General features: G+C 70.7%; 47 protein-coding genes and 2 pseudogenes (1 of these 49 only partly in view). 33 read left to right on the top strand and 16 right to left on the bottom strand.

Annotation, left to right across the window (positions count from 1 at the left end; translation table 11 throughout):
* Nucleotides 1-615 carry the 5' portion of an ABC transporter permease gene (locus ACFXB5_RS03705; protein ID WP_385201998.1) on the bottom strand. The gene continues 171 nt to the left of window position 1, outside the view, so 615 of the gene's 786 nt are visible here — the first part of the coding sequence; its start codon is at nt 613-615; its stop codon lies off the left edge, out of view.
* A 232-nt stretch (nt 616-847) separates the two neighbouring features.
* Between ACFXB5_RS03705 and ACFXB5_RS03700 the strand changes: the two genes are divergently transcribed.
* Both ACFXB5_RS03700 and ACFXB5_RS03695 read left to right on the top strand, forming a co-directional pair.
* Nucleotides 848-1,039, top strand: a complete 192-nt coding sequence (locus ACFXB5_RS03700) for a TetR/AcrR family transcriptional regulator (protein ID WP_385201996.1) — start codon at nt 848-850, stop codon at nt 1,037-1,039.
* Nucleotides 1,003-1,212: a hypothetical protein gene (locus ACFXB5_RS03695; protein WP_385201994.1), complete on the top strand. Its 210-nt coding sequence runs from the start codon at nt 1,003-1,005 to the stop codon at nt 1,210-1,212. The genes ACFXB5_RS03700 and ACFXB5_RS03695 overlap by 37 nt, the downstream gene beginning before the upstream one ends.
* On the opposite strand, the gene ACFXB5_RS03690 is transcribed toward ACFXB5_RS03695, so the two are convergent.
* Complete coding sequence (locus tag ACFXB5_RS03690) at nt 1,199-2,152, bottom strand: alpha/beta fold hydrolase (RefSeq protein ID WP_385201992.1); 954 nt, start codon at nt 2,150-2,152, stop codon at nt 1,199-1,201. The genes ACFXB5_RS03695 and ACFXB5_RS03690 overlap by 14 nt on opposite strands.
* 119 nt (nt 2,153-2,271) lie before the next feature.
* Between ACFXB5_RS03690 and ACFXB5_RS03685 the strand changes: the two genes are divergently transcribed.
* Complete coding sequence (locus ACFXB5_RS03685; RefSeq protein ID WP_385201990.1) at nt 2,272-3,087, top strand: IclR family transcriptional regulator; 816 nt, start codon at nt 2,272-2,274, stop codon at nt 3,085-3,087.
* A gap of 9 nt (nt 3,088-3,096) precedes the next feature.
* Here ACFXB5_RS03685 and ACFXB5_RS03680 read toward each other — a convergent pair whose 3' ends face one another.
* Both ACFXB5_RS03680 and ACFXB5_RS03675 read right to left on the bottom strand, forming a co-directional pair.
* Nucleotides 3,097-4,035, bottom strand: a complete 939-nt coding sequence (locus tag ACFXB5_RS03680; protein ID WP_385201988.1) for an endo-beta-N-acetylglucosaminidase H — start codon at nt 4,033-4,035, stop codon at nt 3,097-3,099.
* 179 nt (nt 4,036-4,214) lie between these two features.
* On the bottom strand, nt 4,215-6,293 hold the full coding sequence (locus ACFXB5_RS03675; RefSeq protein WP_385201986.1) for a glycoside hydrolase family 97 protein: 2,079 nt from the start codon (nt 6,291-6,293) through the stop codon (nt 4,215-4,217).
* An 823-nt stretch (nt 6,294-7,116) separates the two neighbouring features.
* Between ACFXB5_RS03675 and ACFXB5_RS03670 the strand changes: the two genes are divergently transcribed.
* From ACFXB5_RS03670 to ACFXB5_RS03570, 21 genes are all read left to right on the top strand, one after another.
* Nucleotides 7,117-8,595, top strand: a complete 1,479-nt coding sequence (locus tag ACFXB5_RS03670; RefSeq protein ID WP_385201984.1) for a sugar transferase — start codon at nt 7,117-7,119, stop codon at nt 8,593-8,595.
* A gap of 70 nt (nt 8,596-8,665) precedes the next feature.
* Complete coding sequence (locus tag ACFXB5_RS03665) at nt 8,666-9,991, top strand: nucleotide sugar dehydrogenase (RefSeq protein ID WP_385201982.1); 1,326 nt, start codon at nt 8,666-8,668, stop codon at nt 9,989-9,991.
* Nucleotides 9,981-11,246 carry a glycosyltransferase family 4 protein gene (locus ACFXB5_RS03660; protein WP_385201980.1) on the top strand — a complete coding sequence of 422 codons (1,266 nt, stop codon included), beginning with the start codon at nt 9,981-9,983 and terminating at the stop codon, nt 11,244-11,246. The genes ACFXB5_RS03665 and ACFXB5_RS03660 overlap by 11 nt, the downstream gene beginning before the upstream one ends.
* On the top strand, nt 11,243-12,640 hold the full coding sequence (locus ACFXB5_RS03655; protein WP_385201978.1) for a Wzz/FepE/Etk N-terminal domain-containing protein: 1,398 nt from the start codon (nt 11,243-11,245) through the stop codon (nt 12,638-12,640). The genes ACFXB5_RS03660 and ACFXB5_RS03655 overlap by 4 nt, the downstream gene beginning before the upstream one ends.
* Nucleotides 12,637-14,157: a Wzz/FepE/Etk N-terminal domain-containing protein gene (locus tag ACFXB5_RS03650; protein WP_385201976.1), complete on the top strand. Its 1,521-nt coding sequence runs from the start codon at nt 12,637-12,639 to the stop codon at nt 14,155-14,157. The genes ACFXB5_RS03655 and ACFXB5_RS03650 overlap by 4 nt, the downstream gene beginning before the upstream one ends.
* Before the next feature lie 3 nt (nt 14,158-14,160).
* On the top strand, nt 14,161-16,095 hold the full coding sequence (gene asnB / locus ACFXB5_RS03645) for an asparagine synthase (glutamine-hydrolyzing) (protein WP_385201974.1): 1,935 nt from the start codon (nt 14,161-14,163) through the stop codon (nt 16,093-16,095).
* A 17-nt stretch (nt 16,096-16,112) separates the two neighbouring features.
* Nucleotides 16,113-18,317: a bi-domain-containing oxidoreductase gene (locus tag ACFXB5_RS03640; RefSeq protein WP_385201972.1), complete on the top strand. Its 2,205-nt coding sequence runs from the start codon at nt 16,113-16,115 to the stop codon at nt 18,315-18,317.
* Nucleotides 18,314-20,272, top strand: a complete 1,959-nt coding sequence (locus ACFXB5_RS03635) for an alginate lyase family protein (protein ID WP_385201970.1) — start codon at nt 18,314-18,316, stop codon at nt 20,270-20,272. Before ACFXB5_RS03640 ends, ACFXB5_RS03635 begins: the two co-directional genes overlap by 4 nt.
* A gap of 9 nt (nt 20,273-20,281) precedes the next feature.
* A complete protein-coding gene (locus ACFXB5_RS03630) occupies nt 20,282-21,817 on the top strand; it encodes a right-handed parallel beta-helix repeat-containing protein (RefSeq protein ID WP_385201969.1) in 1,536 nt (511 codons plus the stop codon).
* Between the two features lies 1 nt (nt 21,818).
* Complete coding sequence (locus tag ACFXB5_RS03625; protein WP_385201967.1) at nt 21,819-23,051, top strand: O-antigen ligase domain-containing protein; 1,233 nt, start codon at nt 21,819-21,821, stop codon at nt 23,049-23,051.
* Between the two features lie 2 nt (nt 23,052-23,053).
* Nucleotides 23,054-24,262: a glycosyltransferase gene (locus ACFXB5_RS03620; RefSeq protein WP_385201965.1), complete on the top strand. Its 1,209-nt coding sequence runs from the start codon at nt 23,054-23,056 to the stop codon at nt 24,260-24,262.
* Nucleotides 24,259-25,509, top strand: a complete 1,251-nt coding sequence (locus ACFXB5_RS03615; protein ID WP_385201963.1) for a class I SAM-dependent methyltransferase — start codon at nt 24,259-24,261, stop codon at nt 25,507-25,509. The genes ACFXB5_RS03620 and ACFXB5_RS03615 overlap by 4 nt, the downstream gene beginning before the upstream one ends.
* A complete protein-coding gene (locus tag ACFXB5_RS03610) occupies nt 25,506-26,300 on the top strand; it encodes a glucose-1-phosphate cytidylyltransferase (protein WP_385201961.1) in 795 nt (264 codons plus the stop codon). The genes ACFXB5_RS03615 and ACFXB5_RS03610 overlap by 4 nt, the downstream gene beginning before the upstream one ends.
* Nucleotides 26,297-26,944 carry a PIG-L deacetylase family protein gene (locus ACFXB5_RS03605; RefSeq protein WP_385201959.1) on the top strand — a complete coding sequence of 216 codons (648 nt, stop codon included), beginning with the start codon at nt 26,297-26,299 and terminating at the stop codon, nt 26,942-26,944. Before ACFXB5_RS03610 ends, ACFXB5_RS03605 begins: the two co-directional genes overlap by 4 nt.
* Nucleotides 26,945-26,947: 3 nt before the next feature.
* On the top strand, nt 26,948-27,973 hold the full coding sequence (locus ACFXB5_RS03600) for an NAD-dependent epimerase/dehydratase family protein (protein ID WP_385201957.1): 1,026 nt from the start codon (nt 26,948-26,950) through the stop codon (nt 27,971-27,973).
* Nucleotides 27,974-28,014: 41 nt separating this feature from the next.
* On the top strand, nt 28,015-29,268 hold the full coding sequence (locus ACFXB5_RS03595; protein ID WP_385202055.1) for a DUF4910 domain-containing protein: 1,254 nt from the start codon (nt 28,015-28,017) through the stop codon (nt 29,266-29,268).
* The gene (locus ACFXB5_RS03590; protein WP_385201956.1) at nt 29,265-30,572 is read left to right on the top strand and encodes a hypothetical protein; all 1,308 of its coding nucleotides are present in this window, start codon (nt 29,265-29,267) and stop codon (nt 30,570-30,572) included. The genes ACFXB5_RS03595 and ACFXB5_RS03590 overlap by 4 nt, the downstream gene beginning before the upstream one ends.
* On the top strand, nt 30,569-31,516 hold the full coding sequence (locus tag ACFXB5_RS03585) for a glycosyltransferase family 2 protein (protein ID WP_385201955.1): 948 nt from the start codon (nt 30,569-30,571) through the stop codon (nt 31,514-31,516). Before ACFXB5_RS03590 ends, ACFXB5_RS03585 begins: the two co-directional genes overlap by 4 nt.
* Nucleotides 31,513-32,733 (top strand): polysaccharide pyruvyl transferase family protein, encoded by a 1,221-nt coding sequence (locus ACFXB5_RS03580; protein ID WP_385201953.1) that lies wholly within the window; start codon nt 31,513-31,515, stop codon nt 32,731-32,733. The genes ACFXB5_RS03585 and ACFXB5_RS03580 overlap by 4 nt, the downstream gene beginning before the upstream one ends.
* On the top strand, nt 32,730-33,281 hold the full coding sequence (rfbC, locus tag ACFXB5_RS03575; RefSeq protein ID WP_385201951.1) for a dTDP-4-dehydrorhamnose 3,5-epimerase: 552 nt from the start codon (nt 32,730-32,732) through the stop codon (nt 33,279-33,281). Before ACFXB5_RS03580 ends, rfbC begins: the two co-directional genes overlap by 4 nt.
* A 7-nt stretch (nt 33,282-33,288) precedes the next feature.
* On the top strand, nt 33,289-34,614 hold the full coding sequence (locus ACFXB5_RS03570) for a glutamate-1-semialdehyde 2,1-aminomutase (RefSeq protein ID WP_385201949.1): 1,326 nt from the start codon (nt 33,289-33,291) through the stop codon (nt 34,612-34,614).
* A 22-nt stretch (nt 34,615-34,636) separates the two neighbouring features.
* Here ACFXB5_RS03570 and ACFXB5_RS03565 read toward each other — a convergent pair whose 3' ends face one another.
* A complete protein-coding gene (locus ACFXB5_RS03565; protein ID WP_385201947.1) occupies nt 34,637-35,323 on the bottom strand; it encodes a phosphatase PAP2 family protein in 687 nt (228 codons plus the stop codon).
* 244 nt (nt 35,324-35,567) lie between these two features.
* Nucleotides 35,568-36,491: a PucR family transcriptional regulator gene (locus tag ACFXB5_RS03560; RefSeq protein WP_385201945.1), complete on the bottom strand. Its 924-nt coding sequence runs from the start codon at nt 36,489-36,491 to the stop codon at nt 35,568-35,570.
* A 90-nt stretch (nt 36,492-36,581) separates the two neighbouring features.
* On the opposite strand from ACFXB5_RS03560, the gene ACFXB5_RS03555 reads away from it, so the two are divergent.
* The gene (locus ACFXB5_RS03555; RefSeq protein ID WP_385201944.1) at nt 36,582-37,292 is read left to right on the top strand and encodes an MFS transporter; all 711 of its coding nucleotides are present in this window, start codon (nt 36,582-36,584) and stop codon (nt 37,290-37,292) included.
* 145 nt (nt 37,293-37,437) lie between these two features.
* On the opposite strand, the gene ACFXB5_RS03550 is transcribed toward ACFXB5_RS03555, so the two are convergent.
* Complete coding sequence (locus ACFXB5_RS03550) at nt 37,438-38,226, bottom strand: inositol monophosphatase family protein (protein ID WP_385201942.1); 789 nt, start codon at nt 38,224-38,226, stop codon at nt 37,438-37,440.
* A gap of 53 nt (nt 38,227-38,279) precedes the next feature.
* Here ACFXB5_RS03550 and ACFXB5_RS03545 point away from each other — a divergent pair, with 53 nt between their 5' ends.
* The gene (locus ACFXB5_RS03545; protein ID WP_385201940.1) at nt 38,280-39,179 is read left to right on the top strand and encodes a LysR family transcriptional regulator; all 900 of its coding nucleotides are present in this window, start codon (nt 38,280-38,282) and stop codon (nt 39,177-39,179) included.
* Here the strand turns inward: ACFXB5_RS03545 and ACFXB5_RS03540 are convergent.
* Nucleotides 39,176-39,784, bottom strand: a complete 609-nt coding sequence (locus ACFXB5_RS03540) for an NAD(P)-dependent oxidoreductase (RefSeq protein ID WP_385201938.1) — start codon at nt 39,782-39,784, stop codon at nt 39,176-39,178. The two genes, ACFXB5_RS03545 and ACFXB5_RS03540, sit on opposite strands and share 4 nt — an antisense overlap.
* Before the next feature lie 135 nt (nt 39,785-39,919).
* On the opposite strand from ACFXB5_RS03540, the pseudogene ACFXB5_RS03535 reads away from it, so the two are divergent.
* A pseudogene (locus ACFXB5_RS03535) lies at nt 39,920-40,300 on the top strand (AAA family ATPase); the annotation flags it as partial.
* Here the strand turns inward: ACFXB5_RS03535 and ACFXB5_RS03530 are convergent.
* A complete protein-coding gene (locus ACFXB5_RS03530) occupies nt 40,227-40,844 on the bottom strand; it encodes a hypothetical protein (RefSeq protein ID WP_385202053.1) in 618 nt (205 codons plus the stop codon). The pseudogene ACFXB5_RS03535 and the gene ACFXB5_RS03530 overlap by 74 nt on opposite strands.
* Before the next feature lie 274 nt (nt 40,845-41,118).
* Here ACFXB5_RS03530 and ACFXB5_RS03525 point away from each other — a divergent pair, with 274 nt between their 5' ends.
* Nucleotides 41,119-41,748, top strand: coding sequence for a TetR/AcrR family transcriptional regulator (locus ACFXB5_RS03525; protein ID WP_385201936.1), 630 nt, complete (start codon nt 41,119-41,121; stop codon nt 41,746-41,748).
* A 24-nt stretch (nt 41,749-41,772) separates the two neighbouring features.
* Here the strand turns inward: ACFXB5_RS03525 and ACFXB5_RS03520 are convergent, their stop codons facing one another.
* The 4 genes and pseudogenes from ACFXB5_RS03520 to ACFXB5_RS03505 all read right to left on the bottom strand — a co-directional run.
* Nucleotides 41,773-43,185, bottom strand: a complete 1,413-nt coding sequence (locus ACFXB5_RS03520) for a M1 family metallopeptidase (protein ID WP_385201935.1) — start codon at nt 43,183-43,185, stop codon at nt 41,773-41,775.
* Nucleotides 43,182-47,147, bottom strand: a complete 3,966-nt coding sequence (locus ACFXB5_RS03515) for a Pls/PosA family non-ribosomal peptide synthetase (RefSeq protein ID WP_385201934.1) — start codon at nt 47,145-47,147, stop codon at nt 43,182-43,184. Before ACFXB5_RS03515 ends, ACFXB5_RS03520 begins: the two co-directional genes overlap by 4 nt.
* 517 nt (nt 47,148-47,664) lie before the next feature.
* Entirely contained in the window at nt 47,665-47,847 is a 183-nt protein-coding gene (locus tag ACFXB5_RS03510) for a hypothetical protein (protein WP_385201933.1), read from the bottom strand.
* Between the two features lie 623 nt (nt 47,848-48,470).
* Nucleotides 48,471-48,878 (bottom strand): annotated as a pseudogene (locus ACFXB5_RS03505) (class I SAM-dependent methyltransferase); the annotation flags it as partial.
* A 320-nt stretch (nt 48,879-49,198) separates the two neighbouring features.
* Between ACFXB5_RS03505 and ACFXB5_RS03500 the strand changes: the two are divergent.
* The 3 genes from ACFXB5_RS03500 (at nt 49,199) to ACFXB5_RS03490 (ending at nt 52,137) form a co-directional block, all read left to right on the top strand.
* On the top strand, nt 49,199-49,675 hold the full coding sequence (locus ACFXB5_RS03500) for an LLM class flavin-dependent oxidoreductase (RefSeq protein WP_385201932.1): 477 nt from the start codon (nt 49,199-49,201) through the stop codon (nt 49,673-49,675).
* On the top strand, nt 49,672-51,036 hold the full coding sequence (locus ACFXB5_RS03495; protein WP_385201931.1) for an LLM class flavin-dependent oxidoreductase: 1,365 nt from the start codon (nt 49,672-49,674) through the stop codon (nt 51,034-51,036). The genes ACFXB5_RS03500 and ACFXB5_RS03495 overlap by 4 nt, the downstream gene beginning before the upstream one ends.
* Nucleotides 51,037-51,147: 111 nt before the next feature.
* Entirely contained in the window at nt 51,148-52,137 is a 990-nt protein-coding gene (locus tag ACFXB5_RS03490; protein WP_385201929.1) for an LD-carboxypeptidase, read from the top strand.
* A gap of 295 nt (nt 52,138-52,432) precedes the next feature.
* Here the strand turns inward: ACFXB5_RS03490 and ACFXB5_RS03485 are convergent, their stop codons facing one another.
* A complete protein-coding gene (locus tag ACFXB5_RS03485; protein WP_385201927.1) occupies nt 52,433-53,566 on the bottom strand; it encodes an FAD-dependent oxidoreductase in 1,134 nt (377 codons plus the stop codon).
* A gap of 148 nt (nt 53,567-53,714) precedes the next feature.
* Between ACFXB5_RS03485 and ACFXB5_RS03480 the strand changes: the two genes are divergently transcribed.
* Nucleotides 53,715-54,470 (top strand): TetR/AcrR family transcriptional regulator, encoded by a 756-nt coding sequence (locus ACFXB5_RS03480; RefSeq protein ID WP_385201926.1) that lies wholly within the window; start codon nt 53,715-53,717, stop codon nt 54,468-54,470.
* A 212-nt stretch (nt 54,471-54,682) separates the two neighbouring features.
* Here the strand turns inward: ACFXB5_RS03480 and ACFXB5_RS03475 are convergent, their stop codons facing one another.
* Both ACFXB5_RS03475 and ACFXB5_RS03470 read right to left on the bottom strand, forming a co-directional pair.
* The gene (locus ACFXB5_RS03475) at nt 54,683-55,420 is read right to left on the bottom strand and encodes a DUF4232 domain-containing protein (RefSeq protein WP_385201924.1); all 738 of its coding nucleotides are present in this window, start codon (nt 55,418-55,420) and stop codon (nt 54,683-54,685) included.
* A gap of 345 nt (nt 55,421-55,765) precedes the next feature.
* Entirely contained in the window at nt 55,766-56,296 is a 531-nt protein-coding gene (locus tag ACFXB5_RS03470) for a hypothetical protein (protein ID WP_385201923.1), read from the bottom strand.
* A 345-nt stretch (nt 56,297-56,641) separates the two neighbouring features.
* Here ACFXB5_RS03470 and ACFXB5_RS03465 point away from each other — a divergent pair, with 345 nt between their 5' ends.
* A complete protein-coding gene (locus ACFXB5_RS03465; protein WP_385201921.1) occupies nt 56,642-57,466 on the top strand; it encodes a calcium-binding protein in 825 nt (274 codons plus the stop codon).
* Nucleotides 57,467-57,671 lie beyond the last annotated feature (205 nt).

Here is a 57,671-nt window from a genome sequence, read left to right as displayed (position 1 = left end):
AAGCGTCACCAGCCCGACCGTGCGCGTCTGGTCCAGCCCCGGCAGCAACGCGTCGGACGCGACCGGCCGTGCGATCTCCATCCGCGCATCCCGCTCGAGGAAACCCAGAGCCATCGCCGCCTCGACCTCACCGCGCCGAAGTTCCAGCTCGTCGAGGGCGCGTCGGCCCGCGAGCACCGTTACCGTCAGGGCGCCGCCGATGAGGATGCCGCTGATGGGGATGAGCGCAAGGCCCTTCACGGGAACCAGTCCCGTCAGCAGCAGCGCGGCCACCGTGGGGACGACACCGGCGGCGATCGGTGCGGCGGTCAGCCACCAGGTGCGGTTGGTGGTCAGCCGTCGGCCCGCCGTGCGCACGGCGACGCTGAACATCACGACCAGGAACGCCGCCAGACCGGCCAAGCTGGTGACCGCCCAGGTGATGACCAGGGACACAGCGGCGAGCTGCGCTACCGCGCGCATACCCGCGATTACGATCTCCCGCGGACGGTTGACGGAGGGATCGGGGGACAGACGAAACCAGTAGGCGACCCCCGCGGCCACGGCCAGCAGCACTGTCAACAGCACGCCGAGGGTGAGGTTGACCGGCAGTAGGGATCTCGCGCTCAGCGTCACCTGCCTCACCGTAAATGCCGCTGGCAGCGCACGACAGCCCGTCACGCGTTCCGCATGCTCCCGCGACCACCCGGTATGGCCAACTCAGTCCGACGAGCTGTCCTCCGCGCGGCGAGCCGTCGGACGCGGTCGACGCGGCTGCCACGCTAGGTTATCGGTCGACCACTAATGTAGGGGGCCCATGCCTGCCGCCGGGACCAGCGCGAAGAGCGACGAGCGACGCCGGTCCATCGTGGCCGCCGCGATCGACCGCTTCGCGCAAAAGGGTTTCTACGGCACGACGACGCACGAGATCGCCAAGCAGGTCGGCATCTCCCAGCCGTATCTCTATCGCCTGTACCCGAACAAGCAAGCGCTGTTCGCCGCGGCGGTCGACCATGTGTCCGTATGCACGCGAACTGCGCCGCCGGCGAGCCGCTGGTAGGTCAGGCCGTGCGGCGGTGCTACGCCAAGCAGGTGGACACCGTTCGGCGACTGCTGGGCGACGACGAGGCCATGCGGCGCTGGTTCGGCGCCGGAATGCTCGACAACGTGGTCGCCGTGCTGGGTCTGGCCGACATCGATGAGCCGTGGGCGCGGGTCCTCACCGCTCGATGACCGGCAGCGTGGATGCCCAGTCGGTGAGGAGCTTCGCGTACCGCGGCGGGTCGAACTCGTGCATCATGTGCGGCGCGTCCGGCGCCGAGTGGTAGTCGGCCTTCACCCCGGCCGACTCCATCAGTTTGACGGCGTACGCGGCCTGTTCGTCGGACAGCGCTCCGAGCAGTTCTCCCGTGTCCGGGTCGATGGACCGGGTGTGGTGGGTGACCAGCACGGGCGTCTTGACCTGCCGGAGCATACGATCGTGCGGACAGTTGAGGGCGACGGTCCCCTCGTGGAACGCCCGCGCCCACTCGGGGTCGTACTCCTTGAGGTTCTGCGGCGGTTCCTCGTGCCTCCCGTAAAGCCGCGTGAAGGTCCGCATCATCTTGGACGGGGACTTCTTGACGGCCTCGATATGGCCGGGCCAGTCGTTGACGCACCATTGGTCGCCGAGGTAGGTGCTGTACAACTGGAACATCGGCGCGGCGGCCTGGCGGATTGAGTGCCCGATGACCGGGTCCGGCTCGGAGGCGAACAACGGCGCGTCCTCGAGGAGCGCGCCCCGGATCTGGCCGGGCATGGCGTACGCCGACAGCCACGCGGCCAGGACGCCGCCCGAGGAGTTGCCCGCGACGATGACCGGGCGCTTGACGACCAGGGCGATGAACCGGACCAGGTCGTTGCCGAAATTGTCGAGGCTGTACCGCTTGGGCGTCCATGTGCTGCGCCCCTGGCCGCGCAGGTCGACGGCGTATACGTGGAAGTCCCGGGACAGGAGGCTCATCGCCTCCTCGTACCCCCACCACGACCCGGTCTGCTCGGGGACCAGGAGCAGCGCCGGCTTGTCCGGCGCCCCGGCCTCGGCGTAGTTCATGCTCACCTCACCGAGGTCGACCTGCCGCTCGGGGTACGCGTGCGGGACGAAGACGTCACGGGACGCGGGGTTGCTCGCCATTGCTCCTCTTTCGTGCATGCGGGCGGGTTCCGTGGCCCAGCACTGGGCCAGTGCCACGCAGTAGGTGATCAGGCCGCTAGGATCCATCCCGTGACCGCCGCCATGCACTGCCCGTTTCGATGAGTGGTACGGCGGATCACACTCGGCGCTCGGGACGCCCCGCGCATGGGGAGCCGATTCTGGAGCGGGCGTTCAAGGTCCTGGGCGCGTTCGCCAACGCGGGAGAGAGCCTGCCGCTCAAGACGCTCGCGTCCCGCGCCGGCCTCCCCAAGAGCACCACCTCGAGGATCGCCGCGCAGTTGGTCGGCGTAGGGGCTCTCGAACGTCTGGAGAACGGTGAGTTCGTCGTGGGGCTGCAGATGCTGGAGATCGCGACGCTCGCTCCCCGCGGCCACGGCCTGCGTGCCGCCGCGCTGCCGTTGATGGAGGATCTGCACCGCGTGACGCGTCAGCACATCCTCCTCGCCGTTCGTGACGGCCATGAGGCGGTGCTCGTGGAGCGCCTGTCGGCGCACGGAGCGGCCGCCGTGAAGTACCGCGTAGGCGGACGGCTTCCGCTGGACACCACGGGAATCGGCATTGCCCTGCTGGCCTACGCGACGGAACAGGTGCGCGAGGACGTGCTCGCCAAGGCCGCGTCCCCGGACCGGGTACGCCAGTTGATGGCCATGACCCGGTCCGAGGGCGTATGCGCGGCGGCCGTACCCAATCCGGTGGACGACGGTCCGGCCACGATGTCGACGGTCGCCGCGCCCATCCTCGACAGTGCCGGCGCGGCGCTGGGTGCGGTCTCGCTGGTCGCGCCGGACGACGCGGGCACTCAGGTCGCCTCTCGAATCGCACTGCGTACGGCAAGTCTGGCGATCTCGCGAGCGCTCGAGACCACAGCCGCGTCAGCACGGCAGGCGACAACTGACCGGCGATATGCCGATTAGGCGGCCGCCTTACGGTGTGTAGACGGCGTCACTTCCGTACAGTTCCCTGGTGAACGCGGAGACATCGGCGCCGCGATTGGCGCCGTCGAGGTTGTACGTCAGATAGACGCCGTACCCCTCGCTGACGGTGCGGCGGGCGAGGCTGGCGACCGTGCTCTGCGAGGTCCGGCCTATCTCGACAGCCGCCGGCGACAGCTTCGACTTGGGCAGTGCCACGCGGGGAACCTGCCAGCTGCCGTAGTACGGGTTCCAGGCGTAGTCGAACTTGGACGAGATGTCGACGCCGCCGTAGGAGAGGCGCGACGCGGCCGGGCCGATGTTGTAGAGGCTGATGATCTTGTCCGGCATGTTCGCGCGCAGCGCCGTCACCAGGTGCACGAACGAGCTGTCGTTGGGCTGGCCCGTGCCGTTGTTGCCGTACTCCGCGTACTCGTCGTCGAAGTCGATGCCGTCGAGGCCGTACTTGGCCACGGTGTCCGACAGCGTTTTCGCGAACGCCGAAGCCGCCTGCTGGGAAGGGAAGTTGGCGAAGCCCGCGCCCTGATGGTTGCCGAGCACCGAGAGGACGACCTTGATGCCCTTCTGCTGCAACGGCCGTATCTCCGTGGCGGCCTTGTCGAGTACGCGCTGCACATTCTCGTTGAAGTGCAGATACGCCGCCTTCGTACCCGTGTCGTAGTTGATGTTCGCCGCGAAGACCACGGCGACGTCGAAGACGTTGCCGCCGCCGTTGGCGAGGGTGTACTTGCCGACGTTGCGCATGCTGTTGTTGTTCACCTCGACGTACGCCACCGAGGTCGGCCCCTGTTTCGCGGGAGCGGGAGCGGGGGCGGGGGCGGCTGCCGCGCCGGTCGTGGCGGTCGCGGCGGTTCCGCCGAAGGCGAGGGCCGCGACCGCCGAGAGCGTGAACACGGCCGTCCGTAATCTGCTCCGTACCAGTGTGAACATCGTTGACCGGTCTCCCCTTCGTATGGGTCGGCGCCCGACCTGTTCGAAAGCGCCGAGTGAGCTCTGCAAGTCTTCCGCTCCCGTGGCCGGATCCCGAGAATCGCGTGCGAACTCTTCACGACTCCCACGCACCTCACGCCGCACCCCGGCGCCTGGGCAACGCACGGCACACGCGACGGTCAGGAGCGCGCGCGGCGGAAGCGGATCGCGGTGCCTCCACCGGCGACGAGTTTCAGCCGCAGTACGGTGGACGCTCGTACCGTCTCGGTCCGGACGTCGATCGGCAGTGGATTGTCGTGCCAGCTGGCGTCCGCGGCGTCGCCGTAGATCTCGGCTCTGTACCGGCCCCGTCCCAGGAACCTCAGCGGCAGCCTCAGCGTCCGGTCGTGCTCATCGGTGATGGCGCCGAGATACCAGGTGTCGCCCTTGCGGCGGGCGACCACCGTGTAGTCGCCGATCACGCAGTCCAGGAAGCGGGTCTCGTCCCAGCTGGCCGGCATGTCCTTGAGGTAGGCGAATCCAGGGTGGGAGTGGTAGTTCTCCGGGGTGTCGGCCAGCATCTGCAGCGGGCTGAAGAACACCGAGTACAGCGCGAGCTGTGTGGCCGAGGTCGTCTGTACGCGGGTGCCGAGTCCGGCCGGGTCCCAGGTCACGTTGAGTACGCCCGGGGTGTAGTCGGCCGGCCCGCCCATGAACCTGGTGAAGGGGAGGATCGTGGCCTGCTCCGGCGGGTTGCCGAGCCGGCCCATGTAGTGGTGCTGCTCCATGCCGGCGACGCCCTCGCCGGTCATCATGTTCGGGTAGGTGCGCGCCAGCCCGGTCGGCTTGATTGCCTCATGCGCGATGATCATGATCTGGTGGCGGGCCGCCGTCTCGACGACACGCTGGTAGTGACGCACCGCTTCCTGGTCGAAGTGGCTGCGGTTCACCCCGCCCAGCACGAACTTGGTGGCGTAGCCGGTCTTGACCGAGTGGATGCCCAGTTCCGCGTATCGCGCGAAGATGGTTTCCAGATGCCGCTCGTAGTAGTCGACGAAGCCACGGGTCTCGTTGTGCGCGGTGAACCCGACCCCGTTGGCCCGTGCGTAACGCAGCACCTCGGCCAGGTCGAAGTCGGCCCGCGGCGTGAGGAAGTCCTGGCCGGCCCAGTCGCCGCCGGCGTTGGTGTTCCAGCCCTCGGCGAGTACGGAGCTCGCGCCGGCCTCCCTGGCGAGGTCGATATAGCGTTTGACCCGCTCGGTCGTGGCGCCGTGACGCGGTCCCTCGGTCCAGGTCGTGTGCCGCCGCTGCAGTTCCCACCAGACACCGACGTACGTACCGGGTGAGATCCACGACGTGTCCGTGAGCGCGCATGGCTCGTTGAGGTTCTCGATCAGATGCGATTCGGCGAGATCGCCGGGCCGGCCGCCGATGACCAGCGTGCGCCATGGGGTGGAGAATTCGCCTCTCAGGTGGGCCTTCGCGCCGTCGGGAAGGCTGATCAGCTCGCTGGTGAAGGTGCCGGGCCGGTTACCGTCGGCGGCGAGGGTCATGCTCGGATAGTCGATCAGCGCCGCCTCGTGCACCACGATGTACTCACCGCCCTGGGTGGCCAGCGACAGCGGGGTCTGGGCGGTTTTCACGTCCGCCAGCGGGGCCCGCCGGTAGTGCCGTTCATCGGCGTTCCAGTCCGTACCCGCCGCCAGCGACCAACTCGTCGCGGTCGGCGGCAAGGAGAACTCGGTCCTCTCGGCGGTCACGGTGTAGTGGTCGAGCCCGGCTTGGGCCGGCAGGCGGTAGCGGAAGCCGACGCCGTCGTCGAAGACCCGGACGATCAGGTCCAGCCGTAGCCCGGTCGCCGGTTGCACGGTCCGCAGTACGCACTCCCGTGCATGGTTGCGGACGAGCGCGTCGGGCCCCCATACCGGCCGCCATTTCTCGTCCACGGTTCCGCGCCGCACGGATTCCAGCACCAGTCCGCCGGTGAGCGAGGGCCGGTCGGCCAGGTCGAGTCCCAGCCCGGAGGAGGACACCAGGACCCTTCCGTCTCGTGCGACTTGGTAGCGCAGCCGTCCGTCCGTCACCCGCACGGTCATCCGCAGCCGGCCGTTCGGCGAGGCGATCGTGACGTGGCCGGGCGGCACGGTGGAGGCGGTGGCGGGTGCGGCGGACGCGGTGGCGGGTGCGGCGGAGGCGGTGGCGGGTGCGGCGAGCGCCCCGGTGAGTACCGCGCCGGCGGTGGCGCCGACGACGGCACGGCGGCTGGGGACATTGGCCATGTCACGCTCCATCAAGGGTGGTTGGCGGCAGACCTGGACGGTGCCCCCGCTCCGGAGCCGGCCGGTCGGGCGTGGGACGAGCCGTGGGCGTTGTCACGTTGTTGCAACGTTGTAACAAGCGCTTTCTACGGACGTCAACCCTTCGGCGGACAGCAGCGACTCGCGCAGAGGCGCCGAGACCCACACCACGACCACCCCGACCGGCACCACAGCCGGCTGTGCAGAAGTCGCCCTGAAATCGCCCCTCGTGCGACCCGGCGCCGGCAGCCCGGAGAACGCCCGTCATCACAGGTCACACGGCATGTCTCCGCCCTCAAACCCCCCGCAGGCAGTCACCGCTCGGTGGATCCGGCTTCAAACTTTGAGCACATATTGCACACAACTCTTCTTCAGACGGGCCCCGGTGTTCTAGATTGACCCGTGCTTCATTTGTTTGGACACGAGCGACAAATAATGATCTACAGGTCCGGCGCTACGGGCAGCCAGCAGGCGTGTCCCCGGCGCCGGACGTGGGGTTGATCAATTCTCGGAGCCCGGGAAGGGCCTTGGGTGTGGGGAGCACCCGAGGTTTCGACGGGTTCCGCGCACCTCGAAAGTCTGGCAGGACATGCGAGTCCGCTCCCATGTGCGTGGAGTGTCCAAGTAGCGCTGCAATATCCGGGATGTCATCCGCCGGGGGGCGGGGAGCTCCCGAGGGGAGGAACAGCGCGGCGCGGGAGGCGGGGGCCTCCCGAGGGGAGGACAGTGCGGGGGGCGGGGGCCTCCCGGGGGGAGGAACAGTGTTAGGCGAACACGTCGAACCACTGGGGACCTGGGGGGTTCCGTGCGGCGAGGGGGATTAGCCAGCCCGTTTCCGTCAGAGCGCGGGCATCTGGCGAACAGGGCAATCGGTCGGCCCGCGCACGACTGGGAGCAGCGGTACCGCCGTACCGTGATCACCAGCGATACCGTGGCCACCGCCTGCGTGGTGGCGGCCATCGGCAACTTCTTCGGGGCCCGGGACGCGGCCAACTGGCACGAGAAATGGGGAATTCTCGCATTCGGCACCGAACTGCTGGTGCTGGGAACTCTTGCGGTGAGCCGGTCATGGGCTCCGGCCGTGCTCGGCCAGGGTGCCGAGGAATTCCGTCGGCTCGGACGCTCACTGTTCACGGCGACCGTCGTCCTGGCGCTCGGCGGGATCGCCCTGACCTCGCGCAACATCAAGCTCTGGATCTTCGTCGCGATCCCCGCGATCGCGCTCATCACCATGACCGCGCGCTATGTGCTCCGCCTCTGGCTGCACAAACAGCGCAAGGAAGGACGGTGTCTGAGACCGGTGCTCGCTGCCGGGAGCCCGGCCACCGTGCGCGACCTGATCACCCGGACCCGCAAGTTCCCGCACCTCGGCTGGCGGGTGGAGGCGGTGTGCACGACGGACGGTCGTGGGCTCGACGGCGACCGAGTGGACGGAGTGCCGGTCGTCGGCGGGCTGGGGGACGTCGCCAAGCACGTCCGTCACGACGGCTACCGTGTCGTCGCGGTCACACCGGACCCGCACTGGTCACCGGACCGGCTGCAGCGGCTGGCCTGGAACCTCGAGGGCAGCGATGCCGAGATGGTCGTGGCCCCCGTGCTGATGGAGGTGGCCGGCCCGCGGCTGCACGTCGACGCGGTGCTCGGGATCCCGCTGCTGCGGGTCAGTATGCCGGCCTTCACCGGGGGCCGCCGGGCGATCAAAGGGGTCGTCGACCGGGTGGGCGCGGCGGTCCTGCTGGTGCTGTTCGCGCCGCTGATGGTGCTCGTCGGGCTGCTTGTGCTGGTGGACAGTCGGGGTGGGGCGTTCTACCGCCAGCGCAGGGTGGGCAAGGACGGCCGCGAGTTCACCATTGTCAAGTTCCGCACCATGGTCACCGGGGCCCACGGGGCACGTGCGGAGCTGGCCGACCGCAACGAGGGCGCGGGCCTGCTGTTCAAACTCCGCCGGGATCCGCGGGTGACCCGGGTGGGAGCAGTGCTGCGCCGGTACTCGCTCGACGAGCTCCCGCAGCTCTTCAACGTGCTCACCGGATCGATGTCGCTCGTCGGACCGCGGCCTCCGCTACCGGAGGAGTCCGCGGCGTACGGCCCGGACATCCGGCGGCGGCTGCTGGTCAAGCCCGGGCTCACCGGTCTGTGGCAGATCAGCGGACGCAGCGACCTGCCGTGGGAGGAGGCGGTCCGCCTCGACCTGCGGTACGTGGAGGACTGGTCGCTCGCCCTGGACACGGTGATCTTGTGGAAGACGCTGCGTGCGGTGCTCCACGGGCAGGGGGCCTACTGATGCGCGGGGGTCGTCCGACCGGCGCGCGGACCGCAGGCCGCAGGGGCCTGCCTGGGGGGAGAGACGGGTCATGAGAGTCAGCGTTTTCGGGCTCGGCTACGTGGGCTGCGTGTCGGCCGCGTGCCTGGCGAGCCTGGGTCACGAGGTCATCGGGGTGGACGTCAACCAGGTGAAGGTCGACCTGGTCAACGACGGCAAGGCCCCGGTGGTCGAGGAGCGGATCGGCGAGCTCATCGCCGAGGTCGTGCGGACCGGGGCGTTACGCGCCACCGGCGACGTCCGCGAGGCGATCAAGAACAGCGAGGTGTCGCTGGTCTGCGTGGGCACGCCGTCGGAGCCCAACGGCAGCCTGTGCACCACGTATCTGGAGCGGGTCACCGAGCAGATCGGCGCCGCGCTGGCCGAGGGGGCCAAACAGGGAGGCCGGCAGACCATCGTGTTCCGCAGCACCATGCTCCCGGGCACCTGCCTGAACCTGCTGGTGCCGATCCTGGAGAAGAACGTCGGCGGCACGGCCGGGGTGGACTTCGGGGTCGCGGTCAACCCGGAGTTCCTGCGCGAGGGCACCAGCGTGCGGGACTTCTTCGACCCGCCCAAGACCGTCATCGGCGAGCTCGACCCGGCGAGCGGCGACGCGGTGATGGCGCTGTACGACGGCCTGCCCGGCGAGGTGTTCCGGGTGCCGGTCCCGACGGCCGAGGCGATCAAATACGCGGACAACGCGTTCCACGGCCTCAAGATCGGCTTCGCGAACGAGCTGGGCGCGGTGTGCCAGGCGCTCGGGGTGGACTCGCACCAGGTGATGGACGTGTTCCTGGCCGACCGCAAGCTGAACATCAGCCCCGCCTACTTGCGGCCCGGCTTCGCCTTCGGTGGCTCCTGCCTGCCCAAGGACCTGCGCAGCCTGGTCCACGCGGCGCAGCGGGCCGACGTCTCGGTGCCCATCCTCGCCCATGTACTGCCCTCCAACTCCGAACATCTGCAACGCGCGGTGGACCTGGTCGAGCGCACCGGCAAGCGCCGGATAGGCATGTTCGGGCTGTCCTTCAAACCCGGCACCGACGACCTCCGCGAGAGCCCGCTCGTCGAGCTGGCGGAGCGGCTCTTCGGCAAGGGTTACGACCTGCGGATCTACGACGCCAATGTGAACCTCTCCCGGCTGATCGGCGCGAACCGCGAGTACATCGAGAACCGGCTGCCGCACCTCGCGCAGCTGCTCACGGACTCCGTCGGCAAGGTGCTCGAGCACGCCGAGGTGTGCCTGGTCGGGACCAGGGATCCGGCCGTGCTGTCGGCGCTGCCCCAGGGCGACGGCCCGGTACTTGTCGACCTCATCCGCCTTCCCGACGCCGAGGCGCGCCGGGCCGAACCGGGGTACATGGGCCTTGCTTGGTAATGCGATCAGCGGTGACGGGACGGGCCGGCGCGCGCTGATCCTGGTGGAGAACCTGTCGGTGCCGTTCGACCGGCGGGTGTGGCAGGAGTGCACGACGCTGCGCGACGCGGGCTGGGAGGTGCACGTCATCTGCCCCCGGGGGAGCAAGCGGGACACGGAGCCGGAGGCGGTGATCGACGGGGTGCGGATCCACCGCTACCCGTTGCGCGCGGCCACCGGCGGACCGGCCGGCTATCTGCGGGAGTACGGATCGGCGCTGTGGCACACGGCCCGGCTGGCCCGCAAGGTCGGCCCGGTCGACGTGGTCCACGCCTGCAACCCGCCCGACCTGCTGTTCCTGCCGGCGCTGTGGCTGAAGCGGCGCGGCGCGCGGTTCGTCTTCGACCAGCACGACCTGGTACCCGAGCTGTATCTCTCCCGGTTCGACCGCGGTGAGGATCTGCTCTACCGCGCCGTGTGCGCGCTGGAACGGCGGACCTACCGGGCCGCGGACATCGTGCTCGCCACGAACGAGAGCTACCGGGACGTCGCACTGCGCCGTGGCGGCCGGCGGCCGGAGGACGTGTTCGTGGTGCGCAGCGCGCCCGCGATCGAGCGGTTCCAACCGGTGCCGCCCGAACCGGAGTTGAAGCACGGCAAGCCCCATCTGCTGTGCTACCTCGGCGTCATGGGCCCCCAGGACGGCGTCGACTACGCCCTGCGGGCCCTCGCGAAGCTGCGCGACGAGATCGGGCGGACCGACTGGTATGCGGTGTTCGTCGGCGCCGGCGACGCCTTCGACGCGATGGTGGAGCTGTCCCGGCGGCTCGGGCTCTCCGAGCAGGTGCGGTTCACCGGACGCGTCCCGGACGCCGACCTGGTGCGCTACCTGTCCACCGCGGACGTGTGCCTCTCCCCCGACCCGCGCAATCCGCTCAACGACGTGTCGACCATGAACAAGGTCCTGGAGTACATGGCGATGGGCCGGCCGATCGTCTCGTTCGACCTGAAGGAGGCGCGCGTCTCCGCCGGTGACGCCGCCGTCTACGCGCCCGCCAACGACGAGGCCGAATTCGCGGGGCTCATCGCTCTGCTCCTCGACGATCCGGAGAAGCGGGCCCAGATGGGCAAGCTCGGCCAGGAGCGGATCGGCGGGCCGCTCTCCTGGCGGAACTCGCAAGCGTCGCTGCTCGCCGCCTATGCCGCTGCCTGCCGTGACCACGCTCCGGTGTCGGCGGGCGGCCCGGACCGGGCGCGGAGGAGGCCGCGCCGTTGAACGATGACACGATACGCCTGGTCACGATCGGGCGGATTATCCGTCGGCGCTGGCGGCTTCTCACCGTCCTCGCCGTGGTGGGGGCGCTCGTCGGCTACGGCACCTCTCTGCTGTTTCCGCCGCGCTACACGACGTCGGCGTCGGTACTGCTGCCGGGGGCGTGGGAGGAGCGCGAGCTGCTGACCCAGGCGGAGATCGCGACCAGTTCGGTGGTGGTCGACCGCGCGGCCGCCACGCTCGGCTGGGCCGGGGTCAGCGGCAGCGAGCTGCGGGACCGGGTGAGCGCCAAGGCCGCCGACGGGAACATCATCAAGATCTCGGGTACGGCCGACACCCCGGAGCGCGCGCAGCACCTCTCCGACCAGGTGGCCCAGCAGTTCGTCGCCTTCGCCGCGCGGCTCGCGGGCGATGACACCGAGTCCGCGGCGTCGACCGGGCCCGAGGCACTGCGGAAGTTGGTGGTGCAGACCAGCCGCCGCATCACCGAGCTGGCCGATGCGGCCGATCCGGGGCAGACCGTGGAGAGCGTGCAGGGCCGCACCGAGCTCGAGAAGCTGCGCATCGGGCTGCAGGAGGCCGTGAAAAAGCTGGACGAGGCCGACCCGGTGACCAACAAGTCCAACATGGTCGTCATGGGGCAGGCGGCCCGGCCGGCCGGCGAGGCACCGCCGACGAGGACGCAGCTCATCGTCGCCGGAGCGCTGCTGTTCTTCCTGCTCGCGGTCATCGGCCATCTCACCGCCGCGCGGATGAGTCGCCGGCTGCGCACCGAACCGGAGATCGCCGCGGCGCTGGGCTCGGCGCTGCTGGGTACCGTCGACGTACCCGGTGAACGGCCCGCACACCGGCCGGAAGGCAGCGGCCCGCGGGCCCGGTTCCGTCGGCTGCTCGGCCTCGACATCCGGTGGGACATACCGACGCCGCGGGCGTCCGGCGACGAGGCCGGCAGGCTGATCCGCTACCGGCGGGTGTGCGCCCGCCTCCGGGACCGGCTGCCGGCCCCCCGGCGGCTGCTGGTGGTCGTACCCGAAGGCGACGAGATCGCCCGCCGGGCCGCCGAGCAGCTCGTCGCCGAGTCCAAGGGCGATCCTTCCCCAACCTCTTCGGGCAGCGGATACCCCGTGCTGCGGGTGGTGGAAGTTTCGGTGTCCCAGCCGCTGGTGCCGGACCGCGGCACCGAGTCCGGTGCCCTGGTCGTGCTCAGCGCGGGCAGCTGGACGGCGGCGGAGCTCGCCGGCATCGCCGAGGCGTGTGCGGACGGCAAGCACGAGGTCGTCGGCATCGTCGTCGCCGGCGCGGTCCGGGCCCGTCCGAAGCGGTCCGCCGGCCACCCTCCGGATGACGCCGCTCCGGCGCTCGCGGTTCGCGGCCACGCGGCGGGAGGTGCGGGGTGACGACGAGCACGACTTCGGAGTCGTCGGCAGCCGCTCCGCTGTTCGATCTGCAGGCGCTGGTGGTGGCGGTGCGCAGGCGCCGCCGCCTCTGGGGCTCCATGGCTCTGCTGGGGCTGCTGGTCGGCGCGGCGATGGCGGTCCTGATGCCGCCACCGCCGACCGCGGTGACCAAAGTGCTGGTCGCGCATCAGGAGGACCAGCCGAACGACACCGGAACGCTGATCCGCACCGATGTCGCGCTGCTGGGGACCTCGCGGATCGCCGACAAGGCCCTGCGGTCCCTCAAGTCCCCGGAAAAACCGGAAGACTTCATGCGGGACTACCGGGGTACCGGCTTGACCAACAACCTGCTGCAGATCGATGTGACAGGTGCCAGCGACGCGGAAGCGGTGGCCCGGGCCAAGGCGCTGGCCGACGCGTTCGTCGCGGACCATGTGAGGCGGATGCGGGAGACCGCGAAAGCCGAGTCCAAGGCCCTGCTCGACCAGCGTGACCGCGTACGGGACGAACTCACCAAGGTCAACAAGGCGATCGGAGACCGATCGCCGGGCAGCGACCCGGAAGCGTCGGCGAACACCGAGTCGCTCTTCGCCCGCCGGGCCGAGCTCAACTCGCGGATCGCCGATTTCGACCAGCGCGCCGCGGAGGCCCGCACCGGTACGCCCCGGATCATCGCCGGCACGCAGATCGTGGACGCCCCTCGCGTGGTGCGGCAGTCCCTGCCCAGGGCCGCCGCCACCAACGCCGCGATCGGGCTCGTCCTCGGGCTCGCCCTCGGGCTCGCGGTGGCCGCGGTCGGCACGGTGGTGGCGGACCGCCCGGTGCTGCGCCGGGAGATCGCGGCGAACCTGGGTGCCTCGGTCATCGCGGAGCTGCCCCGCCGGTCGGGGAAACCGTGGCAGCGCCGACGGACCCGTGCGGCGCGTGAACGCCTCACCACGACCCTTTCCCGCACCGTGCGCGGCTCCGCGGAACCGGTGTCGCTGCTGGAACTGGGCTGTGCGCGCAGCACGAGCGTGATCGCCCTGGACCTCGCCAGGGCACTGGGGGCAGAGGGGCAAGTGGTGATCGTCGATGGTCTGCCCGGCCCGCAGCTGGCGAGCCGCCGCCCGAAGCCAGGAGACCCGACCGTGGTCAGTGGCGAGCATGGCGCGGCCATGTCGCGTCAGGAGCGCCGGTTCGGCGTCGGCTCGGTCGCGCCCGGCACCGCGTGGACCGACCTCCAGTACCTCGGTACCCAGACCGTGCTCGTCGTGCGTGCCGGGCACGGCAGCGCCGCCTGGCTGCACACCGTGGCGCGGCAGCTCGCGGACCAGCGCATTCCGGTGATCGGGGTGGTGCTGATCGACCCCGATCCGCGTGACCGGACCGACGGCACGCTGTGGGACGGGCTGCACATCGCGCTGCGAGGCCAGAGCGAGCGGTTGGCCCGTCGAAACGAGATGGGCCAACTACGGACGGAGCGAGCGCCGATGTGGGCCGCGCGAGTCCCGGACAGCGACCAGGAGGCACGGTAGGACATGTGCGGCATCGCAGGCACGTACCGATGGCCGGACGGGAAGGTCGTGACCGACCGGCTCACCGATACCCTCGCCCACCGCGGTCCGGACGGGACGGGCCGGTACAGCCACCCCGTCGGCGACGGCGAAGTGCACCTCGGGCACCGCCGGCTCGCCATCATCGACCTGTCCGGGACCGGCGCCCAGCCGATGGTCTCGGGCGGCCTCGTCCTGACGTACAACGGCGAGCTGTACAACGCGCCCGAGCTGCGCGCCGAACTGGCGGCCGCCGGGGTCCGCTTCCGCGGCACCTCCGACACCGAGGTGCTGCTGGAGGCCTGGCGTCGCTGGGGCACGGGCTGCCTGCCCCGGCTGCGCGGCATGTTCGCGTTCGGGATCTTCGACGAGCGAACCGGTGACCTGGTGCTCGCCCGCGACCAGCTCGGCATCAAGCCGCTGTTCCTGCTCCGGCGCGGCGGGGGCCTGGTGTTCGCCTCCGAGCTCAAGGCGCTCGCCGCCGTGACCGGCGGGTCGCTGGAGGTGGACCATGCGGCGCTGGTGGCCTCGCTGCTGTACTACTGGGTGCCGGATTCGCGCTGCGCGTTCCGCGAAGCGGAGAAGCTGCCGCCCGGGAGCTGGCTGAGGTGCCGACCCGACGGCCGGGTGGAGCGCGGCCGGTTCTGGAACCTGAAGGACGTCGCCGCCGAGGGCCGGGAGCGGGCCCAAAGCGGCGAGCAGCCGGACCTTGCCGCCATCGTCGAGGAGTCGACTCGGCAGCATCTGCTCTCCGACGTGCCCGTGGCGACCTTCCTCTCCGGCGGTCTTGACTCCAGCTATCTGACCGCGCTGGCGGCCCGCCACCAACCCGGGATCTCCGCGTACACGATCGGATTCCGCGCCGAGGACGCCAGGTTCGAGGCCATGCCGGACGACCTGCGCTACGCCCGCCAGGTCGCCGAGCGGTTCGGCGTCGACCTGCATGAGATCGAGATCGCTCCGAACGTGCTCGACCTGCTGCCGCAGATGACGTACCACCTGGACGAGCCGATCGGCGACCCCGCCGCGATCAACACGTTCCTGATCTGCTCGGCCGCCCGGGAGGCCGGGGTCAAGGTGATGCTCTCGGGGATGGGTGCCGACGAGCTGTTCGCCGGTTACCGCAAGCACCTGGCCAACCTGATCGCGCTGCGCTACCAGCGCGTCCCGCGGCCCCTGCGGCGCGGGGTGTCCAGGGCCGTGGACCGGCTGCCGGTGGCCACGGCGCGCCGGGGGTACCGGTCGGTGCGCTTCGCGAAGCGGTTCCTCTCCTTCGCCGATCTGCCGGAGGAGACCGCGTTCCGGCGCAGCTACACCATGTACGACCGGGACGAGCTGCTCGCGTTGATCGATCCGGACCTGGTCGGCACGGTCGAGGACGTGCTGACCGAGCATGCGGATGTCTACCAGGACAACGACCTCGACGACTTCGTCAACCGCATGTGCCTGGGCGACGCCCGGATGTTCCTGCCGGGCCTGAACCTCACGTACACGGACCGGTCGAGCATGGCCGCGTCGACCGAGGTGCGGGTGCCGTATGTGGACGTCGAGGTGGTCAAGGCCGCGTTCGCCGTGCCCGGTGACCGCAAGATCGTCGGACGGCAGGGGAAGGCCGTCCTCAAGGAGGCGGCCACCTCGATCCTGCCCCGGGAGATCGTGTACCGGCCCAAGGGCCTGTTCAGCGCCCCGTTGCGGGCCTGGATGAGCCGGGATCTGGCACCGCTGGTGCGCGAGGTGGTGGACGACGGCGTGCTCGTCCGTTCCGGGTTCCTGCGCCGCGACGCGCTGGCGCGGATGGTCGCCGAGGACGCCGCCGGGCAGCGGGACTTCTCCAAGCATCTGTGGCATGTGCTGACCCTCGAGTACTGGTACCGCGGCGCGACCTCCGGGTCCGGCCAGAACTCTCCCTTGACGGCGTAGAGACAAGAGGACTTCGGGTGAAACAGGTTGTGCAGAACTACAAGAGCGGCGAGCTGGCGCTGCTCGACGTGCCGGTGCCGGGGTGCAAGCCGGGGGGTGTGCTGGTCCGCAGCGCCTACTCGCTGATATCCACCGGGACCGAGCTCATGAAGGTGTCCGAGGCCGGCATGTCGATGCTGGGCAAGGCCCGCTCCCGGCCCGATCAGGTGGCCAAGGTCGTACAGAGCGTGGCCACCAACGGGGTGGGCGCCACCTACCGCAAGGTGATGGGCAAGCTGGACTCCTACACGCCGCTCGGCTACTCGCTGTGCGGGGTGGTCGAGCAGGTCGGCGCCGGGATCGACGATGTGAAGGTCGGCGACCTCGTGGCCTGCGCCGGCAACGAGCACGCGCTGCACGCCGAGCTGAACTGGGTGCCGAAGAACCTCTACGCCCGGGTGCCGGACGGCCTCGAGCCGCGGCACGCGGCCTTCGGCACCGTCGGGTCGATCGCGTTGCAGGGCGTCCGCCAGGGCGAGTCACGGCTCGGCGAAGTGGCGCTGGTCATCGGCCTCGGGCTGATCGGGCAGCTGGTGGTGCAGCTGCTCGCCGCCTCGGGAGTCCGCGTCGTCGGGGCCGACCCCGACCCGGTGCGCTGCGAGCTCGCCGAGCGCCTGGGCGCGGCGGCCTGCGGGGATCCCGCGTCCGCGGCCGTGGAAGCCGCCGTCGCCGAGCTCACCGGCGGTCACGGCGTGGACCAGGTGTATCTGGCCGCCGGTGGCGGCAGTAACCAGCCCGTCGAGCTGGCCGCCCGACTGAGCCGGGACCGCGGCCGGGTCGTCGACATCGGCAAGTGCCGCCTGGACCTGCCGTGGAACGCGTACTACGAGAAGGAGCTCGACGTCCGGTTCTCCCGCAGCTACGGCCCCGGGCGCTACGACCCGGAGTACGAGCTCGAGGGGCGGGACTACCCGATCGGCTACGTGCGCTGGACCGAGCGCCGCAACCTGGCGTGTTTCCTCGATCTCCTCGCCCGCGGCGGTGTCGACGTGGAGCCCCTGGTCTCCCACATCGCCGACTTCGACGACGCCGTCGAGACGTACCGGCGCCTGAAGGACGGCGACCTGAAGGCCGTGGCGGTGCTGTTCCGGTATCCCGGCCACCCCGACCACGCCGTGGAAACGGGGGCCCCGGCGGTGGCCGTGCCCGCGGTGCGACACGGCGGCGGAGTGTCCACTCCGGCCCGGTACGCCAATGCGTCGGTGCGGCTGGCGTTCGTCGGCGCGGGAAACTACGCGACGTCGATGCTGCTGCCGCATCTGGAACGGCGCGAGGGCGTCGAGTTGGCCACGGTCGTCACCACTACGGCGCTGTCCGCGGCCAACGCGAAGCGGAAGTTCGGCTTCGCCGAGGCGACCACCGATCTCGACGCCGTGCTCGGCGACCCGTCCATCGACGCGGTGTTCGTGGTCACCCGGCACAGCTCACACGCCGAACTGACCATGAGGGCGCTGCGGGCCGGCAAGGCGGTGTTCGTGGAGAAGCCCCTGGCCCTCACCGAGGACGAGCTGGCCGGCGTGCTCACGGCGGTGGAGGAATCCGGCAACGACCGGCTGCAGGTGGGCTTCAACCGCCGGTTCACGCCGCTGCTGCAGGAGGCCCGGAAGCGGTTCGGCGCCCGGACCGGTCCGGCGAGCCTCCGCTACCTGGTCAACGCGGGCCGGCTCGACCACGGCAGCTGGTACCTCCAACAGGGCACCGAGGGCTCGCGGTTCGCCGGCGAGGGCGGGCACTTCATCGACACGGCGAGCTGGCTGCTCGATACCGATCCGGTGTCGGTGTACGCGGTCGCCACGTCCGGCAACGAGGACCTGCAGATCGTGCTGCGCTACCCGGACGGGTCCACCGCCACCATCAGCTACGTCACCACCGGCTCGCCGGGCTTCCCCAAGGAGACGCTGGACCTGATCGCGGACGGCAAGGTGCTGCGGCTCGACGACTTCGTCCGTGCCTCGCTGTTTGTCGACAGGGGGGTCGGCCGCGACCGGTGGGTCAGTTCGCGGCTGCCCAAGGCCCGGGACAAGGGTCAGTCCGCCGAGCTGGCCGCGTTCATCAAGGCCGTGCGGACCGGCGGGCCGATGCCGGTGCCGCTGGAGTCGCTGGTCGCCACCACGGCGGCCACCCTCGCCGTGCAGGCCGGCCTGGCCGCCGGTGCGCCGGTGACGTTGGCGAGGGCGCGATGAACATGAGCGCGGGCTGGTACCTGCGGCGGCTGTCCCGGATGGGACCGCGGGAGGTCGGCGGCCGGGTGGGCGACGCGGTGCGCAGGCGGCGGTGGCGGTCGGCGCGGCCGGACTGCCCGGGCGTGACCGGCGCCCGGTTCACCGCGGTACTGCCCGCGGGGACGATCGCCGCGGTGCCACCGGACGCCGCTAAACGTCTCATCGCCGAGGCGGACCGGCTGATGGCCGGGCACGCCGAGTACTTCGGGGTGGACCGCGACGACCTGGCCGACCCGGACTGGTGGTACGACCCGAAGACCGGGCGCCGGGCCCCGTGGGGCTACGCCTTCGACGTGCCGTACCGCGACGAGGAGGCGGTCGGGGACATCAAGCAGATCTGGGAGCCGTCCCGGCATCAGTACCTCACCGTGCTCGCCGCCGCCTACGCGATCACCGGGAACGAGCGGTACGCCGAGCGAGTGGCCGAGCACCTGCGGTCGTGGTGGACGGCCAACGCACCGCTGCGCGGAGTGCACTGGACCAGCGGCATCGAGCTGGGGATCCGGCTGCTGTCCTGGGTGTGGATCCGCCGACTGCTCGACGGCTGGCCGGGCGTGGCCGGGCTGTTCGAGGGCAACCCGGTGGCGCTGAACCAGATCTGGCACCACCAGCGCTGGCTGGCCGCCTTCCCCAGCCGGGGGTCCTCGGCGAACAACCACGTCATCGCCGAGGCCGCCGGGCAGCTCGCCGCGGCCTGCGCCTTCGGCTGGTTCCCCTCCTCGGGGCGCTGGCGGGCCGACGCGCTGCGGTCGCTGGAGCGGCAGCTGCGAAGCAACACCTTCGGCTCCGGCCTCAACCGCGAGCTGGCCACCGAGTATCACGGACTGGTGCTGGAGCTCGGCCTGGCCGCGGTGGCCGAGGCGGATGCCGCCGGTGTGCCGGTCCCCGCGTCGATCCGGCTGGTGCTGCTGCGGATGACCGACGCGCTCGCGGCCATCGTGGACAGCCGGCTACGGCCGCCGCGCCAGGGGGACGCCGACGACGGGCACGGTCTGGTCGTGGACGGCGCGGGCACCGACCGCTGGGCCTCGCTGCTGGCCACCGGGGACGCCGTGTTCGGCCGGCTCCCCTGGTGGCCGGTGGTGACCGGCACCGATGTGCGCACCCCACTGCTGGCCGCGCTCATCCGGCCGTACGCGAAGGACGGCACCGCACCGGCCGCGCCCCGCCCGGCGAGCCGCCCGGCGCACTTCGCCGACGCGGGGATGACCATCCTGCGCGGACCCGGAGAGATCTGGTGCCGCTGCGACGGTGGTCCGCACGGCTTCCTGTCCATCGCCGCGCATGCTCACGCGGACGCGCTGTCCGTGGAGGTCCGGCACGACGGGGTCGATGTGCTCGCCGACCCGGGAACGTACTGCTACCACGGGCAGCCCGAGTGGCGGCAGTACTTCCGGTCGACCCTCGGCCACAACACCCTGCAGCTGGACGGCGGTGACCAGTCCGTCTCCGGCGGCCCGTTCCTGTGGACCCGGCATGCCCGCAGCCGGGTCCTGGCTGCGGACACATCGGGCGGGGGCGTGGCCCGCTGGTGTGCCGAGCACGACGGCTACCAGGGCTCCGTGCACCGCCGCCGGGTGGAACTGACGCCCGCGGCCGAGGAGCTGAGGGTGGTTGACGAGGTGCGCGGCCCGCGCCGGGACGTGCGCCTGGCGTTCCACCTCGGCCCGGCGATCGCCGCGGACCTGGTGGACAACCGGGCGGTGCTCACCTGGAACCGGGACGGCGAGGACCGCTCCGCGGTGCTCGACCTGCCCGGACAGCTGTCCTGGCGGGCACATCGCGGCGCGACCGGACCGCCGCTGGGCTGGTACTCCGCCGGCTTCGGGCGCAAGGAACCCACCACCACACTGGTCGGCACCGGCTTCGCCGACGGCGCGCGGGGGTTCACCACCGTACTCAGGTTCCGCGGCTAGGGGGTACGTGTGGTGATCAAGTGGCGGAACTGGGCGTTACCGGTGGCGGCGGCGACGCTCGTCCTGCTGGCGGTGACCGGCTGTGAGAGCACGCCGGGCGCCCCGGCGGCGGAGCCGACCGCCGGGCCGTCCATGTCCGCGGCCCGGTCCGTGGCTCGGGCGTGCGCCAAGCCCGCGGCCGGGCCGGCGAAGGCACCGGCGGGCGCGGTGACGGTCGACCCCGCGGTGGTCGGTGACCTGGCGGCGAAGACCAAGAGCAACCCCCCGAACACCACGTTCTGGCTTCGACCGGGCAAGCACAGGCTCGACCCGGACCGCTATGCCCAGGTCATCCCCAAGAAGGGGAACCGCTACCTCGGCGCGCCGGGCGCGGTGCTCGACGGCCGGAAGAAGAACCAGTACGCGTTCGGCGGCACCGCCCGCGACGTCACCATCCGCCATCTGACCGTGCAACGTTTCGTGGCGCCGCCGGACGAGGGCGTGGTCAACCATGACTCGGCCGACGGGTGGGTGATCGAGCACGCGACGATCCAGGACAACTCCGGCGCCGGGCTGATGGCCGGTGCCCGCCAGCGAGTCCGCGCCAGCTGCCTGCGCGACAACGGCCAGTACGGCATGAACGCGTACAAGGCCAAAGGCCGTATCAGCGGCCTGGTGGTCGAGGGCAACGAGATCGTGGGCAACAACACCGGCGACTGGGAGCGGCGGCGAGAGGGCTGCGGCTGCACCGGAGGCGTCAAGTTCTGGGCCGTCAACGGCGCCGACGTACGCGGCAACTGGGTGCACGACAACCGTGGAACCGGGTTGTGGGCGGACACCAACAACAACGACTTCCGCATCGAGAACAATGTGCTCGAGGACAACGACGGTGCCGCGCTGATCTACGAGACCAGCTACAACGCGGTCATCCGGAAGAACACGATCCGGCGGAACAACTGGGTCGAGGGCCGCAGGGAAGCCGACCGCGGCGACAACTTCCCCTACGCGACCGTCTACTTGTCCGAGTCCGGCGGCGAACCACGGATCAAAGCCCGCACCGACAAGATCGAGATCTACCGGAACGTGCTGGAGAACAACTGGTCCGGGATCACCCTGTGGGAAAACGCCGACCGGTTCTGCAACAGCCCGGCCAACACCTCGTCCGGTAACTGCACCTTGCTGGTCCGGCACACCGACAGCTGCGCGAAGCCGGCGATCGCCAAGCCACCGCTCTACGCCGACTGCCGGTGGAAGACCCAGCGGGTGGACATCCACGACAACCGCTTCGTGCTGGACACGTCCGTCGTCAAGTGCACGGTGAAGTGCGACCGGATGGCGGTGCTGGCCAACTACGGCACCTATCCGGACTGGTCGCCGTACCAGGGCGAAGGGGTGGCCGAGGAGATCACCCACAAACAGCACAACCGCTGGCACGACAACGTGTACCTCGGACCGTGGCAATTCGTCGCCCATGACCCGAGCCGGGTGCTCGAATTCGGGCAGTGGCAGGGCACGCCGTACCAGCAGGACGCGGGCAGCACCCTCCGCGCACAGGACGGTGGTTGAGATGGGCGAGGGTCACACACCGAAGGTCGTCGGGACGGTCTGGGGGCTGCTGGTCCTCAACACGCTCGGCTCCGCCGGGGCGAAGACCATCGTCCCGCTGCCCCGCTCCCTCATCCAGATGGTCACCATGGGCGCGCTGGTCGCCGCGTTCGCGCTGGCGCTCGCGGTCAATCTCCGGCTGCGCATCCGGGCCAGTGCGTACGTGTCCCTGCTCACCCTGCTGCTGGTGACGAGCGTGATCTCAAGCGCGCATCTGGAGTCCGGGTTCGGCGCGCTGTTCCGCTGCACCCGGCTGGCGCTCTTCGTCGGCACACTGTGGCTGCTCAGCCGCTGGTGGGACGGCAGCCTGACGTTCGTCCGGCACCACATCCGGATGTACTTCGCGGTGCTCGGGTCGGTGGCCGCCGGCCTGGTCGTCGCACCGGGCGCGGCCCTGCCCGACCTCTACGGCGGGCGGCTGGTCGGCGCGTTGTGGCCGCTCACCCCGCCGCAGATCGGGCAGTACGCCGCGGTGATCATCGGGCTCACCGCGCTGCTCGTACTGGGCCGCCGGATCGACAGGGCCGGCGCGGCGCTGGTCATCGTGCCGTCACTGGTCCTGCTCGCGCTGACCCATACCCGGACGGCCACGCTCGGCCTGTTCCTCGGCCTGGCGTTGGCGATCGGCTCGCTCCTCCTCACCAGCGCCGCGGCCCGCCGCTTCTTCACCTGGGCGGTGCTGTGCGCCACGGTGGCCGCGGTGGGGTTCGCCTCCGTGCTCCAGGCCTGGTTCCTGCGCGGACAGAGCAAGGAGAACTTCTCCAGCCTCACCGGTCGGGCCAAGGTCTGGGACGCCCTGCTGGCCGCGCCCCGGACGACCGGGGAGAAGTTGTTCGGCGTGGGCCTGGGCGACAAGTCGTTCGGCGGGCTGCCGATCGACAACAGCTGGCTGGCCGTCTACAACGAGCAGGGTCTGGTCGGCGTCACCTTTGTCGCGGCGATCATCATCGTGCTGGGCGGCGTCGCGTTGCTGCGGCCACCGTCGCTGCAGAGGGCCTGCGCGATCTTTCTGATCAGCTACTGCGCGATCGCGTCGTACACCGAGGCCGGTCTTGGCGACGCCTCGCCGTATCTGCTGCATCTGGCCCTGGCCGCCTCGCTGTTGGCGGCACCCGCCGCGGCCGCTCCGCTCGCCACGCCCGAACTCCCTCGACGACACATTCCGCGCTGGGCCCGGAGATCGGAGGTTCCTTGAGCATGCACGTCCTGGTAGTGCACAACCGCTACGCCTCGGCGCAGCCGAGCGGGGAGAACAAGGTCGTCGACCAGGAGGTGGCGCTGCTGCGCGCGGCCGGTCATCGGGTCGAGGTGTTCGAGCGGCGCAGCGACGACATCGCCGACCGGTCCTTGCCGGGCAAGGCCGCGGTGCCGCTCCTCGTGCCGTGGAACCCGGCCGTTCGCAAGGAACTCGCCGCCCGGCTGCGCGCCGAGCGGCCGGACGTGGTCCACGTCCACAACGTCTTCCCGCTCCTGTCCCCCGCGGTGCTCGCCGCCTGCGCCGACGCCGGTGTGCCCGCCGTCGCCACGCTGCACAACTACACCCAGGTCTGCCCGCCCGGAACGCTCCAGCGGGACGGCCGGCCGTGCGCCGAGTGCGTCGGCTCCGCGCCACTGCCCGCCGTCCGGCACGGCTGCTACCGGAGCTCCCGGCTGGCCACGGTGCCGCTCGCGGTCAGCCTGTCGGTCAACCGGCGGCGGTGGTGGTCCGGCGTGGAGCGGTTCTTCTGCATCTCCGCGGCGCAGCGCGAGGTCCTGGTGCGGGCCGGCATGCCGGCCGAGCGGCTGGCGGTGAAGCACAACTTCGTGCCCGACCCGGACGCCCGCCGAGTAGGCGCCGGCGAGCATCTGCTCTTTCTCGGCCGGCTCGCGGAGGCCAAGGGCGTACGGCTGCTCATGGCCGCGTGGGACGAGATCGCGGCGAGCGGTGGGGTGGGCGTACCGCTGGTGATCGCCGGCGCGGGGCCGCTGGAGCGAGAGGTGACCGCCTGGGCGGCGGGCCGGGACGACGTGGCTTTCGTCGGCCTGTTGGACCCGGCGGAGTGCCGGAAGGCCATCGCGGAATCGGTCGCCGTGGTGGCTCCCTCGACGTGGCTGGAGGCGTTCGGCCTGGTGGTCGTGGAGGCGATGGCGGCCGGGGTCCCGACCGTCGCCGCCGGTCACGGCGCCTTCGTCGAGCTGGTCGAGGACGGCGTGACCGGGCTGCTGCACCGGCCGGGCGAGCCCGCCTCGCTCGCGTCCCGCATACGCCGGATCGCGGCCGAGCCGGACCGCAACCGGGAGATGGGCCAGGCGGCCCGGCTCCGTTACGAACAGGGTTTCAGCCCGGCTGTCGGGCTGGAGCGCCTGGTGGAGGGGTACCGCACCGCGATCGCGGGTCGGATGGAATCAATGGGGGGCAGTAAATGACACGATGCCGACTCTGCGGCTCGGCGACGCTGGCGAGCGTCGTCGATCTCGGGGCGACACCACCCTGCGAGAGCTTTCTCGCCGCGGACCAACTGGACCAGCCGGAGCCCGCGTACCCGCTGCACCTGCGGGTCTGCACCGACTGCTGGCTGGCGCAGATCCCGCCGCTGATCACGCCGGAGGAGACGTTCAAGGAGTACGCGTACTTCTCCTCGTACTCGACCTCCTGGGTGGAGCACGCGCGCACGTTCGTCGCCGACGCCGTGGAGCGTCTTGCTCTCGGCCCGGACGCCTTCGTGGTCGAGGTCGCGAGCAACGACGGGTATCTGCTGAGGCATGTGGTGGACCGGGGGATCCGCTGCCTCGGCATCGAGCCGTCGGTGAACGTCGGCGCCGCGGCGCGGGACGCGGGTGTGCCCACGGTCACGGAGTTCCTGGACCCGGCCACCGGCTCGGCCGTCCGCGCCGAGCACGGCCCGGCGGACCTGGTCGTGGCCAACAACGTGTACGCGCACATCCCCGACGTGGTCGGGTTCACCCGGGGGCTGCGCGCCCTGGTCGCCGACGACGGCTGGGTCTCCATCGAGGTGCAGCACCTGCTGACCCTGATCGAGGAGAACCAGTACGACACGATCTACCACGAGCACTTCCAGTACTACACGGTCGCGTCCGCGATCCGGGCTCTTGCGAGCGGCGGACTCGCGCTCGTGGACGTCGAGCTGCTGCCCACCCACGGCGGTTCCATCCGGCTGTGGGCCCGGCCGGCCGAAGTGGCCGGCGAGCCGACCGCGCAGGTGGCCGACGTACTGGCCCGGGAGAAGGCCGCCGGGCTGCAGGAGCTCTCCGGGTACACCGAGTTCTCCGCCCGGGTGGCCAAGGTGCGCCGGGATCTGCTGCGGTTCCTCATCGAGGCGGCCGAGCGCGGTGAGACGGTCGTCGGCTACGGCGCCCCGGGCAAGGGCAACACGCTGCTCAACCACTGCGGTATCCGGCCCGACCTGCTCTCGTACACGGTCGACCGCAACCCCTACAAGCACGGCAGGTTCACTCCGGGCACCCGCATCCCGATCCTGCCGCCCGAGCGGATCGCCGCCGACAAGCCGGACTATGTGCTCGTCCTCCCGTGGAATCTGCGGGCCGAGCTGGTCGAGCAGCTGTCCTTCGTGCACGAGTGGGGCGGCCGGCTGGTCTTTCCCATCCCGGAACTGAGCATTGTCGAGGTCGCGTCTCGAAAGGTCACAGCATGAAGGTCGTTCTGTTCTGCGGCGGTTACGGGATGCGGATGCGGAGCGGTGCCGCGGACGACGTGCCCAAGCCGATGGCGATGGTCGGTCCCAGGCCGCTGATCTGGCATGTCATGCGCTACTACGCGCACTTCGGGCACACGGAGTTCATCCTGTGCCTCGGCTACGGCGCCCACCACATCAAGGACTTCTTCCTCAACTACGAGGAGACGACGTCCAACGACTTCGTGCTGCGCGGCGGGCGGACCGAGCTGCTGTCCACCGACATCTCGGACTGGACGATCACGTTCGCGCAGACCGGCGTCGAGTCGCCGATCGGGGAGCGGCTGCGCCGGGTGCGGCACCATCTGGACGGCGACGAGATGTTCCTCGCCAACTACGCCGACGTCCTCACCGATGCCCCGCTGCCGGAGATGATCGACCGGTTCGCCCGGCGCGACGCCGGTGCGTCGATGATGGTGGTGCCGCCGCAGTCCTCGTTCCACTGCGTGGACCTGGGCGATGACGGCCTGGTGGGAGGCATCACCGCGGTGAGCGAACTGCCACTGTGGGAGAACGGCGGCTACTTCGTGCTCCGCCAGGAGGTCTTCGACCACATCCCGGAGAACGGGGACCTGGTCGCCGACGGATGCGCCCAACTGGCCAAGCGCGGCCGGCTGGTGGCGCATCAGCACCGCGGCTTCTGGAAGCCGACCGACACCGTGAAGGAGCGGGCCGCGCTCGACGCCGCCTACGCCCGGGGCGACCGCCCGTGGGCCGTGTGGGAGCACGACAACACCGGGGTGCGCGCGTGATCCGGCTCGGGGCCGGGTCCCTGGACACGATCGTCGCCGTGGGCGCGCACTGCGACGACATCGCCATCGGCGCCGGTGGCACGCTGCTCGCCCTGTGCCTCGCGCGGCCCGGCCTCCGGGTCGACGCGCTGGTGCTCTCCGGCGGTGGCGGCGAACGCGAGCAGGAGGAGCGGGCCGCGCTCGCCGCCTTCTGTCCGGACGCCGACCTGCGGCTGACCGTGCTCAAACTGCCGGACGGCCGTATGCCCGTGCACTGGGACGAGGCCAAGGCCGCCGTCGAGGAACTGCGCGGACGGACCGAGCCGGATCTGATCCTGGCGCCGCGCACCGATGACGCGCACCAGGATCACCGCGGCCTGGCGAAGCTGATACCCACCGCCTTCCGCGACCACCTCGTGCTCGGCTACGAGATCGTCAAGTGGGACGGCGACCTCGGCCGACCGGCGGCGTACCAGCCGCTGACGCCGGAGATCGCCGAACGGAAGGTGCGGCTGCTGCAGGAGCACTACCCCTCGCAGCGGCACCGGCCCTGGTACGACCGGGAGGCCTTCCTCGGCCTCGCGCGGATCCGCGGCATCGAATGCCACGAGCGATACGCCGAAGCGTTCGCCGTCACCAAACTCACGCTCAACCTGGGGGGTTGAACCTTGCGCGTACTGCTGACCGGACACCAGGGCTATCTGGGAACCGTGATGGCCCCGGTCCTCGTGGCCGCCGGGCATCAGGTCGTCGGCCTCGACGCCGGCCTGTTCGCCGACTGCGTCCTCGGCCCGGCGCCCGCGGACCCGACAGGGCATCGGGTGGACCTGCGCGACGTCACGGCCGAACACGTGGCCGGGGTCGATGCCGTGATCCACCTGGCCGCGCTCTCCAACGACCCGCTGGGATCGCTGGCGCCGGAGCTCACCTACGACATCAACCACCACGCGTCCGTACGCCTTGCCCGGCTGGCCCGCGACGCCGGAGTGCGGCGCTTCCTGTACGCGTCGACCTGCTCGGTCTACGGCGCCGCCGGCGGCGACGGCCTGGTGACCGAGGACGCCCCGCTGCACCCGGTGACGCCGTACGCGGAGTCCAAGGTGCGGGTGGAGGACGACCTGCACGCGCTGGCCGACGGCGACTTCAGCCCGGTGTTCATGCGCAACGCCACCGCCTTCGGCTACTCGCCCCGGCTGCGCGCCGACATCGTGCTGAACAACCTGGTGGGCCACGCGCTCCTGTCCGGCGAGGTGCTGGTGCTCTCCGACGGCACCCCCTGGCGCCCGCTGGTGCACGCCGCCGACATCGCACAGGCCTTCACGGCCGCGCTGACCGCGCCGCGGGAAGCGGTGCACGACCGGGCGTTCAACATCGGCAGCGAGAACAACAACGTCACGGTCGCCGAGATCGCCGGACAGGTCGCCGAGGCGGTGTCCGGCGCGAAGGTGGTGATCACCGGGGAGACCGGTGCCGATCCGCGGTCGTACCGGGTGGACTTCTCCCGGTTCCGCGCCGCGGTGCCCGGCTTCGACTGCGAGTGGACGGTGAAGCAGGGCGCGCTCGAACTCGCCGACGCCTACCGGCAACACGGGCTGACCCGGGAGGACTTCGAGCAGCGCTTCACCCGCCTCGCCGTGCTGCGCGCGGCGTCCGACGCCGGCACCGTCGACGACACCCTGCGGTGGCGCCGGTGACCACGGCCCGCGAACAGCCCACGACCACGGTCGGTGAGGAGATGCAGGCACTGGTGGAGCGGCTGTACCCGCTGTGCCGGAGCATCACCGGCGACGGTGTGCGCGCCACCCTGGAGATCGTCGGCGAGTACGTCCCGCTGCAGGTGCACGAGGTGCCGACCGGGACCCAGGTGCTCGACTGGACGGTGCCGCAGGAGTGGAACATCCGGGACGCGTACATCGCCGACACGGCCGGCCACCGGGTCGTCGACTTCGCCGCGTCCAGCCTCCACGTGCTCGGCTACAGCGTGCCGGTGTCGGCGACCATGCGGCTCTCCGAGCTGCGCCAGCACCTGCACACCCTGCCGGACCACCCGTCCTGGGTGCCGTACCGCACCAGCTACTACAAGCCGGAGTGGGGCTTCTGCCTGGCCCAGGACATCTTGGACGCGCTGCCGGACGGCGAGTACGAGGTGCGCATCGACTCCACACTCACCGATGGCCATCTCACCTACGCCGAGCACATCGTCCCCGGACAGGTCGCCGACGAGGTGATCGTCTCCTGCCATGTCTGCCACCCGTCGCTGGCCAACGACAACCTGGCCGGTATCGCCGTGGCGACGTTCCTGGCGCGGGCGCTGGCCGAGCGGACGCCGTACTACACCTACCGGTTCATCTACGCGCCCGGCACCATCGGGGCGATCACCTGGCTGGCCCGCAACGCGGAGCGGATCGACCGGGTCAAGCACGGCCTCGTGCTGGCCTGCGCCGGTGATCGGGGCCACCTCACGTACAAACAGAGCAGGCGCGGCGACGCGGAGATCGACCGGGTGCTGCGGCACGTGCTGACCGCCTCCGAACGCCCGCACCGCGTCACCGAGTTCACCCCGTACGGCTACGACGAGCGGCAGTACTGCTCGCCCGGGTTCGATCTCGGCGTCGGCTCGCTCACCCGGACCCCGTACGCGGGCTACCCCGAGTATCACACCTCGGCGGACAACCTGGATTTCGTCTCCCCGGAGGCGATGGCGGACACGCTCGCCGTCTGCCGCGAGGCGTTCGCCGTCCTTGACCGCAACCGGCGCTACCTCAACCTCAGCCCCTACGGCGAACCACAGCTGGGCCGACGTGGGTTGTACGACTCGCTCGGCGGCCGCAGCGACGCGAAGCAGGCCCAGATGGCCATGCTCTGGGTGCTCAACCTCTCCGACGGCGAGCACAGTCTGCTGGACGTCGCCGAGCGGTCCGGGCTGCCGTTCGACACCGTCGCCGACGCGGCCGGCGCCCTGCACGGCGCCGGGCTGATCAAGGCATGACGGCGATGCCCACCGAGGGGGGGAATCCGCAGACAGCGGCGCCACCGGCCGGATCCGCCAAGCGGGCCCTCGTCGGCCGGCTGTCCTGGGGACTGGCCGACCAGGCGGCCTCCAGCATGTCCAACTTCGTGGTGGGCATCTATGTGGCCCGCTCGCTGGGGCTGACCGCGTTCGGCGTGTTCAGCCTGGCCTGGGTGACCTACGGCGTGGTGCTCAACATCTCCCGCGGGCTGGCCACCGACCCGCTCGTGGTGCGCTTCAGCGGCGTGTCGGACACGTCCTGGCGCGCGGCGGTGGCCCGGTCGACGGGTACCGCACTCGGCGTGGGTGCGGCCATCGGCGCGGCGTGTCTGGTGGCCGGGCCGGCCCTCGGCGGCCGCGTGGGGCCCGCGTTCGCCTGCCTCGGCGTCATGCTGCCGGGGCTGCTGCTGCAGGACGCCTGGCGGTTCTCGTTCTTCGCCGCCGGCGCCGGGCGGAAGGCGTGTCTCAACGACGTCGTATGGGGCGTCGCGCTCGTCCCGGCCATGATCGTGGCGGCCCGCGTGGGCAGCGTGGCCGCGTATCTGCTCGCCTGGGGCGCGTCCGCCACGGTGGCGGCGGGGTACGGCTACCTCCAGTCCGGCATCCGGCCCCGGGTGACCGAGGCACGCGGGTGGCTTCGCGAGCAGCGCGATCTCGGCTACCGGTACCTGGTCGAGAACACCTGCCTCAGCGGCGCGAGCCAGCTGCGGGCGTACGGGCTCGGCGCGATCGTCGGGGTCGGCGCGGTGGGCGCGGTGCGCGGCGCCGAGCTCCTGCTCGGCCCGTTCCTCGCCGTGCTGATGGGCCTTTCGCTGGTCACCGTCCCGGAGGCGGCACGGGTGCTGCGGCAGGCCCCGCGTCAACTGGGCAGGTTCTGCCTCCTCCTCGGCGGCGGGCAGGCCACCGGAGCGCTGCTCTGGGGCTCGGCGCTGCTGCTGATGCCGGACCGGCTCGGCGAGTCCGTGCTCGGCGGCGTCTGGCACTCCTCCTCGGAGCTCATCGTGCAGATCACCCTCAGCGTCGCGGGAGCGGGCCTCGGCACCGGCGCGGCGGCCGGGCTGCGCGCGCTCGGCGCGGCCCGGCGCAGCCTGCGCTGCCAGCTGTTCGCCTCCGCTTGCTATGTCGGCGGCGGGCTCGGCGGGGCGGCCGTCGCCGGCACGGCCGGCTCGGCCTGGGGCGTCGCCGCCGCGACCGTCAGCGGCTCGGCCGTGTGGTGGCTGCAACTGCGGTCCGCCCTGCGCGAGCACCACCTCAACTCCCTTCCCGAAGTGAGGACTTCATGACCGCGCAACCCAGGCTGAGCATCGGCCTGCCCGTCTACAACGGCGAGGAGTACCTGGCCGAATCGCTCGACGCCCTGCTCGGCCAGACCTACGAGGACTTCGAACTGGTCATCTCCGACAACGCCTCGACCGACGGGACCGAGGACATCTGCCGCAAGTACGCCGCGCGGGACGCGCGCATCCGGTACCTCCGACTGCCCCGGAACATCGGCGCCACGCCGAACCACAACCGGGTGTTCGCCGAGTGCCGCGGTGAGCTGTTCAAGTGGGCCTCGCACGACGACCTCTACGCCCGCGATCTGCTGCGGGCTTGCGTCCAGGCGCTGGACGAGCGGCCGGACGTGATCCTCGCGCACGCCGACCAGGCGGTCATCGACGGCGACGGCCAGGTGAAGGTCCCGTACGAGTACACCCTCGCCACCGGCTCACCGCATCCGGCGGAGCGCTTCCGCAGCATGCTGTTCGAGCCCGGCGGTGACGACTTCTACGGGGTGATCCGGGCCGATGCGCTGCGCCGGGTGAAGCCGATGGACAGCTACCACCACGCGGACCGCACGTTCGTCGCCGAGATCGCCCTGCACGGGCGCTTCCACCAGGTGCCGGAGCTGCTGTACTTCCGCCGCGACCACCCCACCCGCGCCGAGCGGGCGAACCCCTCCAAGCGCGCCCGGTGCGTCAACCTGGACCCGCGCCGGGCCGGCCCGCTGCACCCGACGCCCCGGCTGCTCGCCGAGTACGTCTGGGGCTTCGCCTCGGCGATCCGGCGGGCCCCGTTGTCCGCGGCCGACCGGCGCGCGTGCTACCGCCACCTGGCCGCGTGGATGACCAGCCGGGTCCGGCCGGGCGCCGGTGAGCGGGTCGAGGACCGCGCCCCGGTCGACCCGGCCCTGCTCACCGTCTCCGTCGACGCCCTCGTCGCCGGACGTGAAGGGAGGCGGGCATGAAGACGGCGACACGTGTGGGGGTGTTCGGCCTGCTCGGGTCCGGCAACCTCGGCAACGACGGGTCGCTCGAGGCCGTCCTCGGGTACCTCCGCGCCGAGCACCCGGCGGCGGTCGTGGACGCGCTGTGCGGCGGACCCGAGGCCGTGACGGCCCGGTTCGGGATCCCCGCGACGCGGCTGCACTGGTACCGCGGGGAGTACCGGACCGCGTCCCGTGCGGGCGCGATCGCGGGGAAGGGTCTGGGCAAACTCGTCGACGTGTTCCGCACCGCCGCCTGGGTGCGCCGGCACGACGTGGTGATCGTGCCGGGCATGGGCGTCCTGGAGGCCACACTGCCGCTGCGGCCCTGGGGCTTCCCGTACTCGCTGTTCCTGCTCTGCGCGAGCGGCCGGCTGCTGCGCACCCGGGTCGCGCTGGTCAGCGTCGGCGCCGCCGAGATCGGCAACCGGCCGACCCGGGCCCTGGTGCGCTGGTCGGCGCGGCTGGCCACGTACCGGTCGTACCGGGACGCCCAGTCCCGCGACGCGATGCGGGCGATGGGCGTGGACACCGCGCGCGACGAGGTCTACCCGGACCTCGCGTTCTCCCTGCCGACACCGCGGGCGAGCGCGCCCTCGGGCTCGCCGGGCCCGGTCTGCGTCGGCGTCATGGACTTCCACGGCGGCAACGACGACCGCGCCCGAGCCGACGAGATATACCGGCGCTACCTCGACGGGACGATCCGGTTCGTGCGGGCACTCGTCGAGGACGGCAGGCCGGTCCGGCTGCTCACCGGCGACACCTGCGACGCGACGGTGGTCGCCGCGATCCTCGACGCGGTGGACTCGCCGCTGGTCACCGCCGCCGAACCGGCCTCACTGGACGACCTGATGAAGGAAATGGTCGCGGCCGACACCGTCGTGGCGGTCCGCTACCACAACCTGATCTGCGCGCTGAAGACCGGCACACCTGTGCTCGCCCTCAGCTACGCGACGAAGAGCGACGCGCTCATGGCCCGGATGGGCCTCGGCGCGTACTGCCACCCGGCCCGCGAGGTCGACGCCGACCAACTCCTCGAGCAGTTCCGGGCGTTGGAGAAGCACTCCGCCGAGCTGCGGCGGACGCTCACCGAGCGGAACCAGGCCGCGGCCCGGGACCTGGAGCACCAGTTCACCGCCCTGACCGCGGCCGTGTTCCCCGCGTCCGCCCAGGCCCACGCCCTTCGGGAGGCACCGTGAAAGCGACCGAAGTCCCGGAGATCGCGGGCGCGTTCCTGTTCGAGCCGACGCCGTACGCCGACGAGCGCGGCTTCTTCTGCCGCACCTTCGACGTCGACGTGGTCCGCTCGGTGGGCCTCGATCCGCACGCCTTCGTCCAGGACAGCGTGTCCCGCTCGGTCCGGGGCGTGCTGCGCGGCCTGCATCTGCGCTCCGGCGCCGGCGAGGCCAAGCTGGTGCGGTGCTCGTACGGGAGGATCTTCGACGTCGTCGTGGACCTGCGGCCGGACTCGCCGACGTACCTGGGCCGGGCCTTCTTCGAACTGTCCGGCGAGACGCAGGCGACCCTGTACATCCCGGCGGGGTGCGCGCACGGCTTCCAGGCGCTGACCGAAACCGCTGACACCTCGTACCGGATCGACCGCCCGCACGATCCGGCCGAGGATGTGACGATCGCCTACGACGACCCGGAGCTCGCCATTCCCTGGCCGTTGCCGGAACCATTGATGTCCCAGCGGGACCGGGAGGCGCCGAGCCTCGCCGAGGTCCTGAAGCACAAGGAAGGGTGAAGTCTGCTTGGCCACCGAAGAGTTCCTCCTACCCCGGTCGCGGCTGGCGAACGAGCGGCTGCACGCCATGATCCCCGGGGGCGCGCACACCTACGCCAAGGGCGACGACCAGTACCCCGAGAACCTGGCCCCGGTCATCAGCCACGGCCGCGGTGCCCACGTGTGGGACATCGACCGCAACCGCTATGTCGAGTACGGCTCCGGTCTGCGGTCGGTCAGCCTCGGCCACGCCCACCCACGGGTGAACGAGGCGGTGCGGCGGGAACTCGACCGCGGCAGCAACTTCGTCCGGCCGTCCATCGTGGAGGCCGAAGCCGCGGAACGCTTCCTGGCCACGGTGGAGACCGCCGAGATGGTGAAGTTCGCGAAGAACGGCTCCGACGCCACCACCGCCGCGGTGCGCCTCGCCCGCGCGGCCACCGGGCGCCCGCGGGTGGCCATCTGCGCCGACCATCCGTTCTTCTCCGTCGACGACTGGTTCATCGGCACCACGCCGATGTCCGCCGGTGTTCCGGCGGCGACCAACGAGCTCACCGTGGCGTTCCCCTACGGGGATCTGGCCGCCACGGAGGAGCTGCTCACCCGGCACCGGGACGAGGTCGCCTGTCTGATCCTCGAACCCGCCACCCACACCGAGCCGCCGCCCGGGTACCTCCAGGGCCTGCGCGAGCTGGCCGACCGGTACGGCTGCGTACTGATCTTCGATGAGATGATCACCGGCTTCCGCTGGTCCGAGGCGGGCGCCCAGGGCCTGTACGGCGTCGTCCCCGACCTCTCCACGTTCGGCAAGGCCCTGGGCAACGGATGCGCCGTCTCCGCGCTGGCCGGGCGCCGCGATCTGATGGAGCTGGGGGGCTTGCGGCACTCCGGCGACCGGGTGTTCCTGCTGTCCACCACGCACGGCGCGGAAACGCACTCGCTGGCCGCCGCGATGGCCGTGCAGACCATCTACGCCGAAGAGGGCGTCACCGCGCGGCTGCACGCCCTCGGCGAGCGGTTGGCCGCCGGTGTCCGCGGCGCCGCGGCGAGTATGGGCGTCGGTGACCACATCGTCGTCCGGGGCCGGGCCAGCAACCTGGTGTTCGCCACCCTCGACGAGAACGGGCAGCCGTCACAGCGGTACCGCACCCTGTTCCTGCGCCGGCTCCTCGCGGGCGGGGTGCTGGCCCCGTCGTTCGTGGTGAGCAGCGCGCTCAGCGACGCCGACATCGAGCACACCGTGGACGTGGTGGCCCAGGCGTGTGCGGATTACCGGAAGGCGCTGGACGCCGCTGACCCCACCCCCTGGCTGGCCGGACGACCGGTGAAGCCCGTATTCCGTCGCCTGGCGTGATGTGACGTGATCTGACGTAACGTCAGCGACGTTCTGGCCGACGGGCGTCGGCCATCCGATCGACCAGCCGGTCAGCCATCCGGTCGACCAGCCACGCGGTCGCCGGTATCACCGCAAGCGCGCTGCACCAGCCGCCGAGGACGTCGGTCGGATAGTGCGCGCCCAGGGCGACCTGCGCCCAGCCCATGGCGGCGCCGGCCACGAGCGCCGCGGCGAGCACGAGTGATGTGCCGGCCGTCCCGCCGAGGCCGAACCGGCCGGTCGCGAGCAGCGCCCCGATGAGGGCGAGTGCGGTGAAGAAGGCGGTGTGCCCGCTCGGATAGGACAGGTTGCCGTCGCCGTGGATGGTGCGTCCCACCAGATGCTTGAGCAGCGTCGCCGTCCCCACGGTCATGGCGGCGCCGGCAACGACGAGCACCGCCGCGCGAGGACGCCGAAGCAGCAGGCAGCCCGTCACAGCGACCACGATCAGCATCGCCGCTCCGGCGGGTTCCCCCAAGAAGTCCATGGCCAGCGCGACGCGCCTCCAGGGCGGCCGCACACTGTCCGCCGTCGGCTGGATGATCCATCTGTCCACCCCGCCGGGCTCGCTGTGACCGGCGTACAGGACCCCGAGCACGCCGACCATCAGCGCGGCGAGGGCCGCGATCGGCCCGAGCCACGCGCGCAGCGACCGGGGCAGCACCGCGGGCGGCGGGCGGCCGGTCACACGCCCACCGCGCCCGGCCGCGAGGCCGGACCGAGCAAGATGACAAACCCGTCGAGCACGAACTGGGTTGGGCCGACTTCCAGTTCCGTTCCGGCCAGGCGATCCAACGCGAGCCCCCCCGTCGTGTCCGACCCACCCACAAGCGACCGTAACCGCCCCGCGGACACCCTAACCAACAATCGAGGAAGCGGCCCGGTGGTCAACAGAAGATCCGGGAACAGCGCCGACTCCGCCGCCGATGTCTTCAGCCCAAGGCGCCCCGCTGCCGCAGATAGTTCTGCCCCGTGGTGGTCTTGAGCCACTCCGTGGCCATGGCCAGCAGAACCGCGTCCGCGGGCACCGCCAGGCTCAGCCCCGTCGCGTGCTCGACGGCTTGGAGCCGGTTGCGCACCGTATTGCGGTGCCGGTACGTACGGTCGGCGACTTCCGTGACGGAGCCGAACGCGAGGTAGTGCCGCAGCGTCTCGATCAGGCTTTCGTGATCACGCGCCGCCATCAGCGGAGCGAGCACATCGCGGGCCATGACACCGGTGAGCTCCTCGTCCCCCGACATGATCGCGCCGATCCAGTGGCGCCGGATGGGGCGCAGCCCGGGGACGGCATCGCTTCGGATCGCAGCGCGTGCCAGCCGTACGCCGCGAGGCGTACTCACCAAGCCGTCGACGTCGACGGTGCCGCACCTCCAGGCCCCCAGTGGGGTGAGGTGGTCGTGGACGGCCTCGCTGGAGCGCCGGCCCCGGTTGATCACCCCGAGCAGCTCGTCGCCGAGGTAACCGAAGTGATAGGGGAGATTGGCCCGCCGCAGCGCCTGGTGACAGTCGGCAAGGGATCGGTCACTGGTGGGGACTCCCTCGGCCACGAGGACCACCAGGGGGGCATCGGCCGGAATGCCGAGCTTGGCCGAGGCATCGGCCACGACGGCGGTGTCCCGCTCGCCCTCCAGCACCAGGCGTTCGAAGGCGCGGCTGCGGACCTGCAGGCGATGGCTGGTGAGATCGCGTTCCGCGCGGTGGTAGGCGTCGACGACCTCGACGCTGTTGGTGTCCGTCGCCTCCCAGACCAACAGCAGACCGTCGAGGAACCCCGGGTCACCGGCGAGGCCCCGTTTCCGGCCCTCCTCGACGAACGCCTCCCACAGCACCCGGAAGTCCAGCTGGAACGAATGCACCAGCGCCGGAAGAGGAAAGCCCTGCTCAGCGCGCTGGCGGCCCACATCTGAGGTGGCTCGGGCGACGTCCGGCGGGTTCGGCTGAGGGTCATGGATTCCCCGGTCTTCACCGCCTCCAAGGCCCGCGGCGAAAGTCACGGCTCCTTCCCGCTCGGCGCGCTGTTGCGCGACCACTGGAAGGTGCTGGTGTTGAGCATCGTGATGCAAGCACCGTTCGCCGTCGGCTCCTACGGGTTGAACTCGTACTTCGGCACCTATGTCACGGATACCCTCGGCAAGCCCGCCTCCTGGGTGTTGATCGCCGGCATGGTGGGCTCGCTGTTGAGCATCCCCACCTACATCGCCTTCAGCCTGCTGTCCGACAGGATCGGGCGGAAACCCGTGTACGCCATCGGTGGTTTCGGCTGGCTCATCCTGGCCCTGCCGTTCTACTGGCTCATGTCAACCGGGTCGCTGATCGGTGTCGTCGTCGCGGTGACGCTCGGCTGGAGCATCTGCCACGCGGCCACTTTCGCGGTGCAGTCCGGCTACCTCGCCGAACTCTTCCCCACCGAAGTGCGCTACAGCGGCGCCTCGATGAGCTACCAGATGTCCTCGGTGATATTCGGTGCCCCGGCGGGAGCCATCGCCGCTTCCCTGTACGCGGGTACCGGATCGATCTACAGCGTGTCGGTCTACGTCATCATCGGCTGCGCGGTCGGCTTGATGGCCCTCACCCGGGTCCGAGAGACGTTCCGCACGTCCCTGGACAGCCCCCCGGAACCCACTCGGGCAGCCACCGCGCCCCGGGCGACCTTGTAAACCTCACGAGCGCTCCACGGCGTGCGCCAGCGCGTCCAGCGTCAAGGACGCCGGTTGTCCTCGCGGAACGTCGATCCGACCGCGCCCGGCTCGCCACACAACGCCGACGTCGCCCGGCACGGTTCACTCCCTGCCCGGCCTTTGGTCAGGCGGTGAGAACCGCGAGCGCGGCGGCGTGTACGCCCGGTGCGGCGGCGATGTAGCTCTCGCTGGTCAGCTGCCACGGCTTGCCATCGAGGTCAGTGACGATGCCGCCGGCCTCCTGGACCAGCAACACACCGGCCACATGGGAGCGCACATTGTCGAACTGCCAGTGCAGGTCCATTCGGCCTGCGGCGACTTGGGCGAGCTGGTGGGTCACAGGGACGGAGATCCGTACGTAGATGGCCGCCTTCATCATCGCGGTGAAGGAAGAGCCCATCCGCTCCGCGACTTCGGCGTTCTGGCCGGGCTTCGCCTGGCCGGTGCCGACCAGGGCGCCGTCCAGCGACCTCTTGGCGGAAACCCGGAGCGGTACGCCGTTGAGGAACGCCCCGTCGCCCGCCGTGGCCGTGAACATCTCGTCGAGCAGCGGAACGTAGACCACCGCCAGCACCGGGCGCCCATCGCGGACGAGGCTTACGCCGATGTTCCAGTCGGCCAGGCCGTGTATCGCGTTGATGTTGCCGCCGACCGGGTCGATGAGCCACCACTCGCCCGTGTCCAGCGGGCCAGATCCGTGTTCGTCGTTGAGCCAGCCCGCGCTCGGCAGGATCTCAGCCAATGCCGGCCGCAATGTGTCGACTACGGCCGCGTCGTTCTCGCGGGCGTCCGCCAGAAGCTCGGTGAGCCCGGACTGGCGCGTCTCCGTGGAATAGCGCTTCATCAACCGGGCGCCGGCGCGGCGGACGGCGGCCGTGGCGGCCGCGAGCAGCTCGTTGCCAGGCTCTATCATGACGTCTCCCTGATTAACTTTGCTACAACTTCATGTTGGGTAGGTTTACTGACGTGCAAGTAGATTTGAATCTGCTAACCGTGCTTGATGCCCTGCTGGAGGAGGGCAGCGTCATGGGCGCGGCTGAGCGGCTGAATCTGTCGTCACCTGCGGTCAGCCGCACGCTCGGTCGGCTTCGAAGGCTGACTGGCGACGACATCCTGGTGCGCACGGGGCAGACCATGACCCCCACGCCCTATGCGGTGGCGGTCCGGGAGGACGTCCACCGGCTGGTCAGGCAGGGCCACGAGGTACTCTCCCCGAGCCGCGAACTGGATCTTGGCGAACTGGACCGTACCTTCACGCTCCAGTACCATGACGCGCTCGCCGCGTCGCTGGCGCCCATATTGGTCGGCAGGATCCAGGAGCGGGCCCCCGGAGTGACGTTACGGATGCTGGCAGAGACCTCCGCCGACACCGACGACCTGCGGCATGGCCGCACCGACCTGGAACTCGGCGGAGGGCGGCCGAGCCTGCCCGAGTTCCGGTCCGAAATCCTCGGCCATGACCCCCTCGTCGTGGCGATGCGTCCAGGCCACCCGTGTGCCGACGGCCTTGATCTGCGCTCGTACGCGTCATGGCCACATGTGCTCGTCTCCCGGCGTGGCCGTCTCACCGCGCCGATCGACGACATGCTGGCCGCCGAAGGATTGCGCCGCCGGGTGGTCGCGGCGGTGGCGGCCCTCCCCACGGCCCTGCATGTTGCCAGCCGTGGTGACGCGCTGGTCACTACCACGGAGACGCTGAGCCGCCCACTCGTCGAAGCGTTCAGGCTGATCACCCGGCCGCTACCAGTCGAGTTCCCAGCGGCGGCGATCCACTGCAACTGGCACCAGCGCTATGACTCCGACATCGCCCATGCCTGGCTTCGTGATCAGGTACGGGCCGCTCTCGCGGAGATCGTCACCAGCTAGTTGGCCAGCGGCAGGGCCACCGTGCCGGGGAAGCGTGGCTCCTCCGCCTCAGCGAGCATGGCCGCGGCCACGGACTCACGGGTGACCGTGGCCGCGAGGTCGAACGGAGGGCCGGCCTCCAGACCAACCGTGCGCCATTCCGGGCTTTCCGGTCCGTCGGCGAGCACCCCGGCATGGAAGACCGTGCCCCCGGCCGCGAGCACGGTGTCGTCCGCCGCGATCTTGTCCGGGAGCCGGTCGCCCAGCAGCTTCGGGATAACGCTCGCCGCCTCCCCCGCCACCTCGGCGGATTTGCCTGTGCCGTACGCGCCGAGCCAGATGATGCGTCGTGGTCCGGCGGAGACAACCGCCTTGGCGCCGGCGAGCAGAACTCCGGCCTGGTCGGCACCGAGGGCGGAAAGGACAACGGAATCCGTGTTGATGACGGCCGCGATACTCGCGGGATCGTTCACATTGCCCGCCACTTTATGCAGAACGGCAGAGCCGGGAAGCGGTATGCGCTCGGGATCGCGCGCAATCGCGGTGACGGTGTGACCGCGTCCCAACGCCCGCCGGGTGATTGCGAGTCCGGTCCTGCCGGAGGCCGCGAGAATGATGAGGTTCATGCGAAAAGGCTAGAGAACCCATTCCTTAACAGCAAATGCATCCTCGTTAAGGAGTGATTTACTCAAATGCAATTCCCCCGCGTGTAGCCGAAGGGATCGGACCGGCCGTTCCCCGCATCACGATGCGCCTACCGCATGCCCGTTCGCGTCGGCAACCACTACCCGTCCCATCCCTCGCCCGCCGGTCGTGTCGCGCCCAGCGCGCCGACGCTTCAGGCATGCCATGCCGATGGTTTGCCGATCAACTACAGTCTTCGGCATGTTGCCATTGTCGCTCGACCTGGTCTTTTCATCGGCAGGCCCGACGAGAAGCGCCACATTGACGAGTTGACCGGCAGGGCAGTCTCGGGCCGGGGTGGCGCGCTGGCTCTCAGAGGCGAGGCGGGCATCGGCAAAAGCGCGTTGCTGACATATGCGGCGCATGCGACGCCAGCCTTCCGAATCATTCGCGCCACCGGCTCGGAATTCGAGCAACATCTGCCGTACTCCGGATTGCATCAGCTGTGCGTGCCGCTGCTGCGGCACCTGGCCGATCTGCCGCACCGGCATCACGATGCCTTGCTGCGTCGTTGCGGGTCACGCTCTTCCTCGCCCGCCGGGTCACGACCGATCCCATCGCGATGCTGTCCGCGGCTCGGCCGGGGCACGGGGCGAACGAGTTCGATGAGCTACCGGGACTGGTCATCCGCGGCCTGAACGACGAGGACGCCAAGATTCTGCTGACGACGCGCAGCCCGCTCCCGCTGGACGACCAGGTGCGTGACCGGCTGATCGCGGAGGCCCAAGGCAGTCCGCTGGCGCTGCTCGAACCGCCACGGGCCGGGGGCTTCGTACCGCCCGATGTGTCCTCCGTACCGACCCGGATCGAGCATGGTTTCCACACCAGGCTGACCGGCCTGACCGCGGAAGCCCGGCTTCTGCTCACCGTCGCCGCCGCCGACCCGACCGGGTCGACGACGAGCGCGCCGCCGGGCATCGCGTGCCCGTCCGAGCCGTGCCCGCCTCCGCGTACGGCCACGGGAATGCCGCGGCCGGAGGCGTAGCGCAGGACGGTCGCCACGTCGTCCTCGTCGACGCACCGTGCGATCAGCGCGGGGCCTTCGTCGGCGGCGCGGCCCTGATACAGCACGCGTGCCGCCTCGTACCCGTGGTCGCCGGGCCGCAGCGAGGCGCCTCGGAAGGCCGCGGGGAAATCGGAGTGGGGAGCGGGCGATGCGGACACGCGGGGGCCTCCTCAGGCACGCACGGCTAAGCGGAAATTCAATTTCCGGTTATGCGGAAGGCTGACATCAGGAGCGATGAACCCACCCGCACCTCCCCCTGGCGACCGCCCGATGCGTGCCGACGCCCGCGAGAACATCCGCCTGATCCTGCGGGCGGCACGTACCGTCTTCGCCGACCGCGGATATGAGGTGTCGATCGAGGAGGTCGCCCGCCGCTCAGGGGTAGGCATGGGGACCATCTACCGGCACTTCCCGAACAAGAGCGCCCTCGTCGAGCACGTCGCGGTCGACGTCATGGCGGAGGCGTCCGCCGAGATCGAGCGGGCTTCGGCGGAGGAACCGGACACCTGGGCGGTCTTCACCCGGGTGATGCGTCACATGGCGCAGCTCCGCAGCAGCCAGATGTTCCCGATCTCCCGGAGACGCCCGACGGAACCGGGACCCGAACTCAAGGCGGCCCGCGGCGCCCTACTGGCCGACTTCGACGCCCTCGTGGCGCGGGCCCAGGACGAAGGGCTCCTGCGCGAGGACGTGACGGTGTTCGACCTCGTCCTGATGCTGAACTCAATCCCACCGCGGATCCCCGACGACGGGGCGGACGAACCCTCCGCGGATCTCGCGGCTCGCCACCTCGGAGTGCTCCTCGACGGCCTGCGCGCACCCCACACGGAAACGCTGCCCGCGCCGGCCGCCGACCGCCGCGACATCGACCGGTTCTTCCGAACACGATTCGGCCTGTGAACCCGTCGTACGCGCCGCGGCCGATCAGCTGGGGCCGGGGAGTTCCGGCAGCCGCGGGGCGTGGAGCCAGGCGGTGAACAGCGCGTCCAGAGGCTGTGCGGCGCGGCGCCGGGCGAGAGCGGTGAACTCCTCGGTGGTGACGGTGGCGTGGCGGTACGTGGCCGTCCATTCCCGCAGCACCGCGAAGAAGGTGTCGTCGCCGAGGACCGTACGGAGCGCGTGCAGCGTCAGTGCGCCCCGCTGGTAGACCCGGTCGTCGAACATCCGCGGCATGCCCGGGTCCGCGACCAGCAGGTTCTGCGGCTGATCCGCCAGCCTGGCCCTGGTGCGGGCCGCGATGACGGCGGCGGGGACGCCGCCGGAGACTTCCGACCACAGCCACTCGGCATATTTGGCGAAGCCCTCGTTCAGCCAGATGTGGCGCCAGTCGGCGACGGTCAGGCTGTTGCCGAACCACTGGTGGGCCAGCTCATGGGCGACCAGCCGTTCACAGCCGCGGTGCCCGTCGACATGGTTGGCGCCGAAGATGGAGAGCGTCTGTGCCTCGACCGGCACCTCCAGCTCGTCGTCCGTCAGTACCACGGCGTACTCGTCGAACGGATACGGGCCGAAGAGGTCCTCGAAGGCGGCCATCATCCGGGGCTGGCGGGCGAAGTCGTGGTCGAAGCGGTCGCGCAGCCGCGGCGGTACCGCCGCCCGCTGGGGCACCGGGCTCACGGCCGCGTCGGTCAGCTCGACCAGGTCGTACAGGCCGATCTGGACGGTGGCGAGATAGGTGGACATCGGCGCCACGTGCTCGTACACCCAGGTCGTGGTGGAGGCGCTGACCGTGCGCGAGTCCAGGGTCCCGGGGGCGACCACCGCGTACGGCGACGGCGCGGTCACCTCGATCCGGTACGACGCCTTGTCGGCCGGGTGGTCATTGCACGGGAACCAGGACGGCGCACCGATCGGCTGGCCCGCCACCAGCGCCCCGTCCTCCAACTGCTCCCAGCCCAGGTCGCCCCAATGCCGGGTCTTCACCGGCCGGGGCACCCCGACGTACCGCACCTCCACGGTGAACGGGGCCCCGGCGGGCAGCGGGCGCGCCGGGCGGATACGCAGCTTGTCCGCCCGGTGGGTGTAGCGGGCCGCGCGGGCCCCGTCGACCAGCACCCCGTCGACCCGGAACGCGCCGAGGTCGAGGCTGAACCCGGACAGCGGCTCGCCGGCGGCGCCCGGATCGGCGACCGGCTCGCCGCCCGGTTCGGCGACCGCCGAGATCCGCGCGCGGCCCGAGAGCCGGCCGGTGTTCGGACGGTAGGTCAGCTCCAGGTCGTAATGGGTCACCCGGTAGCCGCCGTTGCCGTGCTCGGGCAGATAGGAGTCCCCGGACCGGGCCGCCCCGGCGCCGCCGCCGGGCGCGGCCTGCGCCCGGCCGCTCTTGCCCCTGCTCACTTCGCCGTACCCTCCGTCTTCCGCATGTCCTGTGCCTTCTCCGGCTTCCACGCCGCGATCGGGTTGCCGAGCCACCACGTGCCCGCGGGCAGTGTCTCGCCGCGCATCACCAGCGACGCCGGACCCACCGTGGCACACGCGCCGACCGTGGCGCCCGGCAGTACGATGCCGTGCGGGCCCAGGGTGGCGCCCTCCTCCAGCACCACCTGGTCCATGCGCATGATCCGGTCGTGGAAGAGATGAGTCTGCACCACACACCCCCGGTTCACGCTCGCGCCCGAGCCGATCCGTACCAGATCGGCCTCCGGCAGCCAGTACGTCTCGCACCACACCCCGCGCCCGATGCGCGCGCCGAGGCCCCGCAGCCACCAGTTCATCAGCGGCGTACCGGACACGGCCCCGACCAGCCACGGTACGGCCAGCACCTCCACGAAGGTGTCCGCCAGCTCGTTGCGCCACACGAACGAGCTCCACAGCGGGCGTTCGGCTGCCCTGAACCGGCCCATCAGCAGCCACTTGGCCAGCATCGCCACGGCGCACGCGACCAGACCGCCCGCGAGCAGCAGCACCCCGCCGGCCGCCATGGCCGCGAAGTACCCCCACCGTGTGGCGACCGTCCCGAAGGCGGCCAGCATCAGCACCGCGAGCGCCGCACCACCCATCACGGGGACGATCCGGCACAGCTCGACCGCGCCGCGGGCCCACTTCAGCCGCCGCGCCGGACGGTACGTACGGCTCTGGTCGCCCTCCTCGGCCGCCCGTGGCAGCTTCATCGGCGGCATCCCGAGCCACGAGCTGCCCGCCTTGGCACCCCTGGGCGCGGCGGACAGCACGCCGACCAGACCGCGCTTGGGCACCGAACTGCCGCCCACGGCCATCCCCGAGTTGCCGAGGAACGCCATCTTGCCGACCCGCGACTCCGCGATCCGCAGCCGGCCGCCGCCCAGTTCGTAGGAGGCGACCATGGTGTCGTCGGCGAGGAACGCGCCGTCGCCGACGGTGGTCATCGACGGCAGGGCCAGCACGGTGGACGCCTCGACCCCGCGCCCGACCTTCATTCCGAGCGCCCGCAGCCACACCGGGGTGAACAGGCTGGCGTACAGCGGGAACAGATGCACCCGCGCCATGTCCATCAACCGCTCGGTGGCCCATGCCTGCCAGGCGATCCGCCCGTGGACGGGGTGATGGCCCGCGCGCAGGCCGAGGCCGAGTGTCCGCACCCCGGCCAGGACAAACAGCGCGTAGCAGACCATCCCGGCCACCGTCGCAAGCGGCACGGCGGCCAGCGCGTGGAGCAGCGCCGTGCCCGCGTCGCGGGTGCCCCGCACGAACAGCGTGATGACGGCGAGCGCGGGCAGCAGCGCCAGTGCGGGCAACAGGGTCAGCCCCAGCGAGGTGAGCCCGTACACGAACGCCCAGCGGCGGGTGCGGGCCGGCCGGCCCTCGGGCCGACGGTGCGCCGCCTTACCGGACTTGGCCGCCGGCACGCCCGCCCAGCGGCGCCCCGCGGGCACCGCACCGGTCACCCCGGACCCCGGGGCGATCTCGGCGCGCTTGCCGATCCGGGCGCCGGGGAAGAGCGTGCTGCGGGCGCCGACCGTGGCGCCCGCGCCGATCCGGATCCGGCCGATCCGCAGCCGGTCGCCGTCCAGCCAGTGACCGGACAGATCGACCTCGGGCTCCACCGCGCTGCCCTTGCCGAGCTTGAGCATCCCGGTCACCGGCGGCAGCGCGTGCAGATCGACATCGTCGCCGACGCGCACGCCCAGCGCCCTGGCGTAGTGGGTGAGCCAGCTGCCGGACAGGCCGGTGGCACCGCTCAGTTCGGCCAGCCGCTCGGCCGTCCACAGCCGCAGATGGACGCCGCCGCCGCGCGGGTACACCCCCGGCTTCAGACCCCGCAGCAGCAGCCGCGCACCACCCGCGGCGATCGCGATCCGGCCGGGCGGCGAGACGCAGAACAGCCAGCCGAGCAGGATCCACCACCAGGAGACGGTGGGCGTGTAAGGGGCGGCACCGCAGAGGTTCAGCACGTTGATGACCGCGGCCGCGGCCACGCCCCAGCGCAGCCCGGCGACCGTCAGCAGCGGCAGCATCAGCAGCGTCTGCGCGACACCGGAACGCCCGGGTACGGGCCGTACGGTGCGCGGGACCGCCGTCTCGCCGCCCGACGCCTCCAGCGTCCGGGCGAGCGCGCCCAGCCGCGGGTTCTGGTAGATGTCGCTGACCGAGCCGCTGGGGTAGCGGTCCCGGATCCGCGAGACGAGCTGGGCGGCGGCGAGGCTGCCGCCGCCCGCCGCGAAGAAGTCGGCGTCCGGCCCGGTCGCCGGGGTGCCCAGCACCTCGCCCCACAGCTCGGCGAGCCAGCTCTCGGTCTCGGTCAGCTCGTCCGCCGGACCGGCCGTGCCGACCCCGGGCAGCGGCCAGGGCAGCGCGGCCCGGTCCACCTTGCCGGAGGTACGGGTGGGCAGCGTGCCGACCACCGCGAGAAGTGGCACCAGCGCGGCGGGCAGCACCGTCCGCAGCCGGTCCAGCGCGTCCGCCTGGTCGAAGCCGCTCTCTTCCTCGGCTACGACGTACCCCACCAGCAGCTGGTGGCCCGCCTTGGTCTTCCGTACCGCGGCCGCCGCGCCCGCGACCCCCGGCAGCGCCTGGAGCGCGGCGTCCACCTCGCCCAGCTCGATGCGGCGGCCGCCCAGCTTGACCTGTTCGTCGGCCCGGCCGACGAACAGCAGCCCCTCCTCCTCGGCGCGCACCAGGTCGCCGCTGCGGTACGCCCGCGACCAGCCCAGCGACGGCAGCGGGGCGTACTTCTCGGCGTCCTTCGCCGGGTCGAGATACCGGGCCAGCCCGACCCCGCCGATCACCAGCTCGCCGACCTCGCCCATGGGTACGACCTCGCCCCGGGAGTCCACGACCGCCAGCTCCCAGCCGTCCAGCGGCAGCCCGATCCGCACCGGGCCCTCGCCGGTCAGCTGCGCGGCGCACGCGACGACGGTGGCCTCGGTCGGACCGTAGGTGTTCCACACCTCGCGGCCCTCGACCGCCATCCGCTCGGCCAGTTCCGGCGGGCACGCCTCACCGCCGAAGATCAGCAGCCGTACGTCGTCCAGCGCCTCCACCGGCCACAGCGCCGCCAGCGTGGGGACCGTGGAGACCACGGTGATCTCCTGCTCGACCAGCCAGGGGCCGAGGTCGACGCCCGTGCGCACCAGCGACCGGGGCGCCGGCACCAGGCAGGCGCCGCTGCGCCAGGCAAGCCACATCTCCTCGCAAGACGCGTCGAAGGCCACCGACAGGCCGGCCAGCACCCGGTCGCCCGGTCCCATGGGCTCATCGGCCAGGAACAGCCCGGCCTCGGCGTCCACGAACGCGGCCGCGCTGCGGTGGGTGACGGCGACGCCCTTGGGCTTGCCCGTCGATCCGGAGGTAAAGATGATCCACGCGTCGTCGCCGAGCCCCGGGCGACCGGGAACGCCGTGCGGCTCGGCGCGCACCGTCATCTCGAGCCCGTCGCCGAGGACCACGCTCACCCCGGCCTCGGAGAAGACCAGCTCGGCCCGCTCGTCCGGGTCCTCCGCGTCCACCGGCACATAGGCCGCGCCGGCGGCCAGCACGGCAAGGATCCCGATGTACAGGTCGGCGGTCCCGGACGGGACGCGGATGCCCACCCGGTCACCGACCCCAAGGCCCGCCTCGACCAGCCGCAGCCGCACCCTCTCCACCTCGGCGAGGAGCGCACGGTAGCTGAGTGCCCCCGTACCGTCGTCGACGGCAGGGGCGTTCGGGTGGCGACGGGCCGTCTCTCCGAGGACGTCCATGAGGGTGCGCTCGGGGCGGGCGCCGCGTCCGGGGAACAGGGCGAGCGGTACCGCGGGCTCCTGCTCGGCGGGTGCGAGCAGCGGGTCGATCAGCGCTTGAGGCTCGTCGATCAGTGCTTGGGACTCGTCTATTACGGCCATCCGGCCTCTCCGCAGTCGGTGGACCGAATGTTCGGCGACACCGCCCGGTCAACCCGGACCATCGGCCTCTGCCATCCGGCTCCACACTGAGCCGGGTCCCGAACACCCGCTCGCGGCTGATGGTTTCCGCGAGGGCGACCACTCGGCGCGGCCGTCCAGCGGCCGCCTCGAATCGCGGGCGCCGGTGGCCGGACGGGCATGTTCCGCCCCTCCGGTCGAACCGACCCCCGCATACGCCGAACAGGCAGTTTACCCAGCGTTAACAGGAGCCCCCCGCCTTCCGAGGCGTCGGTGGCCCGAGCCCATGGCCGCGCGCCACGGTGGCACGCCGCCCCCAACCGCCGCCGTCCCCCTCGTATCGTGCCTGGTGGGAGGCGGATTCTCTGGTCTCGCTCGCCGGCCCGGCGGCGCCACCCGACGAGCCCCGACCCTGTGGTCGGTCTCACAGCTGATGAATGACAACAGCTCCCGACCCTGGCGCGGACAAACGGCCTGGCGATCAAGAAACCGGAATGCCTTATCCATTTTGGTGGTACGAGGTGCCGGGCGCCACCAGGTCAGCGACATCGGTCAGCGGCAGCTCCTGGTGGTCGAGCGCTGTGAAGAGCGTGGCCCCGAGCTGCCGCGCCAGGTCGGCGAAGGTATCGGCCTCGCCGAGCCGGGCCCGCAGAGGAACGGCGTCACCCAGCAGCCCGACCACGTCGGCGCGTCACTGGAAACGGCCAGCACGATGTCGGCGAGCCGACCGCGGCGCCTGGCGGCCCAGACGGCGAACCCGGCAACGAGTACGGCGTACGGCGTCACGCCCAGCCGACCGGCGGTCTGGTGGAGCAGGTCGGTAAGGGAGCCGTCGACGGACCACGTGTGCAGGGCCCCTTGGCCGCACAGCACAGGAGGCCTGGGATGGTCATGGGGTAGGTTCCGGAGCGTCGATCGTGTTCACGAGCTGCTCCATCCTGCCCTTCAGCCGCGCCAGGAGCCTGCGCCAGGACCGCACCCTGCGCCACGGCCGCTTCACGGAGAAGGGATGACGCACGTGCCTGCCCAGTCCCACTTGGACGGGGCGGCCCGGCCCGAACTGGTTCGGCAGCGTAGCCGGTGATGAACCATCAGCAACGTAGGAATTCAGCGCCCTTGTCACTGTCCGCACTCGGCGACAGCTGTCCGAATCGGGCAGTGGCTTACCGGCGTCCGTCCCGCCGGGCTGAGCTGATTTGCCAGGTCTTGGCCAGTCACGGGCTGAATATCGCGACGAGCTCACGTTGATGGATATCGACCTGTCGGGCCGGCCTGGAGCCCTGAACGTCGGCCCCGTGGCGGGTATCAGGGCTTGCCATGCACGGAAACGGCATACTTCCCGTCGGCGTAAGGGTCGCCAGCCCAAGTCGCGTACCTGGCTTCCATGGTGAGTCCCACCGCACGGCAGTGCGCGTCGTAGTCGTCCAGCGTGTAACCGCGGTCGAGGGCGAAACCCGCGACGAGACGCCCGGCCGGACGCACATGGGCCGCCGCCCCAGCCACCAGGGCCGGTTCCGTTCCCGGTGGGGTGAAGAGAGGGACATTGCCCGCCAGCACCACGACATCGAATGACAACCCCAGGTCGAGGTTGATCAGATCCCGCTGGTGCCAGCGGATCTCCGGGGCCAGCCGCCGGGCGGTGGCGAGCATCGACTCATCGGTGTCCACACCCGCCACGTCGATCCCGTGACGGGCCAGCTCGATGGCCACCCGGGTTCCACGTCATGCGGCCAGAGTGCCTCACGCGCGGGTGCGCGCGACCGTACCGGGCAGCGAGCGACTCCGGTCGCTTCCGGAATCCGTTCGATCGCGAAGACGGGCGTGGGGATCGGTGTGAGGCTGCGTCGGCCACCTGACGCCCGGGGGCGACCTGATCCGTCAGGCATGGACGACTCACCGCCGGGACGAACGCCCGCATCGCCGACCATGAGCACATCCCGATCTACGCGACCGCTAGGCTGAGCGCCCCACGACAAGCCAGGCAAGCAGCACTCACGAGAAGAAGTCAGCGGTACCAGGAAGGAACCAACCGCATGCCTGTCGAGTTCATTGGCACGATCAGTACCAGGGACCAGTCGGAGATAGGGCTGAGCGGCGGCCGGGTCATCGACAAGGACTCCCCTGGGAAGTTCGTCAGCGGCGGCCGGATCGCGGTGCACATCATCACCGGCGGCCATGACGCCGAGCAGCGCGCCGACGGCGACCACCTGACCAAGGACGAGCGGTACGCCCGCACCGACGAGTACCCGGACATCGTGAAGCCGGCCTGGACCGAGTCAGGGCCCTTCGGCTACCACGGCCAGTACTACCAGGTCGAGAACCACTACTCCGGCGTCAAGTCGGCCCAGCAGCCGAGGATCAGGCTGTACTTAGGCGGCTCGTCCTCGTCCCCGTCCTCGTCCTCGTCCTCGTCCTCGTCCGAGGCGGCCTACCGGGTCGGCGGCAAGCACACCGACACCTACGCCCTGTGGGGCGAGCCCCTGGCGGAGAGCACGGGAGTGGCGGCATGAGCGCCCAGAAGCGGCAGCTCAAGCTGGGCGCGATCACGATGGGCGCCGGCGGCCCCGGCCAGCCCTACCTCTGGCTCGACAAGGACCTTCCGGTCGATGCCAGCGTCAGCATCAACTGGCACATCGAGCAGGCCCGCCTGGCCGAGGAGGCCAAGTTCGACCTGGTCTTCATCGTCGACGGTCTGTTCATCACCGCGGACTCAGCGCCCCACTACCTCAACCGCCTTGAGCCGCTGACCCTGCTGTCGGCCCTGGCGGGCAGCACCAGCCATCTGGGTCTGGTCGCCACCGTGACGACCTCCTACAACGACCCGTTCAACGTCGCCCGCAGCTTCGCCTCCCTGGAGCTCATCTCCGGCGGCCGGTCCGGCTGGAACGTGGTCACCACCGGCGACGCGGGCGCCGCGGGCAATTTCTCCCGCGACGAGCACTACGACTACGACACCCGCTACGCCAGGGGCCTGGAGTTCGTCCAGGTCGCCCAGGGACTGTGGGACTCCTACGAGCAGGACGCGTTCCCGCGCGACCGTGCCACGCGCACCTTCCTCGACCCGGCCAGGCAGCACGCCCTGAACCACAAGGGCGAGCACTTCCAGGTCGTCGGCCCGCTGAACGTCTCCCGTTCCCCGCAGGGCCAGCCAGTCATCTTCCAGGCCGGCGACTCCGAGCAGGGCCGTGACCTCGGCGCCACGATCGGCGAGGCCATCTTCACCAACGCTTCGTCCATCGAGGCGAGCCAGGCGTTCTACAACGACATCAAGACCCGGGCGGCGAAGAAGGGCCGCGACCCGGGGCACATCGTCGTCATGCCCGGTACCTCGGTATTCGTCGGCGACACGGACGACCAGGCCAGGGAGATCGAGCGCGAGATCCAGACCGGGGACAGGGACTTCGACCGAGCCCTGGCGGGACTCGGCCGCCCGTTCGGCTGGCACGACTTCCGCCAGTACGACCTTGACGCCCCGTTCCCGCAACAGGCCCTCGCCCACGCGGAGCGCGGCTTCCGTACCAACGCCGAGAAGATCGCCAACAAGGCGAAGGAAAAGGGCTGGACGCTCCGCCAGACCGTGGAGTTCATCTCGAGCCCGCGCCCGACCCCGTTCGCGGGATCGCCGGAAACGGTGGCCACCCGGCTTCAGGAGTGGTTCGAGGGCCACGCCCTCGACGGCTTCAACTACCCCATCGGGCACCCCAGTCAGTGGCGGCGCTTCCGCGAGGAGGTCGTTCCGATCCTCCAGGAACGCGGCATCGTCCGCACCGAGTACGAGGCCACCACCCTCCGCGGCAACCTGGGCCTCCCGGTACCGGAAAACCGCTACACGAAAGCCCGCGAGGAGGAGTCCTCCGCACTGAGAAGCTGAGCGGTCGCGCAGATTGGCGTGCCGGCGTGTTGCCTGTCTTGCTGCCGGGGCGGAATACCGGCGGCACGGGCCTTGTTGCTCGCCATTGTTGATCAACAAGGAGGAGGCCCCATGCCTGCGATCCTTCGGCCCTGCGCGCTACGTTCCGGCGACCTCGTCGTCGTTACCGCGCCCTCGGGCCAGCTCGAGCCGGGTGAGGAACCACTGCTCGCCCGCGGTGTGGCGATACTCGAGCGGATGGGTTTCCGCGTGCGGGTCAGCCCGATGGTCAACCCGGCGCGGAATCGCTGGTGGGCGTCGGGCACTCCGGCGGAGCAGGCCGACGAACTCAATGTTCTGCTCCGGGACCCGGAGGTGCGGGCCATCATCGCGCATACCGGTGGACAGGCGACCATCGGCTATCTTGATTTGATCGATCTGGACGCGATCCGGGCCGACCCGAAACCGATCCTCGGCTACAGCGATATCTCGCTGCTGCACATGGCGTTGTACGCCAAGACCGGCCTCGTCGGCCTCCATTCCGACATCGCCACCCACGGTTTCGGCAGCGATTGGTACACGCTGGGCGACGAGGCCCGTCGCTCCGAGCTCGTCGACCTCTACACCCGTGTGCTCACCAAGGCCGAGGCGCCGGGCGTGCTGCCGGCGATGGGGGCTTGGGAAACCTGGCGGCCGGGCCGCGCGCAGGGACCACTGTTCGGCGGTTTGCTGAACCGCCTGGTCCTCCTGCAGGCGACACCGTTCGCGCTGGCCGCCGAACGGTTCGAGGGCGCCGTGTTGTTCTGGGAGGAGGTGCAGCGGCCGGTCTCGCGGATCTGGAACGACCTGCAGACCTTGCGGCTGTCCGGTGTGCTGGACCGGATCGCGGCCATGGTGGTCGGCATCCCGACCGAGGTCTCGCCCCACGAGGGTGGCGGAGAGCGCGCAGGTCTACGCGACGTGGTACTCGATGTCCTGGCGCAGCGTGACATCCCGGTCCTCGCCCAGGTCGACTTCGGCCACACCTCGCCCAACCTGCCGCTGCCTATCGGCGTCCGCGCACACGTGGACGCGGACAACCAGACGCTGTCCCTGCTCGAGTCGGCGGTCGCGGAAGCCTGAGCTCTGTTGGATAGTGGCGCAGGCCCGGAGGGCCGCTTCCCGTAGGGTTTCGCTTCTCCCGACCGGCCTGCCCGTCATGCCCGTTGCGGTTGCGCTGACCTGCCCTGACAGCCTGATCAACCCCCGAAGGTTTTCCGGAGCCGACCACTTAGCTAGGAACTCCTTCGAGAACGATCGTTTGACGACGGGCGGCCGGTCAGGAGAACCCGGTTGGCGACCACCTACAGGGCGGCCGGCCGGAACACGCCGGAAACGTGTCGTTCGGCCTTGAGGGCGTGGCTGGGAGGTTCTGAACCTATGCCGGCTCGGGTCGTTCCGGGTTCGGGACGAAGGCGGGTAGCGCGGCGAGACTGTGGCGCACGGCCTCGCCCCCGTACTCGAACATCTGCCGCTCGTAGTCGCCGACCGCGCCGAGGAGGTCTTGACGGCGTTCGACGGCCTCGATCAGGCAGCGGCACAGCAGGTCGGCATCGCGCAGGGCGGTGTTCGCACCGTTGCCGCCGGTCGGGGAGGTGGCGTGGATGGCGTCTCCGAGCAGCGTGACCGGACCGGGCGCCCAGCGCTCGCGGGGCTCGACCACCCGGATGGACAGCAGGGTGCTGTTGTCCGGGTCGGCCTGCTCGATGAGCGCCCGCAGGTCCGGATGCCAGCCCTCCATCCTGGACAGCGCGGCCTCCTGCGCGGTTGGGGCGCCGAGCGAGCCGTTCGGTGGCAGGAGCATGGCCCAGCGCACGTAGTCGCGGATATCGGGGAGGGTCACCTCGGGTGCCAGTTCCTCGGCCGCCTGCTTCGGCGGGGTACGGAACCGCATCGCTCCGAGCATCAGGCTCACCTCGTCCCCGGCGATCTTCGAGCCGAAGGCCGGCTCCAGGGCGACAAAGCGCTCGGTCAGCGGCGTACGGCCGATGACGAACCGGGTGCCGGTGTCGGTCGCGGTGGTCCGCGGCGAGAGCACCGCGCGGACGGCGGAGCCGACCCCGTCCGCCCCGACGAGCAGGTCGGCGGTGGCCGGGTCGCCGTGCGCGAACCGGGCTTCGACCTTGCCGTCGTCCAGCACGTCGTAGCCGGTCAGCGCGGCCCCGGTGCGCACGGTGAGTCCGGTCAGCAGCAGGTGCCGCAGCACATGCCGGTCGATCACGATCCCGCTCCTACCGGGGCCGAGCTCGCCGATCTGGTTCAGCTGCGGGTCCAGGATCAGCTGCTCGGCGTAGGCGTCACCGACGATCGCGTCCAGCAGCGGGTGCCAGCGCGGCGGCAGACAGCCGCGCAGCGCCTCGAACCCCGTCGGGCTCAGCACGAGCCGGTAGCCCTGGAACCGTGCGGTGATCGCCGGGTCCCGCTCGTACACGTCCGCCTCGATCCCGGCACCACGAAGACCCTGTGCCAGGCACAGACCTCCCAGACCGGCTCCGACCACGGAAACTCGCATCACAGACCTCCTGAACAGACTTTCAGAACCCTGCGCAGGACCGCTGAGCAGGGGGTACGCGAAACCACGCGAATACGAACTTAGTTCTTCACACACGACCTAAGCTCTACTTGGCGAACTTAGATCGTGTCAAGCTATAGTGATCGGTATGCCCTCCGATCCCCGGCAACGCCGAGCAGCTCGTCACGCCCAGCCCGCTGGGGAGCCCGCAGCGGCGCCACCACGCAAGAAGCCCATCACGGTCGACCGGATCACCGACGCCGCCCTGCAAGTCGTGGCCGCCGAGGGCTACGACGCACTGACCATCCGCCGAGTCGCCGCGGTACTCGGCACCGGGCCGTCGTCGCTGTACGCGCACATCGTCAGCAAAGAGGACATCGACGATCTGCTCGTCGGTCGGCTCTGCTCCGAGGTCGTGCTGCCCGAACCGGACCCGGCCCGGTGGCGCAAGCAGATCCTCGACGTGTACGCGCAGATCCGCGATCAGTACCTGAAATACCCCGGAGTCTCCCGTGCCGCGCTGGGCGTAGTCCCGACCAATCTCTCCACGTTGCGGGTCAAGGAAGGGCTTTTGGCGATCCTGCTCGCCGGCGGAATCGAACCGCGGAACGCCGCCTGGGTGCTCGATGCCCTGTCCCTCTACGTCAGCGCCTACGCCTTGGAGCAGTCGCTGGTCCAGCAGCGGCGCAGACACCCGGAGCAGGAATGGGTCCTCGGCCGCGAGGAGCTGATCCGCCGGTTCACCGCACTGCCGGCCGACACGTTTCCGCAGACCCGACGCTATGCCGCTGAGCTGACCTCCGGCACCGGACACGACCGGTTCGACTTCACCCTCGGACTGATAATGGACAACCTCACCCAGCTCCAGCCCCAGCCGACACCGGCATCGGACACCGCCGGCTGAACGCCGCAGCCCGAGGCGGGTCCGTACCGGTGCAACTCCCGATCATGGAAGCGGAGCGGGATCACGTGGAGCTGGGGCGGGGCGCGGGAGAAGAACGTCGGCAGCGGTCGCCGAAGGGGGCACGGGCCGTGGAACGGAAAGTCCGCTGCCCTGGTGCCGTCACACACCAGGGCAGCGGGGCAGTGGACCCTCATGGCACAGCTGTGAGCTGGTCAGCCGATGGGGTTGACGAAGGTGCCGGGGTGGGTGGCGCTGCGCTGGTCGACGAGGGTGTCGGACTCCCAGGGCCACCCGATCTTGAGGGCCTTGGTCTCGTCGGGCGGGGTGATCTCGACCCAGGTCGGCTGGTAGAAGCCCTCTTCCTCCGCTGTGAAGGCGAGGTTGAGGGTGAACTCGGTGCTCTGGCCGGCCTCCACCTCCACGGAGCTCCACTTCTGCGAGGAGCGGACCAGGGACCAGCGCTCGCCGCCGTTGATCGAGGTCAGGTCCACACCGGGGAAGCCGCCGATCCTGCAGGAGTAGGAGCCCTTGTTCATCAGGACGATGGTGGCGGTCGTCCCGCCGTCCTCCGGCACCGGGAGCGCGTCCTGGCCCGTGGCGAAGGCGGCCTCCAGGTTTTCGGTGCGGCAGCGCTCGACACCCGCGTGCGCCCTGCCGCCGCCTTCGGTGGCGGCCTGCCCGCCACCCGACTGATCCTGCGCGGCGCCTGCCTCCGAGCCCCCCTTGGCCTTGGTATCGGAACCCTGCGCACCACCCTGCGCACCGCCGGAGGAACCCGAGGAGCCGCTGGACCCGGCCGGGGCCGTGTCGGCCTGGCCCGCGGACTTCGTGTCACCACCGTCCGAGCCGTTGCAGGCCGTCAGGGTCAGGGCGGCGGCCGCGGTCAGGACCGCGGCGGCGACGCGGAGGGTGCGACGGCGGGCGATGCGGGCAGTGGTGTTGGAGCGCATTTCGGGTCCCCCGGAGCGGTCGGTGTCGTGTTCTGCTCGGTACGACAACAACTCTGACCGGGGCCGCTACCGCACCACTACCGCACCACCGCCGTCCCGCTAACATCCGGCTAACACGACTGCGCCCAGGGAAAAGACGCCAAGGTCAGGCCCGTCCCCGCCATGGCGGCGAGCAGTCGGGCACACCCGCCGCGCGCATGGAACTCAAGGAACTCGCCCGGCATGAGGTCGGACGATGAGACTCGCCGCCCGAGCGGGGGCATTGGTCCATGCTTTCCGGGCCCGGATAGTTCGCCGACGGCAAAGACACGGGTGACCCGACGTCTCCGAACGGCCAGGGCCCGGTCAGCGTCGCCGGCCCTGGGGGAACTGCCCGAGGTGAACCGCACGATGGACGACCACCGCCAGGCCCCGCATGTCCTCGGTGAAGGCATCGACGCGGATCCGGCGTCCGCTGTGCAGCCGGATCTCGCACGTAGAGCCCATGCCCCGGGCGTCGGCGAGCGGCCGGCCGTCACCGCCAGAGGTACTCACCTGCGCGACGTCCTCCCAGGGGATCACGGTGGCGGTGCCCGCCACCCGGTGGGTGAACCCCCGCTCATGAATGTCGAAGCACTGCTCCCGGGTACGGAACGCCTGCACCAGACGCCAGATCCCCAGACCCCACCCCACCAGGCCGACCCCGAGCAGCAACCCCGCCAGCGCTGGGGCCCCTTCGGTGGTGCCCACCGATGCGACCGCCACCGGCACCCCGAAGGCCGTGCCCACAGCCCCGGCCATCAGCCAGATACCAGCCTGCCGCAGGCGTCTCGCGCCATCGGTCCGGTGCTCCCGCACGAACCTTCCCAACCGCTTGGCCGCTTCCGTACGCCTCATCGGGCCCCCTCCCGGGTCGTGAACACCTCAAACTATGCCCCCGCCACCGAGCGATTCACTACTTCGGGCGTTGTGAGGACTCCTGATGGATACCGGTCCAGAGCCGATCCACGACCGATGCCCCGTACGGCCTCGCCACCCGTTTCCGGGGCTCACCGGAGTTCCCGCCGCTCGTAGAACGCACGTTCCGGCAACGCGCGGTAAATTCCCGGTGCCGTGCAGCTGAACGCGAAATGGGAATCGGAAAGATCGGCGAACAGAGCATGGGAGTGGCACAACCCCGCGTGGATTTTCCACGTCGAAACGGGTGATCGGAAATCAGATCCACCCCCACGGAGGTTTTTCGTGTCCACCCTTGGCCCGCGTTCCCGCCGCGTCCGCCCGGTCGGCGTCGCCGCCTTACTGGCCGTCGCGGCCAGCACCGGACTCTTCGCCTGGAACGCCCAGGCCGCCACCTCGCCCGCGTCGTCGCCGGTGTCGTCGGCCGCGTCGCCGGCCACCGTGACCGTCACCGACGGAGCGATGGCCTACACGGCGGCCGACGGCCAGACCAACAAGCTCACCATCAAGCGGGTCAGCGAGACCGACACCACGCTGACCTTTGGCGTCGACGACGTTGTCGAGATCAACGCCGGCACCGACTGCACCCACCCCACCGCAACCGACCTGACGTATGTGACCTGCACCGTGCCCGTCCCCGACCCGGACCACGGCGGCGACCAGGGCAACGTCGAACTCGGCGACGGCAACGACAGCGCCAAGATCTCCGGCGGCGATGTGAACGTCGACGGCGGGACCGGCGACGACACCATCATCGGCGCCTCCGTCGCGGTGGGCGGCGACGGCGACGACACCATCAGCCACGCCACCAACGCGAACGGCAACGCCGGCAACGACACCATCACCGACTCGTTCGCGGTGTGGGCCGGGGACGGCGACGACATCGTCACCGGCGATGACGTGGCCAACGAGATCTACGGCGGCCCCGGAAACGACCACCTCGACGGCGCCGGCAACGATGACACGATCGACGGCGAAGGGGGCGACGACACCATCAAGGGCGGACCGGGCAACGACTACCTCTTCGGTGGCCCCGGCCAGGACGACATCGACGGCGGCCCCGGCGACAACGTCATCGACCAGGATGGATCGGTCCCCGAAGGATTCTGAGAGGACCTCAAAAGACCGCAAGGCATCTCGGGGACCTGAACAACAAGACGGGCCCGGGCGGCGACCCCCGCCGGGGCGCCCCCCCCCCGGGCCCCCGGGTTTGACCCACCCCCCCGCTGCGCCGCTCCCCGGGGGGCGCCACCCGGGCCAGCAGATTCCCTTCATCGCCGACTCCTCCGCGTGGTGGCTGGGCGATTGGCTCATC

The sequence above is a fragment of the Streptomyces sp. NPDC059455 genome, assembly GCF_042750115.1.
Lineage (GTDB): Bacteria > Actinomycetota > Actinomycetes > Streptomycetales > Streptomycetaceae > Streptomyces > Streptomyces endocoffeicus.
Note: the sequence above shows the minus strand (reverse complement) of the source record. Positions and strands in the feature narration are given on the sequence as shown.

Bases quoted from the DNA above. Each gene is read 5' to 3' on its own strand.
- ACFXB5_RS03695 (WP_385201994.1), top strand. From the start codon at position 1,003: ATGCACGCGAACTGCGCCGCCGGCGAGCCGCTGGTAGGTCAGGCCGTG.
- ACFXB5_RS03690 (WP_385201992.1), bottom strand. From the start codon at position 2,152: ATGGCGAGCAACCCCGCGTCCCGTGACGTCTTCGTCCCGCACGCGTAC.
- ACFXB5_RS03685 (WP_385201990.1), top strand. From the start codon at position 2,272: ATGAGTGGTACGGCGGATCACACTCGGCGCTCGGGACGCCCCGCGCAT.
- ACFXB5_RS03680 (WP_385201988.1), bottom strand. From the start codon at position 4,035: ATGTTCACACTGGTACGGAGCAGATTACGGACGGCCGTGTTCACGCTC.
- ACFXB5_RS03675 (WP_385201986.1), bottom strand. From the start codon at position 6,293: ATGGCCAATGTCCCCAGCCGCCGTGCCGTCGTCGGCGCCACCGCCGGC.
- ACFXB5_RS03665 (WP_385201982.1), top strand. From the start codon at position 8,666: ATGAGAGTCAGCGTTTTCGGGCTCGGCTACGTGGGCTGCGTGTCGGCC.
- asnB (WP_385201974.1), top strand. From the start codon at position 14,161: ATGTGCGGCATCGCAGGCACGTACCGATGGCCGGACGGGAAGGTCGTG.
- ACFXB5_RS03635 (WP_385201970.1), top strand. From the start codon at position 18,314: ATGAACATGAGCGCGGGCTGGTACCTGCGGCGGCTGTCCCGGATGGGA.
- ACFXB5_RS03625 (WP_385201967.1), top strand. From the start codon at position 21,819: ATGGGCGAGGGTCACACACCGAAGGTCGTCGGGACGGTCTGGGGGCTG.
- ACFXB5_RS03620 (WP_385201965.1), top strand. From the start codon at position 23,054: ATGCACGTCCTGGTAGTGCACAACCGCTACGCCTCGGCGCAGCCGAGC.
- ACFXB5_RS03615 (WP_385201963.1), top strand. From the start codon at position 24,259: ATGACACGATGCCGACTCTGCGGCTCGGCGACGCTGGCGAGCGTCGTC.
- ACFXB5_RS03610 (WP_385201961.1), top strand. From the start codon at position 25,506: ATGAAGGTCGTTCTGTTCTGCGGCGGTTACGGGATGCGGATGCGGAGC.
- ACFXB5_RS03595 (WP_385202055.1), top strand. From the start codon at position 28,015: ATGCAGGCACTGGTGGAGCGGCTGTACCCGCTGTGCCGGAGCATCACC.
- ACFXB5_RS03590 (WP_385201956.1), top strand. From the start codon at position 29,265: ATGACGGCGATGCCCACCGAGGGGGGGAATCCGCAGACAGCGGCGCCA.
- ACFXB5_RS03585 (WP_385201955.1), top strand. From the start codon at position 30,569: ATGACCGCGCAACCCAGGCTGAGCATCGGCCTGCCCGTCTACAACGGC.
- ACFXB5_RS03580 (WP_385201953.1), top strand. From the start codon at position 31,513: ATGAAGACGGCGACACGTGTGGGGGTGTTCGGCCTGCTCGGGTCCGGC.
- ACFXB5_RS03555 (WP_385201944.1), top strand. From the start codon at position 36,582: ATGGATTCCCCGGTCTTCACCGCCTCCAAGGCCCGCGGCGAAAGTCAC.
- ACFXB5_RS03550 (WP_385201942.1), bottom strand. From the start codon at position 38,226: ATGATAGAGCCTGGCAACGAGCTGCTCGCGGCCGCCACGGCCGCCGTC.
- ACFXB5_RS03540 (WP_385201938.1), bottom strand. From the start codon at position 39,784: ATGAACCTCATCATTCTCGCGGCCTCCGGCAGGACCGGACTCGCAATC.
- ACFXB5_RS03525 (WP_385201936.1), top strand. From the start codon at position 41,119: ATGCGTGCCGACGCCCGCGAGAACATCCGCCTGATCCTGCGGGCGGCA.
- ACFXB5_RS03515 (WP_385201934.1), bottom strand. From the start codon at position 47,147: ATGGCCGTAATAGACGAGTCCCAAGCACTGATCGACGAGCCTCAAGCG.
- ACFXB5_RS03500 (WP_385201932.1), top strand. From the start codon at position 49,199: ATGCCTGTCGAGTTCATTGGCACGATCAGTACCAGGGACCAGTCGGAG.
- ACFXB5_RS03495 (WP_385201931.1), top strand. From the start codon at position 49,672: ATGAGCGCCCAGAAGCGGCAGCTCAAGCTGGGCGCGATCACGATGGGC.
- ACFXB5_RS03490 (WP_385201929.1), top strand. From the start codon at position 51,148: ATGCCTGCGATCCTTCGGCCCTGCGCGCTACGTTCCGGCGACCTCGTC.
- ACFXB5_RS03485 (WP_385201927.1), bottom strand. From the start codon at position 53,566: ATGCGAGTTTCCGTGGTCGGAGCCGGTCTGGGAGGTCTGTGCCTGGCA.
- ACFXB5_RS03480 (WP_385201926.1), top strand. From the start codon at position 53,715: ATGCCCTCCGATCCCCGGCAACGCCGAGCAGCTCGTCACGCCCAGCCC.
- ACFXB5_RS03475 (WP_385201924.1), bottom strand. From the start codon at position 55,420: ATGCGCTCCAACACCACTGCCCGCATCGCCCGCCGTCGCACCCTCCGC.
- ACFXB5_RS03470 (WP_385201923.1), bottom strand. From the start codon at position 56,296: ATGAGGCGTACGGAAGCGGCCAAGCGGTTGGGAAGGTTCGTGCGGGAG.